This window comes from Marinobacter bryozoorum, assembly GCF_023156245.1.
GTDB classification, from domain to species: Bacteria; Pseudomonadota; Gammaproteobacteria; order Pseudomonadales; family Oleiphilaceae; genus Marinobacter; species Marinobacter bryozoorum.
Genome location: NZ_JAKZAH010000026.1, coordinates 1 through 51,750 on the forward strand (window position 1 = coordinate 1; position 51,750 = coordinate 51,750).

Here is a 51,750-nt window from a genome sequence, read left to right on the forward strand (position 1 = left end):
CCAGAGCCAGAGCCAGAGCCAGAGCCAGAGCCAGAGCCAGAGCCAGAGCCAGAGCCAGAGCCAGAGCCAGAGCCAGAAGAGGCTCCGTCACCGGAGCCCGCACCGCAACCGCAACCTGAACCTGAACCTGAACCTGAACCCCAGCCTGAACCCGAGCAGGCTGAAACGGCCCGCAGTGAACGCACCACCGACAAGGAGGCGGAAGCCAACGTGGATACCACGGAGCCCGACGAAGGCGCGGACGAGTCCACCCAGCAGGAACAGGTTGAACTAGTCGCCGGCGATGACAGCTCGGTAGACGAGTACCTCAGCAAGCTGACCCGCCACCTGGCCCGGTACCACGAGTACCCGCGCCGGGCCCGGCGACTGGGACAGGAGGGCACGCCGGTGGTCATCTTCGAATTCGACCGTAATGGACGCCTGCTCAACACCCGTTTGCGGGATTCCTCGTCCCACGACTTACTGGACCGGGCAGCCCTTCAGCTGCTGCGGGATGCCAGCCCGCTGCCGGAGGTTCCTGGCGATATGAAGGGCCAGAGCTTTACCTATGCCCTGCCGGTGGGGTACAAGTTGCGGTAAAACCCAGGCCGCAGTTTCCGATCGATGACCTCCAACCTGCAAACCTGCCGGGCCCTTGCCCGGCTGATGTGTACCACCACCGAACAGGTGCTGTGGGATCACTACCGCCATCAGTTACACCCGAAGGCCGAGCTTGCCTGCCGTGCCGGCTCTGGCCGCGCTACCTATCATCGTTTCCATCACCGGGAGAGGTGCCACCAGATCACCTATGGGGTACGCATGGTGGCCGCCAAGCAGGATCCCGTTACCGCTGCCGGCTGGTTGTCGACCCGGGAAATCCGTAGCCGGGGGTATTTCTGTGGCACGGTGTCGGTACTGAATCTGCTGGCCCACACCTGTACCCATGAGTTTGCCCACCTGCTCCAGCAGCATGATGGCAAGCGTTACCATGGTTCGGTGCATAACCGTCATTTCTACGAACTGCTGGATCAGCTCAATGACAATGGCATGGCAGAGAGTGTTCGCCGGCATCTGGCCCACTCGGCCCATGCGCTCGGTTTGCCACTGGACAACCAGCCTATGACCCTGCCCAACCCTGGCCACCAGGCGCGGCGTTGGCAGCCTGGGGAGGCGGTACGTTTTGGTGATGGCGCCGCGGCGCGGGAAGGCATCATTCTGCGGATCAATCGCAAGACCTGTACGGTGGATGGCACCGGGCGCTCGCGGGGGCTTCGGTTTCGGGTGCCTTTTGTGATGCTTTCTGCTGTGGACTGAGGTTGTTCGTGTTCCTGGGCGGATTTTTCTCCCAGACTGTTGGCTGTGGGGCGTGAGTTGCGCGGGGGGAGGCTTTTGTTCCGGAAAAATTTAAACTCGCTTCGCTCAGACAGATTTTCCCTGCACAAAAGCCTCCCCCCGCACACCTCTTGGTTACTCTGTTCTGATCGCCATGAAAGCTGTCTGATTGGCTCAGGCTAATCCACGGAGGCATGCACCAGCTGCTTTTCTATCGACGCTTTCAGTTCTGGTAGGCATGAGCCGCAATTGGTGCCGCATCGGAGTTTTTCTCCCAGGGCTTCTACCGTTCTGGCACCTGCTCCTATGGCTGCTGCAATCTGTTTCTCGCCAACACCGAAACAACTGCATACCACGGCACCGATATCTTCCGTTTCCACACTCCGGGCCGATAACAGGCCGCGCCGCTCCTGGCGGGAGAGCTGCCGGCCATCGAACAGGGACGCCAGCCAGGCGGTGTCCGGTAAGTGACTGGCGTCCCTGGCCACCAGCAGTACACCGTCCAGTTGGCCATGGCTTATTCGGGCGGCGCGGAAGGTGCCTGCTGCGCGGTCTTCCAGCACCAGGTCCGGGGCGCCACCGAGCCAGCGGGTTATGGTCCGGTGCCAGTTTTCCGGCTGTTTGCCTGCCAGGTACCAGGTGTTGCAGTGATGCTGGGGGACGAGGGTGTGGTAGTCCGCCTGCCAGCCCCGTGGTGCCTCCCGGTGTCGTAGAAGGCGGGCGTGCCAGCGGACAGACAGTGGTGTCACAGTAACGAGCCCCGTTTTGGAGTCCGGCTGGCCGGAGATTGGGTCCGTTACCGGGGAGATCAGGGCGCTGGCAAGCCCCTCGCCGGTGAATTGATGGCTCCAGTGAATCGGCACAAACACCTCCCCCTGCCGCTGCCCGGGCTCAGCTCGCACACGCCCGGTGAACTGGCCTCCACGCTCTTTACCCAGGGTCACCAGCTCCCCTTCCTTGATACCCAGGCCACGCAGGTCGTCCGGGTGCATATCCACAAAGGGCTCCGGTCGATGCTGGACCAGCCGTGGCGCCCGGGCTGTCCGGGTCATGGTGTGCCATTGATCCCGGATTCGGCCAGTGTTCAGCCGCATTTTTTCGGGGCTCACATCAGTCTGGTCCAATGCCGTTGCCCGAACCGGCATGAAACGGGCGCGGCCGTCCGCAGTGCTGAACCGGCCATCCCCGAACAGACGCTTGCTGCCTCCAGGCTGCGCTGCTGTAACCGGCCACTGGACGGGTGCAAGCTGGTCATAGGCTTCGTCGGTCAGGTCCGCCAGGCCGGACAGATTGAACTGGCGGGTTCCGTGGTTATCCAGGGCCGACAGCCGGGCGTGCTCCCGGAAAACCGCGGCAGGTGACGACCATGCAAACGCTTTCCCATAGCCCAGGCGCTGTCCCACTTCCGCGAGAATCTGCCAGTCTGCCCGGGCCTCCCCGGCAGGTGGCAAGAAGGCGCGCTGGCGGGAAATACAACGCTCGGAGTTGGTGACGGTGCCATCTTTCTCGCCCCACCCCCTGGCCGGCAGCAGGATATCCGCCAGGGCCGTGGTATCGGTGTGACGGACGCAATCGGAAACGATCACTACCGGGCATCGGCCGATGGCTTCACGCACCCGGTGACTGTGCGGCAGGCTCACCGCCGGGTTGGTACCCATGATCCACAGCACCTTGATCTCGCCCCGGTGGACGGCTTCGAACAGGTCCACGGCCTTGTATCCGGGGGCCTGCGGCAGACGGTCGGTACCCCAGGACTGCGCCACCGTTTCGCGGGCACCCGGGGTGTCGTAATCCATATGGGCCGCCAGGGTGTTAGCCAGGCCGCCCACCTCGCGACCGCCCATGGCGTTGGGCTGTCCGGTCAGGGAGAGCGGACTGGCTCCGGGTTTGCCCACACGCCCCGTGGCCAGGTGGCAGTTGATAATGGCGTTGCCTTTATCCGTACCCGCCACGCTCTGGTTGATGCCCTGAGAGAAGGCCGTGACGGTGCGGGGCGTTTCCGCAAACCACCGATAGAAGCTCACAACGTCAGCCACTGGAATATCACAGGCCTCGGCCACGTTCCCTGGTGTAAAGGCCTTGGCCCGGGCCGATGCCAGGGTTTCATCGAAACCGCTGCAATGGGCGTCAACGTACGCACCATCCACCGCCCCCGTATCCGCCAGCCAGACCAGCAAGCCATTGAACAGCACGGTATCTGTACCCGGCCGGATCGCCAGGTGCAGGTCCGCCAGCTCTGCGGTAGCTGTGCGGCGGGGGTCAATAACCACCACACGGCGCCCGGGCCGGCCTGCGGCCTTCATACGCTGATAGAGTACGGGGTGATTCCAGGCGGCATTGCTGCCGGCCAGTACCAGCAGGTCCGCCAGCTCCAGATCTTCATAGCATCCCGGCACCACGTCCTCACCAAAAGCCCGTTTATGGGCGGCCACCGCCGATGACATGCACAGGCGGGAGTTGGTGTCCACATGGGGCGTTCCGATAAAGCCCTTGGCGAGTTTGTTGGCCACGTAGTAGTCCTCGGTCAGCAGCTGGCCGGACAGGTAAAAGGCTACCGAGTCCGGCCCATGCTGCGCCATGGCCTGGCGGATGGCCCCGGCCACTTCATCCAGTGCCCGGTCCCAGCTGACCCGGCTGCCCAGTACGCGAGGATGGTGCAGATTGCCTTCAGAGCCAGTGGTTTCGTGGAGGCTGGCACCTTTCACGCAAAGACGCCCATGATTGGCCGGATGGGCCGGGTCACCGGACACTGGACGGTTGCCTGCGCTGCGCTCAGACGTGCAAGGGGTGGCCAGCACCCCGCAACCCACACCGCAGTATGGACAGGTGGTCTTGAAGGGAAGGGGATCGGGAGTGTTCACGGAAATAGCGCCCATTCTGGTGGTCGGTTACCAGGCAACAAAAAAGCCTGACGGGCATTCCCCCGAAAGGATGCGCTCGTCAGGCTTCGTTGCCCACTGTCAGGCTTCCCGGCGATAGGGCACGGGAAGGATTCTGGATTGTCCTCATGCAAGCTAGCAAGATCGGGGCCGGGCGGTTGTTTGCAGCAAGTTACCCGCAACGAACGCCCTGCCCCCTGCAGAGCCTGACCTTACCGCGTCAAAACTCGCACCTCACTGGTGCATCAGGCACGAAAACGCACCGTCAGGCGGAAGGCCAACAGTCCGCTTACCGACCAGTTATGACTTAACCAACTGTTTATTGAACGTTTCCCTAACTGGCACGCTATCTGCAATACCCGTTACAGGAGCGATCCCGTCACGGGCATCACTTCCAGCACATTCAGAGTGATCTGCAGACATTGGCGTCTGCTTCCCGGCGACGGGGGGCAGGCGTTTTTTTTCGAGTAATGAAAGACCTTTCGGGGGTAGCAATGACACGGCATCACATACTGGCCATCACCCTGGCCCTGGGCCTGGCGACGAATACAAACGCGGAAATAGGCCCGGCGGAGCAGCCCGACCTGAAACTGGGCTTTATAAAGCTGACGGATATGGCGCCCCTGGCGGTGGCGTGGGAACAGGGCTTCTTCATGGACGAAGGACTTTTTGTGGAACTCGAAGCCCAGGCCAACTGGAAGGTCCTGCTGGACCGGGTCATCGACGGCCAGCTCGATGGCGCCCATATGCTCGCAGGGCAGCCCCTCGGAGCCAGCATTGGCTATGGCACCCGGGCGGATGTGATTACCGCCTTCAGTATGGACCTGAACGGCAACGGCATTACCGTCTCCAACGATGTCTGGGAGATGGTAAAGGACAACCTTGATCAGAGTGACGACGGTACGCCGGAACATCCGATCAGCGCCAGCGCCCTGAAACCCGTGGTGGAGCATTACCGGGATCAGGGTGAGCGCTTTCGCATGGGCATGGTGTTCCCGGTGTCCACCCATAACTACGAGCTGCGTTACTGGCTGGCCGCCGGCGGCCTGAACCCCGGTTACTATGCGCCCCAGCGGGGCGATACCAGCGGCACCCTGCAGGCCGATGTGCACCTGTCCGTTACGCCGCCCCCCCAGATGCCGGCCACCCTGGAAGCCGGGACAATCCAGGGTTACTGCGTGGGCGAACCCTGGAACCAGCAGGCGGTGTTCAAGGGCATCGGCGTGCCGGTGATTACCGACTACGAGATCTGGCCGAACAATCCGGAAAAGGTCTTCGGCGTGACCCGCCAGTGGGCCGAGGAAAACCCGAACACCCACCTGCGCCTGCTCCGGGCACTGATTCGCGCCGCCCACTGGCTGGATGAGGATAACAATGCCAATCGAGCGGAAGCCGTAAAACTCCTCGCGCGCTCCCAGTACGTGGGAGCCGACGAGGAGGTCATCGCCAATTCCATGACCGGCACCTTCGAGTATGAAAAAGGTGATGTGCGAGAAGTGCCGGACTTCAACGTGTTCTTTCGCTACTACGCAACCTACCCCTATCCCTCAGACGCAATCTGGTACCTGACCCAGATGCGACGCTGGGGCCAGATTGCGGAGGCAAAGCCGGACGATTGGTACATGAAAACCGCCCAGGAGGTCTACCGGGCAGATATCTACCGGGAAGCGGCCCGTTCACTGATCGAGGATGGCACGTTTCCGGCGGAAGCCTTTCCGGACCTGGAGATGGAGAACTTCGAGCGACCACACCAGGGCGAGCTGATTGATGGCGTTCCTTTCACGCCCCATGAGCCCAACGCCTATATCAACAGCTTCGACATCGGCCTGAAAGGCGACGACACGCCCTGAAGCTCATCTGAAGACGGAGAACGGCCATGAGCACCCTGAGTGAAACCACGTCATCCAACCTGGTCGGCCGCAGGCTGGTCCGGTTGCTGAGCCTTCCCAATCCGGGCCAGCTGGCCACCAGGGCACAGCAACTGCTGCTGCCACTGGTGGGCATTATGCTGTTCCTGGGGTTCTGGCACCTGGCCGCACCCCAGGTTCAGACCTCCCTGGGCGCCTTCCCGGGCCCGGTTGCCGTAGCGGAGCAGGCCAGCGCGCTCTGGCAGGAACACCAGGACCAGCGTGACCGGGCGGACAAGTTCATCGCCATGCAGGAAGAGCGCAATGCGCGGATTCTGGAAGACAACCCGGAGGCGGAGGTGAGAATCCGTGACTACCCCGGGGCGCCCACCTTTATTGACCAGGTCGGTACCAGCCTGTTGACGGTGCTGGCGGGTTTTCTGCTGGCCACGGTTATCGCGGTGCCCCTGGGGATACTGGTGGGATTGAACCGGTACTTCAACGCGGCAGTGAATCCCCTGATCCAGGTGTTCAAACCGGTATCGCCCCTGGCCTGGCTGCCGCTGGTGACCATGGTGGTATCAGCCACCTACGTCAGCGACGATCCGATGTTCGAGAAGTCTTTTCTGACGTCGATGATCACGGTGACCCTCTGCAGTCTGTGGCCAACGCTGATCAATACCAGCGTGGGGGTGGGCGCGGTCAGCCAGGACCTGGTGAATGTATCGAAGGTACTGCGGCTGTCGTTCTGGACCCATGTTCGCAAGGTGGTGTTGCCGTCTTCAGTGCCGATGATCTTTACCGGTCTGCGGGTGTCGCTGGGGATTGCCTGGATGGTGCTGATTGCGGCGGAGATGCTGGCGCAGAATCCGGGGCTGGGGAAGTTTGTGTGGGATGAATTCCAGAATGGGAGTAGCCAGTCCCTGAGCCGGATCATGGTGGCGGTGCTGGCGATTGGTTTCATCGGGTTTTTGCTGGATCGCGGGATGTTGGTGGTGCAGCGGCGAGTGGCCTGGGACCGATAACAAAACCTGGCGAGATTCAGGCTTCGGTGCCGGAGCCCCGGGCAGGTACCTCTTTCCGGGACACGCGGTGAATACATCCCTGTACGCTCGACAAAAACATCCCTGTTTTTGACGGTCCCGGAAAGAGGTACCTGCCCGGGACTCTCCAACTATTGAGGTGACCTTCATGAGCAAAGCACATTTGGAACTGACCGGTGTTCAGATGGCGTTCGATACGCCAACAGGGCCTTTTATTGCCCTCGATGACCTGAACCTGAAGATCGGTAAGGGCGAATTCGTATCCCTGATCGGCCACTCAGGCTGTGGCAAGTCCACCGTGCTGAACATTGTCGCTGGCCTTTTGAAGGCCACCAGGGGCGGTTGTGTGCTGGACGGGCACGAGGTGAATGAGCCGGGGCCGGAGCGGGCCGTGGTGTTTCAGAATCATTCGCTGATGCCCTGGCTGACCGTTTACGAGAACGTGGAGCTGGCGGTGCAGCAGGTGTTCCGCAAGCGTATGAGCAAACGGGAGCGCAAGGAATGGATTCTGCACAACCTCGCCCTGGTGCATATGGACCATGCGCTGGACAAGCGTCCCGGGGAGATTTCCGGGGGGATGGCTCAGCGGGTGGGGATTGCCCGGGCGCTGGCGATGAAGCCCAGTGTGTTGTTGATGGATGAGCCGTTCGGGGCTTTGGATGCGCTCACCCGGGCGCATCTGCAGGATTCGCTGATGGAGATCCAGCAGGAGCTGAACAATACAGTGATCATGATCACCCATGATGTGGATGAGGCGGTGCTCTTGTCGGACCGGATCATCATGATGACCAACGGGCCGGCGGCGTTGGTGGGTGAGGACCTGTCCATTGAGCTGCCACGGCCCCGGGATCGTGTGACGCTGGCGGACGACCCGGCCTATGTCCGATACCGGCAGGCGGTGTTGTCGTTCCTATACGAGAAGCAGCGGTTTCCCGGCAAGGCGCCGGCGTCGGAAAAGGATGACGACCAGGAACAGAGCACAGCCGAAACCCGTCGTGGTTTGCGGGCTATCGCATGATGGCGGTGTTCAACGGCGGTGCACGAATTCGGTGTGGTGAACAATCCGGGGGCATTACCGCTCAGTGAAAAAACAGACCGGAAATCGATAACCCATTGTTTTAAAGATAAATAAAACTACTGGCACGGTACTCGCTTTAGCTAACTCACGGATGATCGTCCCGGCCACGGAGCGGCCGGACCATCAGGGGCACGTCAGCCGAAGATGGCTTGAGTATCCCGAAGTCTCCGGACTTCACCGAACATCGTTGTTGGCATTGGCGCCGGACCATCGACTCCCCCTCGGGGATAGATGCTCCGGCTTTTTTTGTTGCTCCAACATCAACCACCCGGGAGCAAAGCAATGAGACAGGGAACACTGATAATTTGCGGGCACGGCATGGTGGCCCAGCGTCTGCTGGAGCACCTGTGTGAGGGCGGGCACCCCTTCAGCCGGGTCGTAGTGCTCGGTGCCGAGCCGGAATCGGCCTACAACCGGGTGTTGCTGTCATCCGTGCTGGCCGGGGATGCCACCATGGATCAGCTTCAACTGAGGGGCGAAACCTGGTTCGACGCAAACGGTATCGAGCGCTATCACGGTGACCCGGTGACCACCATCGACCGCACACGTCAGCGGATCGTTACTGCGGACGGACGGGAACTGGCCTACGACACGCTGGTGCTGGCCACCGGCGCCAGGCCGGCGCCCCTGGGTATCCCCGATGATGACCTGGGGGGCGTGCTGACCTTCCGCGACCTGCGGGACACCCGTCAGCTGATCGAGCTGAGCCAGCGTCATGGCCGCGCCGTGGTCATCGGTGGCGGCTTCCTGGGACTGGAAGCCGCCGAGGGACTGCGCTGCCGGGGTATGGCGGTCACCGTGCTGCATCGTAATCCGCACCTGCTCAACCGGCAGCTGGATACCACCGGTAGCGAACTGCTGGCCGTCAGCCTGCAGGAACGTGGCCTGAGCATCCGCACCGGCGTCAGCCCGGTTGCGTTGCTTGGCAAGCGCCGGGTACGGGCGGTACAGCTGGATGACAACAGCCTGGTCAGCACCGATCTGGTCGTTACCGCCGCCGGCATTCGCCCCAACACCGACGTGGCGACAGCCGCCGGACTCGAATGCGGGCGAGGTATTCGGGTCGACCGGCAGCTTCGAACCAGTGATTCCGCCATCTTCGCCCTGGGGGAGTGTTGTGAAATCAACGGACAGACATTCGGCCTGGTCGACCCGGGCTATGAACAGGCCCGTGTACTGGCGCAGGTGCTGAAAGGTTCCGACCAGGGCGCGGTTTTCCGGAGCACCACACAGCCCACCCGACTGAAGATCAGCGGCATACCAATCTTTTCCTGCGGCCAGACCCGACCGGATGAACACACGGAATCCATCGTCTGGCAGGACCATGACCAGAATCGTTATTGCCGTCTGCTGCTGCGGGACGGTCGCCTGGTGGGCTCGGTGTTGTTCGGCGAAACCCGTGACGGCCCCTGGTACGCGGAGCAGATACAGAAAGGCAACGACCTTACCCCGTGGCGGGCGACCCTGGCTTTCGGCCGGGACTACTGCGAACAGGCGGCCTGAGCGACGGCGCCACAGTATTTGAGAGAGGACAGACCCATGAGCAACAAAACCCTGATCGTCATCGGTAACGGCATGGTCGGCCACCACTTCCTGGAGCAGTTCGCCGACTCCCCGGCCGCTGCCGGCTTCAACGTCCTGGTTTTCGGAGAGGAAAAGCAGCTGGCCTATGACCGGGTGCACCTGTCCGAATACTTTACTGGCTCCACCCACACGGACCTGGCCATGGGCACCGCCGACTGGTACCGGGCAAAGGGCATTGACCTGCACCTGCACGAGCCGGTGACTGCCATCGACCGGGAGCGCCGCGCCGTCACAACCCCGAAGGGTAGCTACCGCTATGACGAGCTGGTGCTGGCCACCGGTTCCTACCCGTTCGTGCCGCCCATCGACGGCAGGGATAACCCCAACTGCTTTGTCTATCGCACCCTGGAAGACCTCGACCGTATCCGCGCCTGCGCCGGGGGCGCCCGGACCGGGGTGGTTGTGGGCGGGGGCCTGCTGGGGCTGGAAGCGGCCAACGCGCTGAAAAGCCTGGGCCTGGACGCCCATGTGGTGGAGTTCGCCCCCCGCCTGATGCCGGTGCAGCTGGATGACGACGGCGGCGCCCTGCTTCGCCGCAAAATCGAGGTGTTGGGTGTACAGGTGCATACCGAAAAGGCCACCACAGCCATTGTGAACGTTAAGGGCAGCCGCCTGCGCATGGAATTCAGTGATGAGTCCTTCCTGGAGACGGACCTGATCGTGTTCTCCGCCGGCATCCGCCCCCAGGACACCCTGGCTCGTTCCTGCGGGCTGGACATCGGCGAACGCGGCGGCATTATCATCGACAACCACTGCACCACCTCCGACCCACATATCCACGCCATCGGCGAATGCGCTTTATGGAACCAGCAGGTCTTCGGCCTGGTGGCACCGGGCTATACCATGGCCCGCACCCTGAGCGCCGCCCTCAATGATGACCGGGATGCAGCCTTCACCGGGGCCGACATGAGCACGAAGCTCAAACTTCTGGGTGTGGATGTGGGCTCCATCGGCGATGCCCACGCCCGGACCCCGGGTGCCCGCAATATCCGCTTTAACGACGAAAAGGCCGGCCACTACCGCCGCATGGTCATCAGCGAGGACGGTCGAAAACTGCTCGGGGCCATCCTGGTGGGGGACAACAGCCATTACGATACCCTGCTGCAATACTGCCTCAACGGCATCGACCTGCCGGAAAACCCGGAGTCGCTGATCCTGCCGGAAAGTCAGGGGGGCACCCCGGCCCTGGGCCCCGATGCCCTGCCCGACACCGCCCAGATCTGCTCCTGCCACAACGTCAGCAAGGGCGACGTGTGCTGCGCCATCGATGCCGGCGCCACCGACCTGGGCGCTGTTAAAGCCGGAACCAAGGCCAGCACCGGCTGCGGCGGCTGTGCCGCCCTGCTCAAGAACCTGGTGGACAGCGAGCTGGAGAAGCGCGGCGTGGAGGTCAGCAAGGATATCTGTGAGCACTTCCCCTACAGCCGCCAGGACCTGTTCAACATTGTCAGGGTCAACGGCATCCGAACCTTCCGCACGTTAATCCGGCAGCATGGCAAGGGACACGGCTGCGATATCTGCAAACCCACGGTGGCGTCCATCCTGGCGACCTGCTGGAACGAGCACATCCTGGCCACGGACCATGTTCCGCTGCAGGACACCAATGACACCTTCATGGCCAACATGCAGAAGAACGGTACCTACTCCATTGTGCCCCGCATACCCGGGGGAGAGATCACACCAGACAAGTTGATTGTGTTGGGAGAGGTAGCGAAGGAGTACGACCTTTATACCAAGATCACCGGCGGCCAGCGGGTGGACCTGTTCGGCGCCACCCTGAGCGAACTGCCGGAAATCTGGGAGAAGCTCATTGCCGCCGGTTTCGAGACCGGCCACGCCTACGGTAAGTCCCTGCGTACGGTCAAGTCCTGTGTTGGCAGTACCTGGTGCCGCTATGGCGTGCAGGACAGTGTGGGCATGGCGATCCATCTGGAGAACCGCTACAAGGGCCTGCGCGCGCCCCACAAGGTCAAGATGGCGGTGTCAGGCTGTACCCGGGAATGCGCCGAGGCCCAGAGCAAGGACATCGGCGTGATCGCCACCGAAAACGGCTGGAACCTGTATGTATGCGGCAATGGCGGCATGCGCCCCCGCCATGCGGACCTGTTTGCCACCGACCTGTCTGATGACGAGTTGATCCGTACCATCGACCGGGTTCTGATGTTCTACGTGCGCACTGCCGACAGGCTGCAGCGCACCAGTGTGTGGATGGAGAACATGAAAGGTGGTCTGGATTACCTGAAGCAGGTTGTTCTGGATGACAGCCTGGGGATCTGTGCGGAGCTGGAGCAGCACATGGCGGATATCGTGGGTACCTACCAGTGCGAATGGAGGTCTGCGGTGGAGGATCCGGAGAAGCGCAAGCGGTTCCGGGAGTTTGTGAATGCCCCTGGGCAGAAGGATCCGGTGCAGCAGTGGACTACGGAGCGGTCTCAGCGACGACCGGCTGGTGAGACTGAGGTGGCCTGATTCTTGTTGCTGGGATTCGTTGACCGGCGGGTTCTGGGGCTGGGTCGCTAGCTTGCGGGTTTGGGGGGCTGGAGTCGCGTGGGGGTTCTTTTCTTACGGGAATCGAAAACTCGCTTCGCTCAGACAACGATTCCCTGCAGAAAAGAACCCCCACACACCTCCGGCGGACCTTAGGGGTGACCGAAGGTAAACGACAAAGACAAAGACAAGGGCAAGGGCAAGGGCAAGGGCAAGGGCAAGGGCAAGGGAAGTAAAACCCGGTTTCTTGTTGAGAGCTGCAATCAATTTGATCACGGCGGGGTGGGGGTGGCTTTCCGCAGGGAAAAAAGGTGTCTGAGCAAAGCGAGTTCTTTTTTCACGGAGGAAAGCCACCCCCACCCTGGCGCAGGCACGAAACCAATCAGCCATCTCCCAAACTCTGAGGGAGGGAGCCGATCCAAAACAGAAGGAGACAAGCCATGAAAACCACGACCCAATGGAACATCGTCTGCACCGTAGACGACTTGGTACCGGAATCCGGCATCGCGGTATGGACCGACGACGGCCCGGTAGCCATTTTCTACCTGCCGCACCGACTGCCGGCGCTGTTCGCCATCAGCCACACCGACCCGTTCAGCGGTGCCAACGTCCTGGCCCGGGGTATTACCGGCGACCTGAACGGCCAGCCGGTGGTAGCTTCCCCGTTGTACAAGCAGCACTTCAACCTGGTCACCGGCCAGTGCCTGGAAGATGAGAGCGTGAGCGTGAACAGCTACCGGGTCCTGTTGGACGGAAACGCCGTCAGGCTGGAACTCACCAGGGCCAGGTCCCTGGCCAAGGCCGCCTGAAACCAACACCACTCAGTTCATCGCAGGTGCTGCACCAGAGTCCACAGAGGTGTAGCCGGGGGTTCGTTTCTCCAGGGAATCGTTGTCTGAGCGAAGCGAGTTTTCGATTCCCGGAAGAAAGGAACCCCCGGCTGCGCCTCCCTCACCATCCTTCGCATCTCCCATATCTCCCAAGTCGCTCAGGCTCGACAGATACAACCTGTCACAACAGACACGCCACTTTCTGCTACATTCATTGATATACCTTTCCATAGGCACTAATTGATGATTTTGCTAAATAAAATTGAATTAATCGGACCGTAGGGATCAGCACCCTATTTGTAATCCGATGACCGCTCATTCGAGCCATTTCGTGGTAATCTTGGCGCACTTTAAAACAACCGTATAAAAACTGGTCAAGTCAACAAAGAAATGACGGCAGAAAGCATCGAGCAAAGAATTCAACGGGCCCAGTCACTGCGCCTGAAGCGGATGGCCTGGGGGTTTGCAAACCACGGCTGCACCGCCCTCGCCGTGATCGGTCTATATCTTGGCGGCTTCCTGCCTGTCGAGCCTGTGCTGGTATTCTTTGCCAGCAGTGTACTGCTAGGCACCCTGCTGGTCCTGATTCTGCAGTTCGGTATCAACCTGCGCTTCAAGGATCCCAGCATGACCATGGCCCAGATCCTATGGCCGGTCATCCCCTCCCTGTATGTCATGTTCTTTGTGGCCCTGCCCCAGGGGCGGATCCTGTTCCTGATGCTGGCCATCGGGGGCGTCATGTTCGGCGCCCTGGCCCTGAACCGTCGGCAGATGCTGACCATCGCCTGGTTGTTCTGGCTGGCTTACCTGGGGCTGGTGCTGCTGCTTGGCTGGGTAGCCCCGGAACGCATCTATTGGCCGCTGGAAGCCGTTACACTGTTTGCCTATGCGTCGGTTCTCTCCATCGTTGCCTACCTGGGCAGCTTTATCTCCGAGCTGCGACACCAACTCAGTATCCGTAACCGGGAGCTGAAGCACGCCAACGTCGAGCTGGTAGAGCTGGCTACTCGCGACCCCCTCACCAGTCTGCCTAACCGACGCACAGTCATGGAACAGTTCGAACGGGAGGTGGCCCGCAGTGAACGCCAGTCCCCTGGCCCCAAGGCCCTGGCCATCAGCGTTCTGGATATTGATCATTTCAAACGCATTAATGACACCTTTGGTCACCAGGCCGGAGATGAGATCCTGCGCAAGGTCAGTCACACCATTCAGTCGACCATTCGTAAAGGCGACTACGTGGGCCGTATTGGCGGGGAGGAGTTCCTGCTGATCTTCCCGGAGACAACGCCGGACCATACAGTGCCGGCCGCCGAACGCATCCGCAAGGCAGTGGAAGCGCTGCGCTTTGATGAATTGCCAGAGGGATACCGAATCACGGTGTCTCAGGGCGTGGCGATTCACCAGGTGGGTGAAACCCTGCAGACGACCTTCAAACGGGCCGACGAAGCGCTCTACCAGGCCAAGAACAGTGGCCGCAACCAGGTGCTGGCAGCCTGACAACCCGGCAGGGCCACGGCGGCTGGCTCAATCGCCCAGCAGGTGGTCCAGGGGCTGGCTGTAACCGGGGGCAAAGACCTCCAGGAAATACATCACTTCAGGCAGGCCTTCCTGTTCCAGGCGATCCCGGATTTGCTGTGCCGCCGGCTCGAATTCCCGGTTACCTGCCTGCATTTCCGCCTCGCACTTGAGTAAAGCTGACAACCTGTCCGCCGCTTTCACCAGCTCCGCCACTTCCGGCTGCCAGCGGGATTCCTGGATATAGGGCGCGAAATCCGCCTGCAGACTCCCTGGCAACAGGGCCAGCAGTTCATCGGAGGCCTTGTGCTCGATGTCTTTGAAGGCCTCACGCATGACCTTTGAGTGGTACTTCACCGGAGTGGGCATATCACCGGTAATAACCTCGGTAGCGTCATGGTAGAGGGCTGCGGTGGCAACGGTTTCCGGGTTAACGTCACCGTCAAAGTGCCGGTTACGGATAACCGCCAGCGCATGGGCCAGGGTGGCGACCTCCCAGGAATGGGTGGCGACGTTTTCCTCGATCGCATTGCGCATCAGCCCCCAGCGGCGAATCCAGCGCAAACGGCCAATATAGGCGAAGAAATGGCTGAGCACCGGTCGGGTCATCGGGACTCCAGTTCAAACTCGATGGAGACCGGACCCTCGCTGCCTTCCCCGGGCCTTACTTGCGGTGCCTTCAGGAAAATCTGCTCCCCGGAGACGCCGTACTCCTCTTCCAGCAGGCGCTTCAGGCTGGTGCCACGCTGGTCGGCCAGTGCCTCAAGGGCCCCCTCAGGCAAGGATTTACCTTCCGCCAGGGTTGCTTCAAGGGCCGGGGTATCCACTGAATCGAGCGCAACGCCACGGATTGTCAGTACGATTTCCTTTCTCGTCTCCAGCACCTTCGCTACCGTTTCCATCTTGGTGTATTCACCCATGGCGAGGGTGGTTTCTCCGGCCATGAAATCCACGCCTCCCAGCTCTTCGGGGGAATAATTGCCCAGGTCCACGACAGACCCCAGCAGGTCAAAAGGCGACATGGCGGCTTTGACCAGGGAGGCCCGCAAGGTTCGCATCATGATCGGCCCCAGGTTGAATTCCGGGTCCGCAAGGTCCCCGCTGACCGGTATTTCCAGGCTTACCCGGTTGCTGTCGTCTCGCAGCAGGGCCAGGCCGAGCCTGACCGGTGCGGTGATTTCGGCGTCACTCTGTACCGCTTCTCCCAGCTCCAGTCGCTCCAGCTGAAGGGTATTGGTGGCCTCAAGCCGGGTGCCCTGAAGTTCGTAGTGGCCTTCGCCGGATAGCTTGCCGCTGTCTACCAGGTACCCCAGATAGAAACCAAAATAGGGATTCAGTACAGGCATGGAAAGGTTTTCCAGCGTGGCATTAACCTCCGACCGGCCGTCCGTCCCCAGGGTGGCCAGGGTGCCCTCGGCCCGGAAATCGCCCGAGTCGTCCAGGACACCACGAAGGCTGAAACGACCCTGCTGCGGCCTGATATTGCTCAACCCCGCCACCGACGCCTGCACGTCATGCAGCCGGCTGGTGAAGGGCGGCCGGGGCGTGTGGTCTGTGTAACGGATCTCGCCATTGGACAGCTCAAGCTGCCGCAGCCGGAAAATCAGCTCAGGTGGCGCGTCGCCTCCAGCGCTGTCTTCCTGTTGACTCCTGGCTGGCCCCATAAGGCGAACGAGGTTCAGCGGCTTGTGAGGGTACTGGACAACACCAAGCTCCGGCTCGGACAAGGTTACCGTGCCCAGCTCCAGCCGGGCCGGGGCAAAGTTGTATTCAATGGGATCAAGGCGCAGCTCTCGCCATGCCAGGGTACTGTCGTCTTCATCCGGTAACCGGCCACTGAACTGGCTGATGCTGCCCCGGCCACTGAAGGTGCCGGTCAGGGGATCGTCCTGCACATCAAGATCGATGTTGCCGGACAGGTTCAGCATGCCATCCCTGACTTCAAGTTCGCTGACTTCTGCCAGATAGCCGTTGAACGGAGCCATAATCACCTGGTCGAAGGTGACACCACCCTCAAAGGTCAGGGGAGCCAGCGTGAACTGACCATTGGCCGAGGCTGTTCCACCCTGCACCAGCGCAGCACGGGCCTGGTAGGTAATAGGCTCTTCCAGTTGCTCGGTCATGGCCCCCAGGCTTAGCTCAACCTCCTGCAGAGCCAATTCCACCGGCGTCGACGGACGCTCATCCCGCCAGTCGATGGTGCCCTTGCTGATGTCCAGGCGACCCACAGACCACCGCAAAGGCCCGGAATCGTCACTATCCTGCCCCGGAGAGGCGTCACCGTCCCGGTGCAGGGGGCGGGTCAAATTAAGGGTGCCATCACGAGCCAATTCAGCGTCCAGGTGGAGCGACTCTCCGGCTATGGCAGAAATCACCAGCTCTGGCCCGTCCATATTGAAAGCCACGCCCTGCATCGCCAGGGTGTCGGCACTGGCAATGACCTGCCCCGGCTGTTCCGGATCGGCCAGTTTCAGATTGCCGGCTTCAAGCTGACCATCCCGGGTCGCCAGGGCAACGCCCCTGTCGTCATAGGCAAACTGGTAAGCGGTTGCAAAGGACAGCCGGCCACTATGAATACGCCAGGGCAGATAATCCCCCAGCCAGCTCTGCAGGTCGCCGGCGCCGACATCCTCCAACGACAGGCGACCGTTGGACCAAAGCGGCGCTGCGTTAAGACTGCCCTGGCCTTCCAGCACCTGCTCACCCATGGCTGCCTGCAGGGTGTAGTTACCCGCTTCATCCTGCTGTGAGCCGGCCACGTCGGTAACAGTCAGGCCGATGGCTTCCACTGTGAAGGTGCGAATCTCTTCCTTGCCTTCCGCTGGTAGTCTCCTGATCTGCAGGCGACCGCCATTAACAACGCCCTCACCCAGCATCCATTGAACCGGACTGTTGTCTGCGTCAGCCCCAGCATTTGCCCGCCAATCCGCAGCCAGGTTGGTACCGCCCCCGGGGAGCAAGTCCAGTCGCAGGTAGGGATTTTCCAGTGCAAAATGCTGAGCGTTGAAGGAGCCACGAACCAGTTGTAACAACCCCAGGTCGAGGACGATTTCGTCGGCACTGAAAACCTGTTCGCCGCCATCATCCGTGGCATTGACGTCGTGTGCCGAAAGGCTGAAGGTGAAAGGGTTGAAGCTGACGTTCCCGGTGTCAGCATCCCAGCCAAGGGACTGCTCTACCCGCTCCGGAATCATCGAAGTCAGGTAAAGGGGAACCAGGCCGAATCCGATGACCACCCAGGCCAACGCCAGCACCAGCAACCAGAACCACCAGCGGCGGTAGGCAGGTTTGCGTCGGACAGTTTCGGTCACTTCGTTCGCTCCTTTAAGGTTCTCAAGCGCGCGTGATCCTGAAAGAATATAGAAGCGTAGATTCGAACCCAACCTTTATATCAGGAATCCCCGATGGATATAGGTGATATGCGCCGCGATTTCGAGAGCGAAGGCCTCGACCGCGAGCAACTGGACGATGACCCCGTACGGCAATTCGAACTCTGGTTCAATGACGCCAGGAATGCCGGTATTCTCGAACCCAACGCCATGTCGCTGGCCACCACCGGTGCTGATTCCCAGCCGGACCTGCGCACAGTATTGCTGAAATATTTCGATCACGACGGTTTCGTATTTTATACCAATTATGGCAGCCGCAAGGCCGGTGAGCTGGAAGAAAATCCGAAAGCGGCCCTGCTCTTTCCCTGGATTGGCCTCAACCGGCAGGTCATCGTGCAGGGTACGGTCACCCGGGTGAGCCAGACAGAGTCACTGCGATACTTTGCCAGTCGGCCAAGGGGCAGCCAGCTCGGTGCCTGGGTATCAGAACAGAGCAAGGTCATCCGCTCCCGGGGACTGCTGGAACAAAAGGTAGCCGAGATCAAACGCAAGTTCGGCGATGGTGAAATCCCGCTGCCCTCATTCTGGGGGGGATACCGGGTGGTTCCCCATCGCATCGAATTCTGGCAGGGTCGCCCGAGCCGACTGCATGACCGTTTTGAATATCTCAGGAGCGACAATGGCTGGACCATCCAACGACTCCAACCCTGAACGGGCCAGCATTTCCGTCTGGCTTGGGCGCCAACCCCTGGAGCCCTACGACTTTCCCGACTGGCTGGGCCCCTACGAACGGGAAGTGGCCTCGGGCATGGCCACGGGCCGGTTGATGGAATTTGTCCATAGCCGCTGGCTGGTGCGCCAGGCCCTCTATGGTGTCAGCGGGCACGCCCCCCACCTGTGTCGCCCGGTACACGGCCGCCCCGTGGCTTCGGCAGAGCCCGAAGGCTGGCACCTCTCGCTGAGCCACAGCCACGGCATGTCGGCCTGTGCCGTGTCCTCGCGGCAGGGTATCGGGGTTGATATAGAGCCGCTTTACCGGGACATCAACTGGCGACGCATCGTTCGCCGGTGGTTCACCGCAGGAGAGCAGGAATGGCTACTGTCCCAATCCGACCAGGACACCTTCCTTCAGGTGTGGACCCTCAAGGAGGCCTGGCTCAAGGCCACAGGGCGCGGCATTGCCAATAACCTGCGAACGCTGGAGGTCAGTGCCAACCTCGACCTGGTCGGTGACCGCCCCGGCGAAACCTGGCATGCGGCACTCACCCAGGCCGAAGGCTATGTGATTGCCGTGGTCTGGCAGGATGAAAGTACCGAGGCAGCACCGGCCCTCCACCTGGTCCATGCCAGCGATGAGGCGCACCTGGTGCCAGCTGAGCTAGAACGGCTGGCCGAGCAGCCCTGGATAATCTGTCCTGTAACGCAAAAGAGCGCAGATAACTGACCTGTCGGAGGAACCGGGTTCATGGATCAGATTGTCGAACGATGCCCATGGTGCGGTACTGACCCGCTTTATGTGGATTACCACGACCTGGTGTGGGGACGCCCGGAAACCGATGACCACGCCCTGTTCGAAAAGCTCTGCCTGGACGGCCAGCAGGCCGGTCTGAGCTGGATCACCATCCTCCGCAAGCAGGAAAACTACCGCGCCGCCTACGACAACTTTGACCCGGAAAAGATCGCCCGGTACAGCGAGCGTGACGTCGAGGCACTGCTGGCTGATCCGGGCATTATCCGCAACCGCCTGAAAGTGGAATCCATTATCCGCAATGCCCGGGCCTGGCTGGCCATGCAGGAGCAGGGCGAGCCCCTCAGCCAGCTGCTGTGGTCCTTTGTGGACAACCGGCCCATCCAGAACCGCTGGCAGAGTATCAGCGAGGTACCCGTGACGACGCCGGAATCCAAGGCCATGTCCAAGGCCCTCAAACAGCGCGGATTCAACTTCGTTGGCCCCACCATTGTGTACGCGTTCATGCAGGCCACCGGCATGGTCAACGACCACCTGGTGCAGTGCCCCGCCCACGAGCCCTGTCGCGAACTGGGTACCCCGGACCAGTTTTTCTTGCCAGGTCACTGATCCTTCCCCCTGTTCACGGCGTAATTCCGGTATCGCTCAACCACCTTTACCCAATGGGGATTTACCCGTGCGCATTACCCTTGCCGAACTGCACAAGGCCGGAACCGGCCCGGTGACGCTGCTGGAAATTCTGTCCATCGAAGGACAAAAATACATGGCCCGCCTGAACCTGGGGGACCAGACCCTGATCCTGTCCGACCCCCAGGGTCGGACCCGTCTGTTCCGCAGCAGCTGGGAGATACTGGATACCCTGAGTGACCTGGAGATTCATTGTAGCGAGGTGGTCCACAACTCCGCCTACAACGAAATGGTGGGCATGGCGCCGTCTCCAGTGGACCCGCTACGTATCCGCATCCAGGGGCAACCGCAGTGATCTCCGTTGAAAGACTGGCCATCCTGGTCGGGGTGGCCGGGCTGATTCCGTTTCTTGCCGGGGTGATCGGGCTCCTGCTCATGCAGGAACACGCCGGCTGGCTGATTTCCTGGTTCCATATCTACAGCGCCGGTATCTTGGCCTTTATGGCCGGGGTCTACTGGCCGGTGGCCATGCAGCTGGAAAACCGGTGCTATCCGTTGTCACCGGTCGTCACACTGGTTATCAGCCAGGTCATCTTCCTGGTGGGCGGGCTGGCCCTGTTGCTGCCGCTGGAATGGCGGGCGCCGGTGTATCCGGTGGCGTACATCGCGCTCTGCCTGATCGATGTGCGCTGGCTCTATAACTACTGGCCATTGTGGTATCGCCGGCTGAGGGTGTGGCTGACCGCAGTGGTCGTGCTGTGTCAGATGGCGGTGACGGGCTGGTTACTGCTGCAACACTGACGTTGGTGACGACCCGTTAACAACCGGTGGGAAAGAGGGAAGGGACTGGAAGGAAAGCCGGGACCAGGGGACCGGAAGGCACCCGGCACCAAGTGCCGGGCACCCCGATCAGGAGGCAAGACGTCCTCCCTTACCAGCGGACGAAGCGACCGGTTCCGTCCGCCGATAACCGCTGTACCTGGAGCAGGGCCTCAGGCCGCCACGATGGCGTATTCGTGGTTGTGGGGCTCGATCAGGACTCCGTGGAGGGCCACGATGGCCTTCTCGTAGTTGTCCTCGTCCACCACGAACTGGATATCCACCTGGCGCATGCACTGGTGAACTGCCAGCACGCTGATTTCCTCATCCGCCAGCGCCTTGACCGAGCGTGAGAGGATACCCGGCACTTTCATGTCGGAACCAATGGCCGACACCAGAGCCACCTTACGGGTATTGAGTTCCGCATTGGGGAAGGTTTCTTCCAGCGCCTTGACCACCCGCTTCACGTGCTTGAGGGTGCTGTCCACGTAATGGGTGATGGTGTTGGCGTTGGTGTCCTTGGACACAAACCGCACCTTGAAGCGGCTCAGCACTTCCAGGATCCTGCGGTCATAGCCCGGCTCGCCCTGCATGTCCTGGTCGAATACCTCGATGGCGAAGATGCCCTTGGCGCCGGCAATGATTTCCACCCGGGGCTTCTCACTGACGTAGTCGCCGGTGATCAGGGTACCGGTGTGCTCCGGCTCGAAGGTGTTCTTCACCCGCAGGGGGATTTCGTTCTGGCGCAGGCCCTTGCCGGCACGGGGATGGATGGCTTCCATACCCAGGTTGGCCAGCTGGTCCGCCACGTCGTAGTTGGTCCGGCCCAGGGGCACCACCTTGTCGGCACCCACAATGTTGGGGTCGGCGGAGCTCAGGTGATATTCCTTGTGGATGACCGCTTCGCGGGCATTGGTAATCACTGCCACCCGGCTGAAGGTCATCTCGCTGTAACCCCGGTCGAAGGTACGCATCAGGCCTTCCTTGCACTGGGCATAGCCGGTCACGATGGGCAACTCACGGGTCAGGTCAACAGCGTCGAATGCCTGCTTGAGTTTTTCATCCAGCGGCAGCAATTCGTTGTCGCGCCAGCCGGTAAGATCCACGAAGCGGGCGTTGATGCCTTCCTGCTGAAGCTTGAGGGCGGTATTGAAGGCACTGTGGGCCTCGCCGATACCCGCCAGCATCTCCCGCACGGTCAGCAGGTGCTCTTCCAGCTGGAACTGGCCGTAGGAGCACAGTCGCTGGAGGTCGATCAGGCAGCCGCGAACGCCTTCGATACGGTCGGTAATGAACTGGTCAGCCTGCTGCTTGAGCATGGGATCGACGAACAGTTCGCCGTTGATGTCGGTGAGGAACTTCACCAGCTTGGTGAGATCATCACCCCACGCCCAGTCAGACTCGGCGTCGGCAAACAGGGCATAGACGCCCGGCTCGCCGGTTTTCTTGTGCTCCAGAAGCTCGTTGGTCACGCCACCATAGGCAGAGACCACGAAGATGCGCTGGTACAGGTCATCTTTCTTGCGATCGCCGATGATGATGTTATCGCGGACCGCCTCGTAGTTGCTCATGGAGGTACCGCCGATCTTCTCGACGGTATGTAATTGGCTAGTCATGGTGTTTCCGTCATTATCCTGCAGAATGAATGGCCAGGGAGGTCAGCAAGTGCCCGTGCCGCGACATTGACAGCTCCCGGGACCAGCCCGGGGAACTGTCAAATCAACCCGCGGGGGTCACTGGCGTCTTACGACGCTTCGCTGATCCCTTCCTGCATGATTTCGTCCACACTTTCAGACAGAATCTTAGCACCTTTTTTCAGGTCATCCTCACTGGTGGTCAGGGGCATGAGGCATTTAATGACCTCGTCATTGGGACCACTGGTCTCGATAATCAGACCCTTTTCAAAGGCGCGGGACGTAATCGCATCGGTCAGCTCGGCATTCTTCGCCTCGATACCGCGCATCAGGCCACGACCCTTGACGTGGAACTCACCGGGATACTTGTCGCAGATGGCCTGCAGGGCGTCGCCCAACACCTTCGTCTTGGCCTTCACCTCGTTGGCGAAGGCATCGTCCTTCCAGTAGGTTTCAATGGCAGTGCGTGCCGTCACGAACGCCATGTTGTTACCCCGGAAGGTGCCGTTGTGCTCGCCGGATTCCCAGATATCCAGTTCCGGCTTGAACAGAACCAGGGCCATGGGCAGGCCGTAGCCGCTCAGGGACTTGGATACGGTCACCATGTCCGGCTTGATGCCGGCAAACTCGAAACTGAAGAACTCACCGGTACGGCCGTTGCCCGCCTGGATGTCGTCCAGGATCAGCAGCATGTCGTGCTTCTTGCACAGCTTCTCCAGACCCTGCAGCCACTCGGCGCGTGCAGCGTTCAGGCCACCTTCACCCTGTACCGCCTCGACAATCACGGCAGCCGGGGTTTCATAGCCGGAAGAACCGTCAGACAGCAGCTTGTCCATGATGGCCAGGCTGTCTACATCTTCGCCCAGGTAGCCGTCGTAGAACATGAAATCCACGTTGCCCAGGGGCATGCCAACACCACCACGGTGGTGCTTGTTGCCGGTGGCCGCTACGGCACCGGTGGTCACGCCATGGAAACCGTTGGTGAAGGAGATAATGTTGGTACGACCTTTCACCTTGCGGGCCAGCTTCAGTGCCGCTTCAACACAGTTGGTACCGGTGGGACCAGTGAACTGCATCTTGTAGTCCAGGCCACGGGGCTCAAGGATGTGCTTCTTGTAGGATTCGATGAAGTCATGCTTGGCGGTGGTGAACAGGTCCAGGCCCTGGCTTACGCCGTCGGACTCGATGTATTCCAGCAGCGCCTTCTTCAGCACATCATTGTTGTGGCCATAGTTCAGGGACCCGGCGCCAGCCAGGAAGTCCAGGTATTCCTTGCCGTCTTCGGTGTACAGGTGCGCGTTCTTGGCCCGGTTAAAAATGACCGGAAAGGCCCGTGAATAAACGCGTACTTCGGATTCAGTAGACTTGAAGATTTCCATTGTCTTGCCTCTTAGCATGTCAGGTTCGAGGTGGAAATGCGGGGTGCCGGACGGGGTTCGGTCGCGACCGGCACAACGCACAGTTTCAGGGGCGCTGAAGGCAGGGGTTCCTCTTACCCCCTGCCGGCCCGTCAAACAAAAGCGATGGCGGCGCGATCAGCCCTTGCGCGTGAAAGGACCTATGCGCAGCAGGAATTCGGAGTCGTGCTCCCCACCGAAGTGCAGTTCTTTCTCGAAATGCTCGGTGTAGGTCAGTTCGGCACCCATGTCCCGGGCGAAGGAGCGGAACAGTGCCCAGGAGGCGTCGTTGTCCTCGGTGATAGTGGTCTCGAGGAACTTCACGTTCCGGCAGGCGTCGCGCTTCACGATTTCCTTGAGCATACGCTTGGCCAGTCCCTGACCGCGTCCTTTCTCATGAACGGCGACCTGCCAGATAAATAGGGTGTCGGGCTGCTCGGGGGGGATGTAACCGGAAATGAAACCGACCAGTTCGCCGTCCATTTCCGCCGCCACGCCGGTCTGGGCAAAGTGGCTGCACTGCAGGAGGTTGCAGTAGATCGAATTGGGGTCGAGGGGTGGGCACAGGCCCACCAGATTGTGGAGCTTGTAGCCATCATCCTTGACCGGCGCGCGGAAGGTGATGGCGGTGGTATTTGAACCTTCGGTTGTCATGTCGGATCTTTTCGCTGCAAACGTTAGTGGTGAATTATATAGACCACAAAAGAAAAATCAACCGGGCACCCGGGCCGCGGCAAGTCCGGACCGGCGCCTTTGCCAGCAGCAGGTCACAGACACTCATTCATATTAGATCAATCTCTCGCCGATTCCATTAAGAGGCAGCAATTGTTCCGGGGAGAGCGACGTACCGTTAAGGATACGATGTCGATATGACAGCTCGGCGTCACTCCCTGCCGGCCACAGGCGGTCGAACAGTGTGAGCCACGCCTGGAGGGGAAAACCCACCGGCATCAGGGAACCGTGCAGCGAACCGACCCAAGCAGCCGCCAGCGCCCCTTCTGGCGCACCGTTGAGCGCCAACCTTGCAACCAGTCCGCGGGCATCACCCGCCAGGTTACCCATCCCTGCAGAACCATTATTGAGGAACAGACGGGGGCGGCCCTCCACGTTCAGGTGCCGGGCAACCGGCAGGCAGGTATGGGTACTGACAATGACATCGGCGTCGCTCTGCCGGAACCAGCCGGCAAGCTGGCCGGCACCGTCCTGCTCAAGGGCCTCATGGGACAACCCCCACCCGGCCAGGGATTCCGGATCACCATGCAGAATGACAACCTTTAGGCCTCCAAAGATCAGGCAGCGGTAACGGGTCAGGTCCGCCAGTCTTTCCTGCAGATCCGGATGGTTTCCGGCCACCGTTTGCAGGCGTTCCATGATGCGATTGGAACGCTCAACCACCTCATTATCAACGAAATCTGGATAGGCGCAGCCGCACCCGGCCCCGTCTGCGGGCCTGGCCAGTTCATACTCCACATTACCGGTGATGGCGTCGTGGGCCATCACCCGGTTGTTGATCGCCCGAAACAGGTCGTCGTGCACATTGAACCAGTTGAAATCGCCGTTGAAGACCAGCTTCACTCGTACACCCTCCTGCCGCTCACGCGCCGCCATGGCCTCGATTTCGTCCAGGGCTAAGGGGTTACCGTACAACCCCCCGATCACATAGAGCACGTCGGCATCGCAGGCTTCGGGGGTGGCCGTAAGTTGCTCCGGGCGATAGCGGTAATGCAGTGGGCAGCTGCGTCCCTCACTCATGAACCGGCCCCGGTGGTCGCCAGCGAACGACCCGCCAGCCGGCGGAGCACCAGCGGCAGGAAGAACCCGGCGGTGCAGATCAGGATGCCCCAGGCATTGGTACCCAGCAGCAGTGCATAGGCGCCCTCACCAATGGCCCAGGAATCCGGTATCCAGCCGACGGTGAGTAATACACCCAGGCCAAGCCCCGTCCAGAAACTGAGGTGGAAGCTCCAGGGCGACCAGCGGGTAAAGCCATAGAACAGGAAAACCGGTGCCAACCCCATCACCATGGTGCCGGAGATGGTCGTCGCCTTGAGGATGTCGGTACCAGCAAACATGGGCAGATTGCCGAGGATAGCGAAGATGATCATCACCGCAGCACCCACCTTCATGCTGGGCAGGCGCTCAGCGGTCCGCCTAGCCAGCCTGGGCAGGTCGACGGCGATGGACTTGGAAAACGAGGTGAAGGTGGAATCCAGGGTCGACCCGGCGGAGGTCATCATTACCACACTCATCAGGAACAACGCTGTCAGCCCCAGCGCCTGGCCTACTGCCGCCGGGGCATTGCCACCGGCGTCAATGCCATTGAGCCGTGCGTGCACACCCACCAGGCTGAAGATAAACACGGCCACAAAGCCGAGCAGGCCCGCCACCACGAAACTCTTCAGCATGGTCTTTTCCCGGTTCACGAACCCCCGGTCGGTCAGTACCGGATCGTGGAACGGATAGCTGAACAGCTGCAGACCCGCCACCAGCAGGAGGTCCATACCCGCCTCCAGCCGGAACTCACCGGTGGTAAGCAGGGTGCCCGTGTCGTTGGCAGGGATAATCAGGAACAGCACGGCGGCCACGAAGAACACAAAGAGTACTGCCTGGATCACGTCCGTAAAGATGGAGCTGCGCAGGCCGCCCTTGAGGCTGTAGGCGAGGGTGAAGGCGGTAAAGACCATCGCCGCCGTGTAGTAGGGCCATTCGCCAACATTGCCGAAGTAACCGCCCACGACCGCCGTATTGCTCCACACTTCGTTGTACAGGCGAATCAGGATCGCCGCCGCAAAGCTCAGCGCCGCCAGCCGGCCAAAGCGGGAGGTGAGGAACTCCTGCAGGCTCCCGGCACCGGTCTGGGTACGGATCAGGTAGATGATGTAACCGGCAACCGGTATGGATAGCCAGTAAGCGGCATAGGCCAGGCCACCGGTGACACCATAGGCGGCGCCCAGATTGGCTGCGTTGGTCACGGACTTGGCGAAGATCCAGCTAATGAAGATGGATGCGGTGAGTGACCACTGACATACTGGCCGACCCTGGTCATCGGCGCCTTTATAAAAGGACTCAGCGTTGCGACTCTTCGGTGACAGGGCATACATTACCACCCCGTAGACGATCAGAAAGCCCCAGAACAGGGTGGCTTCAGTGCCCGTCATCGATTGTTATCTCCCTTCAACGGTCGTAACCGACCCATTCTTCAACGTTCAGCCACGCGGAGAGCAGCACACTGCTTGCGGAGTCTGTGGTGGGGTGCCTTTCGCAGCAGCGCCATGGATGGCGCGGTGCAAGGTCGGCCCATGGACGGGCCGTGAATTGCAGCGGAGAAAGGCACCCCGCCGCGGGCTCCTGCTCCGGGCCTCACAGGCCTACTCAACGTCGCGGACAGCATCAAGCAGGCGCGCTACAACTCGCCCCAAACCGGTAACAGGAAAAGCACCGGTGATGCCGCAGCATAATGCGTTCATCCATACTCTCCGCCAGGGTGCTACCCAGGTCGTATTGGGGGTCGTCGTCCACCAGGGTGCAGGCGAAGACCCGTACCTGATCGTTCTTCTTCACCAGCATGCGGGTGTAGGTGCACATGAAGTGGGCCCGGCTTTCCCGGGTGGGGTATTTCTCCATGCAGTTTTCGGTGATTTCCGGACTGCCATCGTCGGAACCCGGAGTGCCCAGATCCGGAAACGCCGTAAAGGCCAGGGTTTCCGGAATGCCCCAGGCCCGAAAAATCTCCCGGAAATCATTTTCCACCTGCATCGGGTCCTCCATGGGGTCACTCTGCCGGGCAATGGACACCTTGAAACCCTGATCCACCAGCCAGTGGATGCCCTCCAGCGCCTTGTCAAAGCTGCCTTCGCCCCGATCCACATCGTGGCGGGCGGCATCCGGGTAGTCCAGGCTGACCCGGAAATGGATCGGGTAGGGGTTATCCAGCAGCGGCAGTACCTGGTGCCGCCGTTTCAGCAAAGGATCGGTCGCGTTGGTGAGGACAAAGCAGGGGCGGTGCTGACTGGCGTAATCGAGGATATTCACGAAATCCCGGATCACAAATGGCTCGCCACCGGTAAACGAAAACTGCTCTACCCCCATATCCAGTGCCTCGTGGATAAAGGGCTTCACGTCGCTGAGCTTCATCCCCGGTATTCGACCATCACCCGGATGGGAACCTTCCAGGCAGAAGGGGCAAGCCAGGTTGCAGGCGGTGCCGGTATGTATCCAGAGCTCCTTTAGCCGGTCCGCGTCAATGTAACCCCGGGGGTCACCATCCCGGGTATGGGTCCAGCTGTCCCGGGCCCGCGGCTCCAGGACTTCGGTGACGGGTATCATTTTCTCGGCAGTCAGGGGCATAGGGGCTCCATCACAACGTTTTGTTCTTCCTCAGACACGACAACGTCCATTATGTTACAGATCTGTCCTGTGTACGTCGGGACTGGCCGGTTTGGTCACCGCCCAGTCGCCAGCGGTGAAAGCGCTCCAGCCAGGCCAGGACGCCCTGGGGCGCATGGGCCTGTTTCCACTGGCCAGCGGCAAACTTGGCGGATTCATTCCAGGTGGGATAGGGGTGGATGGTACCGAGGATCTTGTTGAGGCCGATGCCGTGTTTCATGGCCAGGGTAAACTCCGCCAGAATCTCGCCACCGTGGGCGCCTACCACTACCGCGCCGAGGATACGGTCCTTGCCAGGCACCGTCAGCACCTTGATAAAGCCGTTATCCTCGTCCTCTGCAATGGCCCGGTCCAGGTCGTCCAGGCCATAGCGGGTCACCTCGTAATCAATACCCTGCTCCCGGGCGTCCATTTCACTCAGGCCTACCCGGGCCACTTCCGGTGACGTGAAAGTCACCCAGGACAACACCCGGTAATCCACCCGGAACCGCCGGAACTGACCGAACAGGCCGTTCACCGCCGCATACCAGGCCTGGTGGGCGGCCGCATGGGTGAACTGGAAGGGGCCGGCCACATCGCCGCAGGCGAAGACATTGGGGAAGCCCACACTCAGGTCTTCTTCCACCGGTACGGTGCCATTGCCCCGGGGCTCGATACCCAGTGCTTCCAGGTTCAGGCCGTCGGTGTTACCAGCCCGGCCAACGGCCACCAGTACCCGATCGAAGGGAATCCGCACCCGCTCGCCATGGTGGTCACACCAGGCGATGCGCTCGCCATTCTCCTCGGTAAATTCCACGGCCTTATGGCCAGTTCGCAGGTCAATACCTTCCCGCTGGAACTGCGCCTGCACCAGTTCGGCCACCTCATCGTCTTCCTTTGCCAGTATCCGCTCGCCAGCCTCGATCTGGACAACCCGGCTGCCCAGCCGGGCAAAGGCCTGGGAGAGCTCACAGCCGATAGGACCTCCACCCATCACCAGCAGCCTCTCTGGCTGCTCCTGCAGGTCCCAGAGGTTCTCCGAAGTAAGCGGGTCCATGGTGCTCAGACCGGGAATCGGGGGCACAAACGGCTTGCCACCGGTGGCAATGACGATGCTGCGGGCGCTGAGCCGTTCCCGGCGGCCGTCGTTACGGGTCACGTCCACTTCCCAGGGGGAGACGAAACTGGCGCTGCCCTCGATCACATCCACGCCGAGGCCACGGTAACGCTCCGGGGAGTCGTGGGGCTCGATCTTCGCGATGATCCGCTTGACCCGCCCCATTATATGGGCAAAGTTGCCGGAAACCGGTACCGCGTCCAGACCGTAGCGGTCCGCATGGCGCAGGGTATCGGCGGCTTTCGCACTGCGAATCAGCGCCTTGGACGGTACACAGCCGGTGTTGAGGCAGTCACCCCCCATCCGGTCCCGTTCGATCAGCGCCACCTTGGCTTTCACGGCTGCTCCGATGTACGCCGAGACCAGCCCGGCCGATCCGCCGCCAATCACCAGCAGGTTGTAGTCGAAGGCATCCGGTTTCTGAAAGCCCCGGTATGCCCGACGGCGCCGGATAAAGCCCACCACGAACTTGGCGATAAGCGGGAACAGGCCCAACAGGGCCAGCGACAGCAACAGGTCTGTGGACAGGATATCTCCCATGCTGTCCACCTGCGCCAGTTGGGTCCCGGCGTTCACGAACACGAAGGTGGCCGGCAACATACCCAGCCAGCTGACCAGCGCATAGGTACGCAGCTTCATACCCGTCAGGCCCATGGCCAGGTTGATCAGGAAGAAAGGAAACACCGGCACCAGGCGCAATGTTGCCAGGTAAAAGGCGCCATCCTTTTCGATACCCTCATCGATCCGGCGGATGGTTTTTCCATACTTGCGCTTCAGGGTATCCCGCAACAGGAAGCGGGCCACCAGGAAGGCAAGGGACGCACCAATGGTGGAGGCCACCGACACCGTCAGCAGGCCGACCAGGTTGCCCAGGAAAGCCCCGCCCGCCAGGGTCAGCACAGTGGCGCCGGGCAAGGACAAGGCGGTGCTGGCCACATAGACCAGGGCATAAAGCGACACCGCGAGCAGCAGGTTGTCGGCAATCCACGCCTCCAGCTGCGCCTGGTTCTGTTTCAGGTTTTCCAGGGTCAGCACGTCCGGCCCACCCACCAGGATAAAGGCCGCTACGAGCACGGCAATCAGGGCGAGGACAATCAGTTTCGTTTTCGACATGGTCTACAACGTCCGGAAGAAAAATGACGGGTATCAGACACGGATACGGCCGCTCTGTTACAGGGTAGCGCGCAATCAGGGCCCGGAATACTCAGGCATACGCCAGGCGATGGCATACGGGCCAATCAGGACAGCGGATTGTTTTCCGATCCATCCAGATGCAGGAAAGGGGACGCCTGTCCCCTTTCCCGTTATTTGAGTCTGCTCCCGGTCAGGCCTTGGCTTCAGTCACGGCCTCATCACCGTCATGCGCACCGGCATTGTGATCCCGGGCCAGCAGTATATAGAAAGCCGGCAGCACAAAGATGGTGAACAGGGTGCCAATACCGAGGCCCGCACTGATAGTGAGGCCGATGGCAAACCGGCTCTCGGCGCCTGGACCCACCGCGATCAGCAACGGCACCATGGCAAAGATCAGCGCCAGGGACGTCATGATGATCGGTCGCAGGCGAATCGCCGCCGCTTCCAGCACGGCCTCTCGTTTGCTCAGACCACGTTCTACCTGCAACTGGTTGGCGAATTCCACGATCAGGATGCCGTTCTTGGACACCACGCCGATCAGGGTGATCAGCCCAACCTGGGTGTAGATGTTCATGGTCGCAAAGCCAAGCACGATAAACGCCATCGCCCCAGCCACCGACATGGGCACCGATACCAGGATAATGAACGGGTCACGCCAGCTCTCGAACTGGGCTGCCAGCACCAGGTAGATCACCAGCAGAGACAGGAAGAAGGTCACCACCAGGGCGCTGCCCTGGGTAGCCAGCTGTCGTGACTGCCCGGTGTAATCATGGTTGAAACCCTGCGGGAACACACCAGCAGCCGCTTCTTCTATCCAGGCCATGGCGTCACCATCAGTCACGCCCGGCATCACCACCCCTTGCAATGTCAGGGAGTTGAGCTGGTTGAACTGGGTGCGCTGTGACGGCTCAACATCCTTCTCAAAGCTGATTACACTGCCCAGGGGCACCAGCTCGCCTGTGCCAGTACGGATGTAGTAGTCATTGAGTGCCTCCTCGCTGACCCGGAAATCCTGGTCCACCTGGGGAATCACCTGGTAGGAGCGGCCTTCCATACTGAAGCGATTGATGTAACCGCCGCCTAGCATGCTGGACATGGCCTGACCCACATCCTGCATGGAGAGCCCAAGATCGGCTACCCGGTCACGGTCCACCTGGATGCGGGTAACTGGCCTATCAAAGTCGATGGACTTCTGCAGGAACATGAAGTTACCGCTCTGCATAGCCTTGCCCAGCAGCTCATCGGCCACTTCATTCAACTGCTCGTACCCGGCGCCCGTGGTAATCACAAACTGGAACGGCAGGCCGCCACCGGAACCGGGCAATGCCGGAGGCGGGAAGACGGCCGTCTGCAGCCCGGTGACCTTGTTCAGCTCGGCGTTCAGCAGAGGCTGGGCCTCGAACTGGGTGATGTCCCGTTCACTCCAGGGCGCCAGCTTGAAGCCACCGAAGACCGCATTGGGGCTGGTGATACCCAGAATCATGAAGTCCTCTTCGTAACCCGGCACCGTGGTCATGCGCTGCTGAACTTCATCACCATGCTCCCGCAGGTAGTCCAGCGTGGCTGTCTGGGCACCCAGCCCCTGATAGAACAGGATGCCCTGGTCTTCCGTCGGGGCCAGTTCGTTCTGACTCATGGCCACCATGAAGTAGATGGACCCCAGCACCACCAGCGCGAAGAAGATCACTACGCTGATGGTCTGCATCATGGAGTCCAACGCCCGCTTGTAGCCGTTGGCCAGGCCATTGAAGGTGCGCTCGACGCGGGTTTCAAACCAGCCCGGGTTACCGTGGGGCTTGAGAATCTTGCCGGACAGCATGGGCGACAGGGTCAGGGCCACGATCCCGGAGATCACCACCGTGCCGGCTAGCGTAAAGGCGAACTCGGTGAACAGGGAGCCCACCAAGCCACCCATAAAGCCGATGGGCGCATAGACCGCCACCAGGGTGGTGGTCATCGCGATAATCGGTGTGGCCATTTCCCGGGCACCGTTCAGTGCCGCGTCGAAACGGGATTCCCCCTGCTCGATATGACGGTGCACGTTTTCCACCATGATGATGGCGTCATCCACCACCAGCCCTATGGCCAGCACCATGGACAACAGGGTAAGCAGGTTCAGGGAGAAGCCCATCATCAGCATTACGAACGCGCCACCGATGAGTGACAGGGGTACCGCCACCGAAGGCACCACCGCCGCCCGGATGGAGCCCAGGCAGAGGAAGACCACAACCAGCACGATCACCAGGGCCTCCAGCAAGGTTTTGATCACCTCGGCGATGGAGTCCTCGATAAAACTGGAAGCATCGTAGGCCAGGCGCACATCCAGGCCCGAGGGTAATTGGCGCTCAATATCCGGCAGCTCATCCTTCACCAGCCCCGCTACGGTCAGCGGATTGGCACCGGGGGAGAGTTCGATCGCCACATAGGTCGCCGGCTGACCCTTGTACAGGGCCAGCTGGTCGTAGGTTTCCGAACCCAGTTCAACCCGGGCGATATCCCGTAGACGTATAATGGAGCCATCGGCTTCCTTGACCACCAGGTCACGGAAGCTTTCGGTATCCGACACATCCGTGTTGCTGGTCATGCTGATCTTGGTGTACTTGCCTTCGGTATTACCCACCGCAGCCTGGTAGTTGTTACGCAGCAGTACGCTGACCACTTCCTGTGGCGTCATGTCGACGGCCGCCAGGCGCTCCGGATCCAGCCAGGCACGCAACGCAAACTTCCGACCCAGTAGATCGGCCTTGCCCACACCGGATAATGCCTGCAGCCGCGGCTGCACCACGCGGGTCAGGTAATCGGTAATCTGGGGCACACCCAGCTCGTTGCTGTAGAAGGCAATGTACATCAGCGCTGTGGAGTCGCCGGTGGTGGAGGAAATCACCGGGTCCTGGGCGTCCGCCGGCAGGACGTTACGCTGACTGGCCACCTTGGCCTGGATTTCCGCCAGGGCCGCGTTGGCGTCGTAGTTCAGCTCCATTTTCGCCTGGATCGTCGAAAGGCCCTGGGAGCTGGTGGACGTCAGGTAATCGATACCGCTGGCCTCGGCCATGGCCTGTTGCAGCGGTGTGGTGATGAAGCCTTTCACCAGGTCGGAGCTGGCGCCCGGATAGGCCGTGGTGACCGTGACCGTGGTGCTCTCCAGCTGCGGGTACTGACGGATTTCCATTTCCATGGCGGCCCGTGCGCCCAGCAGCAGTATCAGCAGACTGACCACCGTGGCCAGTACCGGCCGGTGGACAAAGATATCGGTAAATTTCATGACCCGGCAGCCTCCGCAGCCTGGCCATCATCCGCAGGTTCTTCCTGAATGGTCACCCGCTGTCCAGCCCGCAGGCGCAACAATCCCTTGGACACCACCTGGTCGCCCTCCTCAAGACCACTGAGTATGGCTACCCGGTCATTGTTGACGTCACCGGTGGTGACGGAACGACGGGTCACCGCTTGCTCACCCTGGTCGTTCTCTTCAATCAGGAACACATAGTCACCATAGGTGTTGTAGGACACCGCCGTGCGGGGCAGGGTGATCACTTCACGATCTTCTGGCTGGCGGGTCATGACGGTGGCGAACATACCCGGACGTAGCTTGCCTTCCGGGTTCTCAAGGGTGGCCCGGATGCGCACGGTGCGGGTTTCCGGGTTTACCGAGGTATTGATGGCACTGACCTGGCCGGTAAAGGTTTCTTCCGGCACCGCAGCGACTGTGGCTTCCACGTCATAGCCCTGGGCCACCCGGGGCAGGTTGCGCTCCGACAGGGTGTAGTCCAGGTAGATGGGGTCCAGCATGTTGATTTCGACAATGGGCGTACCGGTGGCGATGTACTCACCCTGGTCTACCAGGCGCAACCCCAGCTTGCCGTCGAAAGGCGCACGGATCACTTTCTTGTTGAGCTGGGCCTCTGCCTCGTTGACCCTCGCCCGCGCCGCATCGTAGTTGGCCTTGGCCTCATCGAACTGGGACTGGGACACTGCCCGCCGGGGCAGCAGGTTTTCAATCCGTTTGAATTCCTGCTGGGCCAGCTGTGCCTCCGCCCGACGTGTCCGCAGTGCGGCCTCGTCAATCTGTGAATCCAGGCGGATCAGCACATCACCCTGCTCGACCATATCCCCGGACTCGAAAGCGATCTCCTGGATCACTCCTGGCACCTCGTTGGCCACCTGGATGCCATTGACAGCCTCAACGCTGCCGACGGATTTGATCGCCGGCGTCCAGCTCTGCACCGTCGCCACGGCTGCCGATACCTCGGCCGGCGGCTGTGGCTGGGACATCTGCTCTTTCATCTGCCCGAACTGGTAGAACTTGTAGCCAAAAATGCCCCCGAGCACCAGGCCCAGAAACACAATAACGATGAGGAAGCGGCGAAACGTGCGCATAACGGGTAATCCCTGACAATAACCGGAACGGACTCCGTATATACCGATGCCCAGGGCATGGATACGGAGAAAGTGCAACAGTAGATGGGAATTATTTCACTTTATGAGCAAGCGAAACAGTCTTGTTTTCAAGATTATTTTCTGCACAAAGCCGCGCAAGGGGAAAGCCCCTGACGCCCGGGCAAGGCGCCAGGGCCAATACCGTCAGCGCAGAATGACCAGGGGCTTTTCAGCAGTCTTGAGCATGGTCGTCGTGGTGCTGCCCACCAGGAACTGACGAATTCGGGAGTGGCCATAGGCACCCATTACCAGGATATCGATATCGTGCTCTTCCTGGTAGGCGTGCAGGGTCGGCTCCACATCACCGGCCCGGATAGCCACCTGGATGTCCACACCCATGCCGGAGAGCATGGATTCAGCCTGTTTCAGCTGTTCACGACGGTCCGCTGTATCGGCACCCACCATCACCACGTGCAGCGGCATGCCCTGGAACACCGGGCTGCCGGCCAGCAGCTCCACGCTGCGGAAGGCGGTCTTGCTGCCGTCGAACGCCAGCATGGCGCTCTTCGGTGCGGTGAATTCATCCGGTACCAGCAGGATCGGCCGGTGCAGGCTGCGGATCACGGTTTCCAGCTGGCTGCCGATATGAACATCCCGGTCAGAACTGCTTTCACCATGCAGTCCCATCACCAGCAGGCGGGTCTGGCTTTCAAGGGCCAGCAGGGAGTCGGTCAGGTCGCCATGACGCTGGCGTTTGTTAACGTCTTCCACGCCCGCTTCCTTCACCCGGCGTTCCGCGTCATCCAGCATGTGGTGGCCGTGCTCCAGCGCCAGCTTGCTGCGGCGGGCATCCAGGTCGGCCAGCTCTTCCAGCAGATGCTCGCGACTGCCCAGACCGATGTTCCCGGCCAGGTCCGGCGCCACCGGATAGCGTTCCTCGTCCAGCACATGCAACAGGGTGACCGGGACTTCCATATGACCACTGGCCCAGGCCGCGTAATCGCATACCGCCGGGGCAGCACGGGAGCCATCGATACAGGCAACTACTCGTAACATGGTGTCCTCGCCTTCGTTGTCATTATGGTTATTGTTGTGACCGCGATTGCTGTCGATCTCTGTGTTCTCGTTCATGTCAGTGCCCCATCAGCTGGTCAACGGCGTCAGGCTTGTCGTGCACGCCGAAACGGTCAACGATGGTGGCGCTGGCCTCGTTCAGTCCGATCACCTCGACCTCGGCCCCTTCCCGGCGGAACTTGATCACCGCCTTGTCCAGCGCGGCTACCGCCGTGATGTCCCAGAAGTGGGCGCGGCTCAGGTCAATCACCACCTTATCCAGCGCCTCCTTGAAGTCAAAGGATTCGGTGAACTTTTCCGACGAGCTGAAGAAAACCTGACCCACGACACGGTAGGTACGGGCTGCGCCATCTTCGTCATACTCCGAGGTGACCGCCATGTAGTGGCCCACCTTGTTGGCAAAGAACAGTGCTGCCAGCAACACACCAGCCAGTACACCGAACGCCAGGTTGTGAGTAGCCACCACCACGACCACCGTCACCACCATCACTATATTGGTGGACAGCGGATGCTCCTTGAGGTTCTTGATGGAGCCCCAGCTGAAGGTACCGATGGACACCATGATCATCACCGCCACCAGCGCCGCCATGGGAATCTGCACCAGCCACTGGTCCAGCACCATCACCATGATCAGCAGGAATACACCAGCCGTTAAGGTGGAGAGCCGGGTACGACCGCCGGATTTGATGTTGATGATGGACTGGCCAATCATCGCGCAGCCGGCCATGCCACCGAGCAGGCCTGAGCCGATGTTGGCAATGCCCTGGCCCTTGCACTCCCGGTTACGGTCGGACGTGGTGTCGGTCAGGTCATCCACAATGGTCGCGGTCATCATGGACTCCAGCAGGCCCACCACAGCCAGGCCCACGGAATAGGGCAGGATGATCATCAGGGTCTCCAGGTTCAGGGGCACGTCCGGCCACAGGAATACCGGCAGGGTATCCGGCAGTTCACCCATGTCACCCACCGTGCGGATGTCCAGACCGAACCACATGGCCACACCGGTCAGCACCACGATGCACACCAGCGGCGAGGGGATCAGCTTGCCCACGGCTGGCAGGTACGGGAACAGGTAGATAATGCCCAGTCCGGCGGCGGTCATTGCGTAGACGTGCCAGGTCACATTGGTCAGTTCCGGCAACTGGGCCATGAAGATAAGAATCGCCAGGGCGTTCACGAAGCCGGTCACCACCGAGCGGGACACAAAGCGCATCAGTCCGCCCAGTTTCAGGTAGCCGGCGACGATCTGCAGTACCCCGGTAAGCAGCGTGGCCGCCAGCAGGTATTCCAGGCCATGCTCCTTCACCAGGGTGACCATCAACAGGGCCATGGCCCCGGTGGCGGCGGAAATCATGCCCGGGCGACCACCCACAAAGGCAATCACCACCGCGATACAGAAAGAGGCATACAGACCCACCTTGGGGTCCACGCCGGCGATAATGGAAAAAGCGATGGCTTCCGGGATCAGGGCCAGGGCCACGACGATGCCGGCGAGCAGGTCACCACGAATATTGGAGAGCCAGTTGGCTTTGAGGGTTTTCACCATAACAACGGAGTTCCATGAAATGCAGATTCGTCAGGCACTGACGATGAGTGCCCTCGTGACAGACAGCATCCCAGTCGCTACCGGGAACGGCCGATGGCGGACGGTGCAGTATGTCGAAACAGACCGGGGAGGGGGTTGAGCGCTAGGGCGGAGTGATCGTCACAATCAACAGTGTACTTTCTGGTTGATGAATATCAGCCGGGCTGACAAATAAAGGGCGCGAAGGATACCAGAAGCCCGGTCACAAAGTAACCGGGCCGGGCTATATACGGTTCACCTGGTCCAGGAAGGCCGCCGGCAGGATATCGATTACCGGGCGCCTGTCTCCGCATACCTCTGGCGCGGGCGCCTCTGGCTCGGTGGCCATGATCGCCGGCTGCTCGGACCAGTGCAGCAATTGCAGCTGGCCGTCAGCCTGTTCCACAAGCGCGGTGCAGTGTTCTACCCAGTCACCGTCGTTGCAGTACAGGCCCTCAGGGCTGCGCAGAAAACCCGCGGAGTGAATGTGGCCACAGATAAAGCCGTCATAATGCCCCTTCTCCGCCGCGGTCAGTGCCGCCAGCTCGAACCGCCGGATAAACGTCCGCGCCGACCCGATACGGCTTTTAATCCAGGCCGCGAGTGACCAGTAAGGTTTGCCCTGCAGCCGCCGCCAGGCATTGAACCAACGGTTCAGACGCAACAACAGGCCGTGAGCCCGATCCCCCACCAGCAGCATCAGGGGACTGCAACGCACCACCTGGTCGAACTGGTCGCCATGACACACCATGAACCGCCGGCCGTCTGCCGTCGTGTGCACCACTTTCTGGTGCAACTCAACGCCGGCCACCGTCTGACCGCAAAAACGTCGCAGGAATTCATCATGGTTGCCCGGCACATAGACTACCCGGGTATCGCCAGCAGCGATCGAAAGAAGCTTCTGGATGACCGCCCCGTGGGCCGGTGACAAATGCACCCGCCGCTGCATGGCAATCAGGTCGACAATATCCCCAACCAGGTAAAGGGTGTCGCAATGGACCTTCTCCAGAAAGTCCAGCAGGTACTCCGCCTGGCAGTCCGCCGTACCCAGGTGAACATCGGAAATAAAGACACTGCGGTAATAAGGCATGACCGACCCTTTTTGCTTGCCCAGCTATGGCTCAAGGCTGCCGATGTTCAGTGAAAACCCGGTGACAGTTAGCGGTCCGTTTGATGACCGCCCGTCGGCGATGCCATTTTTTGGCAATTTACATATGCAAACTCGGAATAGCTGCAAGCCTGTTAATTCCGTTACTCAAAATTCATAATAGGTCGCCCAGAATTTCCCGTCAGGAGAACTGCCATGTTCCGCCTCGTATTCGCACTCACTATGTTCTTCAGCTCGCTGGTAATGGCCGACGACAGCACACCAGCACTGGTGGACGCTGACTGGCTGGCTGCCAATCTGGAGCGTGAGGACCTGGTGGTGCTGGACGTCCGCTCAGGCATTGATAACGGCGGCGACCGCAGCACCTTCGAGCAGGGCCACATCCCGGGCGCCGTTTACAGCAGCTACACCGGCGATGGCTGGCGTGAGAACCGGGACGGCGTTACCGGCGTTCTGCCACCGGTCCGTTCCCTGGAGCGTCTGATCAGCAGCCTGGGTATCGGCAATGACGATACCGTAGTGGTAGCGCCCGCAGGCACCGGGCCCACCGACTTCGGCAGTGCAGCCCGGGTCTACTGGACCTTCAAGGTACTGGGCCATGATGATGTCGCCATCCTCAACGGCGGCTTTGCCGGCTGGAAGGCCGCGGGCCAGGACATCGCCGAGGGCCAGGGCGAACGCCGTGATGTCACACAGTTCACTGCCGAACGGCAGGATGAATTGCTCGCCACCCTGGAAGAGGTACAGGCGGCCCGTGACAGCCAGGCCCAGCTGGTGGATGCCCGCCCGGAAGACTACTTCCGGGGTGAAAACCAGTCGCCGGCCGCCAGGGCCCCCGGCACCATTCCCGGCGCCCTTAACCTGCCCCACCAGTCTTTCATCGACGAGCAGGACCAGGTGTTCTACCTGGACGAAGCCGTGGTATCCGAGCAGGTCAACCTGGCCGAACTGGATCCGCAGGCCCGTACCATTGCCTTCTGCAACACCGGCCACTGGGCCGCCACCGACTGGTTTGTGCTGAGCGAGCTGGCCGGCTTCGAGGAAGTGGCCATGTACGATGGCTCCATGGCCGAGTGGTCCCAGGACAGCGACCGGCCCATACAGGTTGCCAAGAAGGGCCTGGGCAAGCTTCTTGATCTGTTCAACTGAGTAAACACCCATGTCGAATTCTGCTGTTCTGCAGCCTGGCATTCAGCCAGGCTGGCAGATTGACCGTTTTATTGTCACCACGGCCCTCGCCGGCTTTGCCCTTCTTGGCCTGCTGATCTGGCTGGAAACCGCACCGTTTATGGTGGCCCTGTTTGCCATTGGTACGGTGCTGGGCATGGCCCTGTTCCACGGGGCCTTTGGCTTTACTGCCGGCTGGCGCAACCTGGTGGTAAAAAAGCGCGGAGCCGGCATGCGTGCCCAGCTGCTGTTGTTCGCCCTGTCGTCCCTGATCATGGTGCCAATGCTCAACAGCGGCCAGCCCGGGCTGATCGGCAACATCGCACCAGTTGGCACATCGCTGGTGGTCGGTTCCTTCCTGTTTGGTATTGGCATGCAGCTGGGCGGTGGCTGTGGCTCCGGCACCCTGTTTACGGTGGGTGCCGGCAACATCCGCATGGTCGTGACGCTGATCTTCTTTATCGCCGGCGCGGTACTGGGTTCCATTAACCTGCCCTGGTGGCTGGACCAACCCGGCTTTGATCCGGTGCCCCTCGTTAATACCTTCGGGGTCAGCGGCGCCATCCTGGTGCAGTTTATCGGGCTGGGGCTGATCGCCTGGTGGGTCAGCCGCATTGAGCGCAAGGCCCATGGTTCGGTGGAGCGTGATGAGTTGCTCTGGAAGGGACAATCCCATGGGCCCCTGCGGACCCTGATCACAGGCCGCTGGCCATTCACCTGGGCCATCCTGATCCTGGCAGCCGGTAACGCCCTGACCCTCGCCATTGGTGGCGCCCCGTGGAGTGTCACCTTTGCCTTCAACGTGTGGGGGGCCAAGGCCCTGGAAGTGGTTGGTGTGAACATGTCCCAGTTTGAGTTCTGGACCTGGGATTACCCGGCCATGGCGCTGAAAGACTCGGTACTCACCAACATCCCCTCGGTGATGAACATCGGTCTGCTGCTGGGCGCCATGCTGGCAGCCGGCCTGGCCAACCGGTTCAACGAAGCCAGCCGCAACCGGCCGGAAGGTCGCCAGTTCCTGGCGGCGGTAGTGGGCGGCCTGTTGCTGGGCTACGGCGCCCGGCTGGGCTTCGGCTGCAATATCGGCGCCCTGTTCTCCGGCATTGCCTCTGCCAGCCTGCACGCCTGGATCTGGTTCGCCTGCGCCTTTGCCGGCTCGCTGATTGGCATCCGCCTGCGGCCCTGGTTCCGGCTGCCAAACTGATACGGGGGAACTGAATGATGGAACGCGCCTACAATCCTACCCGTATCCTGGTCGCGCTGGGCATCATCCTGGCGCTGATCCTCGCGGACCACCTGCGCAGCCCCACCTTTGCCTTCAATTCCGGGCAGGGCAATGTACAGACCGCCCTGAGCCAGCGGGACGAATCCGCCTGCGCGCCCTGTGGGGCTCCCTGCCCGTCAACCCGGGAGTAATCGCTTTCAGGACAGGGACGTCAGCGCTTCAATATCCGCAAGGATAGCAGGGGCGTGGGTAACCCGGGCCAGCCAGCTCAGCGGGATTCCCCGCTCCCCGCCAACGCCGTGTATCGCCGCCATCGCTGGACCAATGATCCACGCCCGGCCGCAGGAGTCACCGCCACAGTGAATGTTAGCTCGCACGGCCTCGGTAAAACTGCCGGCGTGCGACAGGATATGGAAGATCACCGGCATCGCCTCATTCAGGTAGCAGGTGCGGCCAAAGGTGCCACCTGCACCTGTGGGGTCCAGCCGGTCACCGGAGCGTGCCGTCGCGAGAGTATCCTGGTGCGGGGCTTCAAAGGCCGCTGCATCCAGTGCTGCTGACATCGGCTTACCCTGGAAAATACCCTCAAGGAGTCTTGCTGCACATCTTGCCCAGGCAACGGCCTCATCGTTATGGTTGGTCACCCGCACAGCCGCTTCTGTCTTCTCCAGAAGGTCATCATGACCGCAATAACAGGCCACCAGCGGTGGCAGCTTGGAGACAGCCGGCAACTGCATGTCATCGGCACCACTTTCCGGCAACAGGTAACGGTCAATGATCTGGGCCAGGTGGACGCCTGCTTCCTGGACCTCGGGCTCGTGATAGGTCAGGTCAATGGCCTTTCGGACCGGCCCTGCCAACTGTTCGCCACTGAGACGACTCGTGTAGGGCAGCACTTTCTGGACCAGTATACGTTTTTGCTGATCCGTAAGACTGGCAGGCGTGGTGGCCCGGGCCTGGTCAATTGCTTTCCGCTCAATGGTATCCAGATTACTCAGCGTTACACGGGTAGGGTTGTCGATATAACCCTGCCACTGGCCGCCCGGGCCGAAGAAAGCCCGGAACCGACGCTGATAGTCACGAATATCCAGGTGCCCTTCACAGGCCAGCAGGCTATCGGTAAGCACGCCAGTCGCGGCACCATAGTGGCTGATATCGCCGGCCTTTTTCCCTTCATGGGCGAAATAACCAAAGCCACCACGGAAATAGTCAAGCTTCGGAGGCAGGAACTCGGGGCGTTCGCCACCAACCTTCCAAATGCGGTCGCTGTCATACAGCCAGTGCAGCCCCAGACTCGCCGCATCGGCAACCCAGCCCCCGGCAAGGGCATTAACAACACGATAATAGTTCTCTGAATTGTGAGTCATGGTGGGCTCCGAACTCTCTACAAGAAAACTTCCCGGGGCCTGCCTGGCCACCAGGGTCCCGGACTCTCAGTATTGCATCGCTGGTCAACAAAGCCAGGACGCTCGCAAAAGGGCTACAATTTCTCATTTCGAGATTGTCAGCGAAAGGAATGGCGGTGTCCCGCTGCCCCTCGGCCAATGTCCTTCCCTTGAGCCAGGGTGCCGCGCTTACGAACAGCACAGACCGTACGAACTGAGGAACAGATCACGATGGACCCCTACCATCTGGAAAAACGCAATGTCGCCATTCTGGTAATCAGCCAGACCCTGTTCATGGTGGCAGCGATCACAGTGATGACACTCAGTGGGGTGGTGGGGCAGCAATTGAGTCCCGACCCCGGGCTGGCAACGCTGCCCATCGCCATTATGATGCTGGGCACGGTGGTGTCCACGCTGCCAGCCTCCCTGTTCATGAAGCGCGTCGGCCGTCGTCGCGGGTTCATGACCGGCACCAGCGTCGGCGGCGCTGCCGGTGGCTTGTTGAGCTTGATCGCCATTGCCCTGGAGTCCTTCTGGCTGTTCTGCCTCGGCAGCGTTCTGCTGGGTCTTTATCAGGGCTTTGCCATGTACTACCGCTTCGCGGCGGTGGACGTTGCCAGCCCGGCCTTCCGTAGCCGGGCCATTTCCTTTGTGCTGGCCGGCGGTGTGGCCGCCGCCTTTCTGGGCCCCTGGAACGCCAGCATGGCGACCGGCCTCATCGAAGCCGTACCCTCCGGTGGCCCCTACCTGATCATCGCCATCCTGGCTCTTCTCGCCATGGGTTTGCTGAGTCAGCTGAAGGTTCCCCCTACGGGCGAACCCCAACCAGGGGAAGCCACTCGTCCCATGTCGGCCATCGCAGTGCAACCACGGTTTCAGGTGGCGGTGGTCGCGGGTGCCGTGGGCTACGCCGTCATGATCCTGGTGATGACAGCCACGCCGCTGGCCATGCGCGGTCGCGGCTTTGATATGGCACAGGTGGCCACGATCATGCAGTGGCACGTACTGGGCATGTATGTGCCCTCGTTCTTCACAGGCGGCCTGATTGCCCGGTTCGGGGTGGGTCGCATCCTGCTCACCGGCTGCCTGCTTCTGGCAGGTACCGTGTTCATCGCTACGCTGGGCACAAGCCTGGCCCACTTCTGGTTCGCACTGGTGTTGCTGGGTGTTGGCTGGAACTTTCTGTTTATCGGTGGCAGCACACTGCTTTCGACCGTCCACTCAGAGGCCGAGCGAGGCAAGGTACAGGGAGTCAACGACCTGGCTATCTTCGTACTGGTGGCCATTGGCTCACTAATGTCCGGCTCCCTGTTGCACCACCTGGGCTGGGAAACACTCAACCTCATGATGCTGGCCCCCATAGCACTGGTAATTCTGGCGACGGTCTGGCTACGCATGAACAGGCAAGCAGCGCCGGCATCCGCGGCTATGGGAGCAGGTAAGTCATAGCCGCCCGGGCGGGACCTTGTCTTCAGGTGTCATAGGACTCCCAGACCGTTCTTTTCACAGCTCAACAGCAGCGCCCTTACCGGAAGATGGCATCCAGGCCAGGGCCCGGTAATCGAACCCCTGCTCAATGGTCGGCTTTACGATCTCGAAATAGGGCGAGGCATCGAAGTCTCTTGGCACAAAAAGGGAATGGTGCCGGATCCGGTAAAACTCCTGCTCACACTCCCGGCACCGCGGGTCATCAGAAGGCAGGGCGGTCACCTCCGGCAAGATGGGGTAGTGGATACGCTGGAACCCCTCGGCGATAAAAGATGAACAGATCGCCCGGGTAGGGTCACCACTACCCAGGGCCAGCATTCTCCGCCGGTACCGGACGGGCACCGGTGGTGTGGGCAAAAGGTAGCGGGCCAGGTCGACAATATTCTTCAGGTCATACTGGTGACCAAGGCGTTCACGGGAATACCTTATCAAAGCCTCGATATCATCGAGCCCCAGACCAACCGGACGACAGATGCGGGTATGGCTGTGTCGATAGAAAGACAGCGGAATTGCCCTGATCCCGGCTTCAAGGTCCGCTTCCACCAGGGTATTGGGCTCACCATTTTCGTTGTGGCCCAGTCCTGCCGAATCTCCCAGATACAGTGCGGCATGCGACCAGGTGGACTGGGTCAGGTACTTGATCGCCACACTGACCCGGGTATCACCTTCCACCAGCAGCACATCACCTGGCTGTACAGTAGCCACCAGCGCCTCCCAGGTTGAGGTTCTGACGGAAAAATCGACAACGGACTTCGAAAGGTAGCTGGCGAGGGATCTGGCAATCCAGCTGAACATCGGCAGGACTCTTTGTTATTGGCTTTGACCATGGCTGGCCTCAGCACCAGTAGAAGACGGTATATACCGTCACCCAGCAAGTTCCCCCTCCCCGTCGTTTTGGAACACAGAGGTTTCACAAAGGCAGGGAGGGCGAAGGTTTTCTAGTAAGGGGTGGGAAATCAGCGAAGATCCGGATTCAGCGTGTAAGTAGCCGTAACCCGCTCGCTCGCCAGTACGTGCCCTTCCATCGCCTTGCGAACAGCCTCCCCATCGAACTCACCGTCCAGGCCCAGGGTTTCCACATCCAGCGCATAGACTTCGTAGTGATAGTGGTGCACCAGTTCGTCGTTCCAGGGCGGGCAGGGGCCATCATAGCCACCGTAGGTGCCAGCCATGTCCGGGTTACCGGCCAGAAACTGGGTGAAGTTATTGACCCCGCGGATGCCAATGGGACCAGGGCCCGGCTGCTTGCCCTTGGGGCTGACGCCGTCACTGTCCTCGCCTTCGGGAATACAGCTGGTGGTAGCGGGAACATCCACCAGCAACCAGTGGAAGAAGTCCACCCGGGGAATGTCTTTCGAGACCGCCTTGCCTTCCTGGTTGACGTCGTCTGCCACGCTGGGCACGTCGGAATCAAACATCACCACGGCAAAGCTCTTTGTACCTTCAGGGGCGTCCTGCCAGGTAACTTCCGGATTGCGATTGGGACCAAAACTCATGTGGTCTTCTTCGCTGTACACACCAAACGCAAACTTCTCCGGGACCGGCTGGCCCTCGGTAATACCGTTAAACTGAACCTTCATGGTTTGCTCCTGTTGGCTATTACAAATACTCCCCGGTTTTAGCAGTTGCGTGGCGGACTTGTCCAGATCGGGGCTCCGGGTCATCGGGCTTCAAATGACCCAAAAGCCCAGCGGTGTTGTATTACCCGGGTACCAACTACTGCCTTCCCTCAGCTCTTTTTCCTGGTCCACTCAAACTTTTTGAACGGCTCATCGATCGGCGTCTCGGCGATGTGGTTCACGTAGTTACTCATGGTTTTCTGGGCCACGCCGAGGACCACTTCCAGCACCTGCTGTTGCTCATACCCGGCATCGTAGAAAGCCTGCAGAGCGTCTTTTGTGACTTTACCGCGCTTACGGACCACCGCCAGGGTGAAGTCACGCAGCGCTTCCAGCTTGTCGTCCGGCAGTGGCGTTTCGTTGCGCAGGGCTTCGGTAATCTCTTCCGGCACTTTCATCATGTTGGCGATGCCGGTGTGGGCGGGTACGCAATAGTGGCACTCGTTCTCCACGTTGATCGTCTGCCAGACCACGGTCTGTTCGTTGGCGTTGAAGCTGGTGTTGGTGAACAGGCCGTGGAGGGTCTGGTAGCCCTCAAGCAGGCCAGGTGCTTCTGCCATGACGGCGTGCAGGCTGGGAATCATGCCCATGTTCTTTTTGGAACCTTCCAGCAGGGGCTTGGCGCGTTCGGGGGCAGAGTCGACATCGTGCAAGGCAAAGTCAGTCATAGGAACCTCCGTTTTTGAATGATTGCTCAAATTCAACCTCACCCTAGCTGTATTTGAGTGACCATTCAAGTTATAATCGCACAAATTCTGACCGGCGGATGTTGTTCCATGCCAAGAATCGCCAAGTATGACCGGGAAAAAGCCCTGGAGGATGCCGTCAGACTGTTCTGGGAACGGGGCTACGGCGGTGCATCGATGAAACAGATCGAACAGGCGCTGGATATGCGGCCCGGCAGTTTGTATGCCACCTTTGGCAACAAGGACGGTCTGTTCCGGGAAGCGTTGGCGGTGTATACAGGGCGTATGTCCAACTCCATGGGCAGAGCACTGGAAGAGTCGCCAACTATCATGGAGGGGATCTTCACTTACCTGAGATCCCTCACGGAGCAGATTACCGCTCCGGATTCTCCCGCAAGGGCCTGCCTGGTCGTGAAGACCCTCCTGGAAGTCACTTCCGACCAGCCGGAACTTCGGGACCTCGTTAACCGACGCCTCCGGGAAGTCGAAGATTACCTGGCCGAGCTGTTCGAACGGGCACGGGAGCAGGGTGAACTGAAACCGGGCGTAGAAAGCCGCCGGCTCGCCCGCCTGGTACAGTCCCAGATCATGGGGTTGCGCTCGCTGGCCCAGCGGGACATCGACACAGACAGCGTAAAAAACCTGACCGAAGACATCATTACCGCCCTGGGCGCCTTTACGCAGCACCCCACCACGCACTAACCTCTTGGAACACAACGTTTCAGGAGAGAGAGACCATGACCGACGACAAGCGACGTCGCCATTCCGCCCCAGTGGTCGACGGCCTGGGTAAATCCGCCAGCCGTGCCATGCTCCGGGCTGTGGGGTTCACCGACGAGGATTTCCGCAAGCCACAGGTGGGTGTTGCCTCCACCTGGAGCAACCTGACCCCCTGCAACATGCATATTGACGGCCTGGCGCGGGAAGCGGCCAGGGGCGCCGACCAGGCCGGCGGCAAGAGCCTGATTTTCAATACCATCACGGTTTCTGACGGCATTGCCAACGGTACCGAGGGCATGAAGTATTCCCTGGTGTCCAGGGAAGTCATCGCCGACTCCATTGAAACCGTGGCCGGCTGCGAGGGCTTTGATGGCCTGGTGGCCATCGGCGGCTGCGACAAGAACATGCCCGGTTGCGTCATGGGCCTGGCGCGCCTGAACCGGCCTTCGGTGTTCGTCTACGGTGGCACCATCCAGCCCGGCGAGAACCACACCGATATCATCTCCGTGTTCGAGGCGGTTGGCGCCCACGCCCAGGGCAACATGGACCTGATCGAAGTGAAGCAGATCGAGGAGACCGCCATTCCCGGCCCTGGCTCCTGCGGTGGCATGTACACCGCCAACACCATGGCGTCGGCCATCGAGGCCATGGGCATGAGCCTGCCGGGCAGTTCCGCCCAGAACGCGGTATCCGACACCAAGCTGGCGGACTGCGAAGCCGCCGGCGCCGCAGTGCTGAAACTGCTGGACGAGGACATCAAGCCCTCCGACATCATGACCCGCAAGGCCTTCGAGAACGCTATCACCGTGGTCATTGCCCTGGGTGGCTCCACCAACGCCGTGCTACACCTGCTGGGCATGGCCAGCACCATGGGCGTGGAGCTGAGCCTGGATGATTTCGTGCAGATCGGGAAGAAGGTACCGGTACTGGCGGACCTGCGGCCGTCCGGGCACTACATGATGTCAGAACTGGTGGCCATTGGCGGCATCCAGCCGCTGATGAAGATGCTGCTGGACCGGAGCCTGCTCCATGGCGACTGCCTGACCGTCACCGGCAAGACCCTGGCGGAAAACCTGGCGGAGGTGGAAGCCTACCCCGAAGGCCAGGACATCATTCACGCCTTCGACAACCCCATCAAGGCAGACAGCCACCTGCGGATTCTCTACGGCAACCTGTCACCCACCGGCGCCGTGGCCAAGATCACCGGCAAGGAAGGCACCCACTTTACTGGCAAGGCACGGGTGTTCCATTCCGAGGAAGAAGCCCAGGAGCGCATCATGGATGGTACCGTGGTGGCTGGCGACGTGTTGGTGATCCGTTACGAGGGCCCGAAGGGTGGCCCCGGCATGCGGGAAATGCTGACCCCCACCTCCGCCATCATGGGCAAGGGCCTGGGCAGCGATGTGGCGCTGATCACCGATGGCCGTTTCTCCGGCGGCAGCCACGGCTTCGTGGTGGGCCATATCACCCCGGAAGCCGCCGAAGGCGGACCCATCGCGCTGGTTGAGAACGGTGATACAATCACCATCGACGCAGTGAACAACACCATCGAGCTGGACGTCACCGATGCAGAGCTGCAGCGTCGCCGCCAGAACTGGCAGGCGCCGGCCCCCCGGTTTACCCGCGGCGTGCTGGCGAAATACGCCAGGACCGTCAGCTCGGCGTCCAACGGCGCGGTAACAGACCTGCCCTGATACCCGAATAACAACAGCCGGACCCTCGACCTGCCACCCATGGCCGGAAGTTCGAGGGTACCGGCGGCTTCCCCAGATATCAGTGAAGAGAGCCAGTGGCCCTGACCAACTCAGGACCCCTGCCTGTCTTTACTTACAGGAAAGCAGTCAATGAGCGAACCTCATCATATCGTCGTTGTCGGCGGCGGCGCCGGCGGCCTGGAACTGGTCACCCGCCTGGGCAACAAGCTGGGGCGCAAGGGCAAGGCCCGCATTACCCTGGTGGACGCCGGCCTGACCCATGTCTGGAAGCCCCTGCTGCACGAAGTGGCCTCCGGCTCCCTGGACGCCAATGCCAACGAGATCAACTACCGCGCCCACGCCCGCAAGCACCACTACGAGTTCCAGCTCGGCCGCATGACCGGCCTCGACCGCCAGAATCACCGGATTGTCATTGCACCCTTCCTGGACAATGACGGCAACGAGGTGGTGCCGGAGCGGGACATTCATTACGACACCCTGGTCATCTCCGTGGGCAGCACCGCCAATGATTTTGGCACCCCCGGCGCCCAGGACCACTGCCTGTTCCTGGACAGCCTGCCCCAGGCCCGGCGATTCCATAACCTGATGCTCAACGCCTTCCTGCGCAAGAACCACAATGCCCGCGAAGGGCTGGACCACCAGTTGCCCATCACCATTATCGGCGCCGGTGCCACCGGCGTGGAGCTGGCGGCAGAGCTGAGACTGGCCTCCCGGGAGCTGCCGGTCTACGGCATGAATCACCTGGCGCCCGAGGATATCCGGATCTCGGTCATCGAGGCTGCGGACCGCATCCTGCCCGCGCTGCCCGCCCGCCTGTCACTGGCCGCCACCCGCGAGCTGGAACGACAGAACGTGCAGGTACTGACCGGTCAGCCCGTGGCGGAAGTCCGGGAGCATGACATCGTGATGAAGGATGGCACCGAGATACCGTCACAGATGACCATCTGGGCGGCGGGTATCAAGGCACCGGAATGGATAGGGAAGCTGGACCTGGAAACCAACCGGGGCAATCAGGTGGTGGTCAAACAGACCCTGCAGTCCGTAACCGACCCGGACATCTTTGCCTTCGGCGACTGCGCCGCCTGTCCACAGCCCGGCTCCGACCGCCCGGTTCCACCACGGGCCCAGGCCGCGCACCAGCAGGCGGATACGCTGTTCAAGACACTGCGTCATCGGATTGAAGGCGGCGAACCGGTGCCATTCGTGTACCACGACCATGGCTCGCTGATTAACTTCAGCCGATACACCACGGTGGGCAACCTGATGGGCAATCTCTCCGGACGATCCATGTATGTGGAAGGCAAGGTGGCCCGGCTGTTCTATGCATCCCTGTACCGAATGCACCAGAACGCCCTGCACGGGCCCGTACGTACTGCCATCATCTGGGCCATGGACCGGGTCAGCAGGGCCATGCAGCCGAGGCTGAAACTGCACTGAATCCAGCCGGGGCGGACAAAGGCAACAGGCCAGCCAGGCCCGGGACCCGCTGGATGAGTGGCCTGAAATTCTGGAGCGGGTGAAGGGAATCTAACTATAGTTATTAATCAATCAATTAAAGACAAAAACCCGGTTCGTCATACAACTCCCCATACAAGCTGAGCGACCCTGCATTTTTGGTGTTTTTTTGTAACGGGCAACCGGAATGGTACTTTTAAACGGCGGAATACGTTCCGTCTGCATGGACGCCACTCAGCACCGAACTCAGAGTCCATCAGCTATATGATCCTACATCGTTAGAGCCACTACCACCGCAACCGGGGTTAACCAATCGTGTTCATTTGACCGCCTGGCAACCCGAGCTTGGTTCTGTGTTCAATGTTCGACATTCAGCTCCCACCTCTGTTCTCTATTGCAGGGTGCCCTAAACTTGGGTACGTTTACCAGTATGCCGACAAGTCAATGACATAGATCTTTGGTAGTAGCAGGGACCGTATCATGGGTTTATTTGATTTTCTAAAGGATTATAGCCTGGAAGCCCGCGAAATCAGAGATTACCTGGTTAACGAATGGGGCATGAAAGATGAATACGCTAACCCATTTGTCCATACTTACAAAAAAAATCTCGGACAGATTCTGAATCAAGGCAGAGCAAAGGTTGCGTCCATCGACCCCTCCTCTCCCGATTCTGGTGGATTCCTCCACGCCATGAATGAGAACGAACTACGCTTCTCAATAGTTAATCAAGCGTATCTTGCGTACTTCAGGGACCTAAGATCCGGAAAATATATTAAAACCCCTGTCGAATACGCTATCTGGGCAATTCTTGTAAAAGAAAACGAGTTAATATCCGCACACAACCCCGCATTCGCTAATTTTGTAATCAGTAATGCCGAAGAAAAAGTGCCTTTCCTAGATAACGTCTTCAAATTTGAGGATCTGGGCAATGAGTCTCAGCTGACATCTGACACATTTATCCCAGAAACGCCAATAGCTTCAAAACCCACTCAAAAAGAATCTGGCAAAGAGAGAAAAGGTTTTAAATCACGCGACCCTGCTAGAATCAAAGTCTCCATCAATCTGAACGAAAACAAGTGGCGTTTCTTTGAATCAAGCCACAGCATAGGCGTGAGTTATTATCAGGCACTACTGGGAATCAATAGCTTCGGTAAAGAGCTTTCTGACAAAACAGCGTCACAGCTTGTGAACCAATTTCCATCACCTTTTAGGTCGTATTACTTAGAGGTTTATCAGAGATTAATAAACTGCATGCACCATTCTATCGAGAACTTTAAATTCCCAGAAATCAAGGAATACTCTCATGTCGTTGACTACTTTTTGATTCTTGTATTATGCCGTATATTTTTTAATAATGGTGAGAGCCCCGAATCGGCTTCTGTTAATTATCTTTATTTTTTCATAAGCCGTTGTGTAGAGATAGATAAGAAGGAAGGATTATTGTTTCAGAAATTATCCTTAGACGCCCCACTACAGGCAGCTAACAATATGCTGCATGATATTGGGTCGTTGAATATCACTGAGCTCCCAAGTGATATGATGGCACAGATTAAAAAATCAGTTTCAGAAATCGAAACCCGTCAAGGCTAAAGTTATTTCTGGGGACAGCAACTGGCAGGAATTTATCATCTAGGAGTCTGCGCGGCAGGAGACACCTTCTGGCATAATGCGTAAAAATTCTTCATCACCGGAGAATCTGATGGGAA

41 protein-coding genes are annotated in these 51,750 nt (G+C 60.3%); 22 read left to right on the forward strand and 19 right to left on the reverse strand.

Annotation, left to right across the window (positions count from 1 at the left end):
• Nucleotides 1-579: energy transducer TonB (locus MLC59_RS13565; RefSeq protein ID WP_248234974.1), on the forward strand; the 579-nt coding region annotated here is incomplete at its 5' end.
• Between the two features lie 24 nt (nucleotides 580-603).
• Nucleotides 604-1,293, forward strand: coding sequence for a hypothetical protein (locus MLC59_RS13570; RefSeq protein ID WP_248234976.1), 690 nt, complete (start codon nucleotides 604-606; stop codon nucleotides 1,291-1,293).
• Nucleotides 1,294-1,490: 197 nt separating this feature from the next.
• Here MLC59_RS13570 and MLC59_RS13575 read toward each other — a convergent pair whose 3' ends face one another.
• The gene (locus tag MLC59_RS13575) at nucleotides 1,491-4,172 is read right to left on the reverse strand and encodes a nitrate reductase (protein WP_248234979.1); all 2,682 of its coding nucleotides are present in this window, start codon (nucleotides 4,170-4,172) and stop codon (nucleotides 1,491-1,493) included.
• A gap of 512 nt (nucleotides 4,173-4,684) precedes the next feature.
• Between MLC59_RS13575 and MLC59_RS13580 the strand changes: the two genes are divergently transcribed.
• The 7 genes from MLC59_RS13580 to MLC59_RS13610 all read left to right on the forward strand — a co-directional run bounded on the left by MLC59_RS13580 (nucleotide 4,685) and on the right by MLC59_RS13610 (nucleotide 14,556).
• Nucleotides 4,685-6,040, forward strand: a complete 1,356-nt coding sequence (locus MLC59_RS13580; protein WP_248234981.1) for a CmpA/NrtA family ABC transporter substrate-binding protein — start codon at nucleotides 4,685-4,687, stop codon at nucleotides 6,038-6,040.
• A gap of 26 nt (nucleotides 6,041-6,066) precedes the next feature.
• Nucleotides 6,067-7,062, forward strand: a complete 996-nt coding sequence (locus tag MLC59_RS13585; RefSeq protein WP_248234986.1) for an ABC transporter permease — start codon at nucleotides 6,067-6,069, stop codon at nucleotides 7,060-7,062.
• 202 nt (nucleotides 7,063-7,264) lie between these two features.
• A complete protein-coding gene (locus tag MLC59_RS13590; RefSeq protein ID WP_427901729.1) occupies nucleotides 7,265-8,098 on the forward strand; it encodes an ABC transporter ATP-binding protein in 834 nt (277 codons plus the stop codon).
• A 342-nt stretch (nucleotides 8,099-8,440) separates the two neighbouring features.
• Nucleotides 8,441-9,661 (forward strand): NAD(P)/FAD-dependent oxidoreductase, encoded by a 1,221-nt coding sequence (locus MLC59_RS13595; RefSeq protein ID WP_248234989.1) that lies wholly within the window; start codon nucleotides 8,441-8,443, stop codon nucleotides 9,659-9,661.
• Between the two features lie 36 nt (nucleotides 9,662-9,697).
• Nucleotides 9,698-12,211 (forward strand): nitrite reductase large subunit NirB, encoded by a 2,514-nt coding sequence (gene nirB / locus MLC59_RS13600; RefSeq protein ID WP_248234991.1) that lies wholly within the window; start codon nucleotides 9,698-9,700, stop codon nucleotides 12,209-12,211.
• Nucleotides 12,212-12,669: 458 nt separating this feature from the next.
• On the forward strand, nucleotides 12,670-13,038 hold the full coding sequence (gene nirD / locus MLC59_RS13605; RefSeq protein ID WP_248234992.1) for a nitrite reductase small subunit NirD: 369 nt from the start codon (nucleotides 12,670-12,672) through the stop codon (nucleotides 13,036-13,038).
• Nucleotides 13,039-13,449: 411 nt separating this feature from the next.
• Nucleotides 13,450-14,556 carry a GGDEF domain-containing protein gene (locus MLC59_RS13610; protein WP_248234994.1) on the forward strand — a complete coding sequence of 369 codons (1,107 nt, stop codon included), beginning with the start codon at nucleotides 13,450-13,452 and terminating at the stop codon, nucleotides 14,554-14,556.
• 27 nt (nucleotides 14,557-14,583) lie between these two features.
• On the opposite strand, the gene yfbR is transcribed toward MLC59_RS13610, so the two are convergent.
• Together yfbR and MLC59_RS13620 are read right to left on the reverse strand one after the other, a co-directional pair.
• Nucleotides 14,584-15,183: a 5'-deoxynucleotidase gene (yfbR, locus tag MLC59_RS13615; protein WP_248234996.1), complete on the reverse strand. Its 600-nt coding sequence runs from the start codon at nucleotides 15,181-15,183 to the stop codon at nucleotides 14,584-14,586.
• Nucleotides 15,180-17,885, reverse strand: coding sequence for a DUF748 domain-containing protein (locus tag MLC59_RS13620; RefSeq protein ID WP_248234997.1), 2,706 nt, complete (start codon nucleotides 17,883-17,885; stop codon nucleotides 15,180-15,182). The genes yfbR and MLC59_RS13620 overlap by 4 nt, the downstream gene beginning before the upstream one ends.
• Before the next feature lie 93 nt (nucleotides 17,886-17,978).
• On the opposite strand from MLC59_RS13620, the gene pdxH reads away from it, so the two are divergent.
• The 5 genes from pdxH to MLC59_RS13645 all read left to right on the forward strand — a co-directional run bounded on the left by pdxH (nucleotide 17,979) and on the right by MLC59_RS13645 (nucleotide 20,799).
• The gene (gene pdxH / locus MLC59_RS13625) at nucleotides 17,979-18,614 is read left to right on the forward strand and encodes a pyridoxamine 5'-phosphate oxidase (protein ID WP_248234999.1); all 636 of its coding nucleotides are present in this window, start codon (nucleotides 17,979-17,981) and stop codon (nucleotides 18,612-18,614) included.
• Complete coding sequence (locus tag MLC59_RS13630) at nucleotides 18,583-19,347, forward strand: 4'-phosphopantetheinyl transferase family protein (protein ID WP_248235008.1); 765 nt, start codon at nucleotides 18,583-18,585, stop codon at nucleotides 19,345-19,347. The genes pdxH and MLC59_RS13630 overlap by 32 nt, the downstream gene beginning before the upstream one ends.
• A gap of 21 nt (nucleotides 19,348-19,368) precedes the next feature.
• A complete protein-coding gene (locus tag MLC59_RS13635) occupies nucleotides 19,369-19,980 on the forward strand; it encodes a DNA-3-methyladenine glycosylase I (protein ID WP_248235010.1) in 612 nt (203 codons plus the stop codon).
• Between the two features lie 67 nt (nucleotides 19,981-20,047).
• Entirely contained in the window at nucleotides 20,048-20,353 is a 306-nt protein-coding gene (locus tag MLC59_RS13640; protein WP_248235012.1) for a DUF6482 family protein, read from the forward strand.
• The gene (locus MLC59_RS13645) at nucleotides 20,350-20,799 is read left to right on the forward strand and encodes a DUF3429 domain-containing protein (protein ID WP_248235018.1); all 450 of its coding nucleotides are present in this window, start codon (nucleotides 20,350-20,352) and stop codon (nucleotides 20,797-20,799) included. The genes MLC59_RS13640 and MLC59_RS13645 overlap by 4 nt, the downstream gene beginning before the upstream one ends.
• Nucleotides 20,800-20,990: 191 nt before the next feature.
• Here the strand turns inward: MLC59_RS13645 and MLC59_RS13650 are convergent, their stop codons facing one another.
• From MLC59_RS13650 to MLC59_RS13705, 12 genes are all read right to left on the reverse strand, one after another.
• The gene (locus MLC59_RS13650; protein ID WP_091851747.1) at nucleotides 20,991-22,433 is read right to left on the reverse strand and encodes an aspartate kinase; all 1,443 of its coding nucleotides are present in this window, start codon (nucleotides 22,431-22,433) and stop codon (nucleotides 20,991-20,993) included.
• A 128-nt stretch (nucleotides 22,434-22,561) separates the two neighbouring features.
• Nucleotides 22,562-23,830 carry a diaminobutyrate--2-oxoglutarate transaminase gene (gene ectB / locus MLC59_RS13655; protein WP_248235020.1) on the reverse strand — a complete coding sequence of 423 codons (1,269 nt, stop codon included), beginning with the start codon at nucleotides 23,828-23,830 and terminating at the stop codon, nucleotides 22,562-22,564.
• Nucleotides 23,831-23,986: 156 nt separating this feature from the next.
• Nucleotides 23,987-24,502 (reverse strand): diaminobutyrate acetyltransferase, encoded by a 516-nt coding sequence (gene ectA, locus MLC59_RS13660; RefSeq protein WP_248235022.1) that lies wholly within the window; start codon nucleotides 24,500-24,502, stop codon nucleotides 23,987-23,989.
• 132 nt (nucleotides 24,503-24,634) lie between these two features.
• Nucleotides 24,635-25,600: a metallophosphoesterase family protein gene (locus MLC59_RS13665; RefSeq protein ID WP_248235024.1), complete on the reverse strand. Its 966-nt coding sequence runs from the start codon at nucleotides 25,598-25,600 to the stop codon at nucleotides 24,635-24,637.
• Nucleotides 25,597-27,006: a sodium:solute symporter family transporter gene (locus MLC59_RS13670; protein ID WP_248235026.1), complete on the reverse strand. Its 1,410-nt coding sequence runs from the start codon at nucleotides 27,004-27,006 to the stop codon at nucleotides 25,597-25,599. Before MLC59_RS13670 ends, MLC59_RS13665 begins: the two co-directional genes overlap by 4 nt.
• 232 nt (nucleotides 27,007-27,238) lie before the next feature.
• Nucleotides 27,239-28,195 carry a radical SAM protein gene (locus tag MLC59_RS13675; RefSeq protein WP_248235034.1) on the reverse strand — a complete coding sequence of 319 codons (957 nt, stop codon included), beginning with the start codon at nucleotides 28,193-28,195 and terminating at the stop codon, nucleotides 27,239-27,241.
• Between the two features lie 49 nt (nucleotides 28,196-28,244).
• A complete protein-coding gene (locus MLC59_RS13680) occupies nucleotides 28,245-30,443 on the reverse strand; it encodes an FAD-dependent oxidoreductase (RefSeq protein ID WP_248235037.1) in 2,199 nt (732 codons plus the stop codon).
• Nucleotides 30,444-30,654: 211 nt separating this feature from the next.
• Complete coding sequence (locus MLC59_RS13685) at nucleotides 30,655-33,726, reverse strand: efflux RND transporter permease subunit (protein ID WP_248235039.1); 3,072 nt, start codon at nucleotides 33,724-33,726, stop codon at nucleotides 30,655-30,657.
• Nucleotides 33,723-34,838 (reverse strand): efflux RND transporter periplasmic adaptor subunit, encoded by a 1,116-nt coding sequence (locus MLC59_RS13690; protein ID WP_248235048.1) that lies wholly within the window; start codon nucleotides 34,836-34,838, stop codon nucleotides 33,723-33,725. The genes MLC59_RS13685 and MLC59_RS13690 overlap by 4 nt, the downstream gene beginning before the upstream one ends.
• Before the next feature lie 204 nt (nucleotides 34,839-35,042).
• Entirely contained in the window at nucleotides 35,043-35,894 is an 852-nt protein-coding gene (locus tag MLC59_RS13695; RefSeq protein WP_427901730.1) for a universal stress protein, read from the reverse strand.
• A 76-nt stretch (nucleotides 35,895-35,970) separates the two neighbouring features.
• Complete coding sequence (locus MLC59_RS13700; protein ID WP_248235053.1) at nucleotides 35,971-37,458, reverse strand: SulP family inorganic anion transporter; 1,488 nt, start codon at nucleotides 37,456-37,458, stop codon at nucleotides 35,971-35,973.
• A 262-nt stretch (nucleotides 37,459-37,720) separates the two neighbouring features.
• The gene (locus MLC59_RS13705) at nucleotides 37,721-38,566 is read right to left on the reverse strand and encodes a UDP-2,3-diacylglucosamine diphosphatase (protein ID WP_248235062.1); all 846 of its coding nucleotides are present in this window, start codon (nucleotides 38,564-38,566) and stop codon (nucleotides 37,721-37,723) included.
• Between the two features lie 213 nt (nucleotides 38,567-38,779).
• Between MLC59_RS13705 and MLC59_RS13710 the strand changes: the two genes are divergently transcribed.
• Genes MLC59_RS13710 through MLC59_RS13720 form a run of 3 tightly spaced genes read left to right on the forward strand, consistent with a single transcriptional unit; the run spans nucleotide 38,780 to nucleotide 41,167 of the window.
• Nucleotides 38,780-39,733, forward strand: coding sequence for a sulfurtransferase (locus tag MLC59_RS13710; RefSeq protein ID WP_248235066.1), 954 nt, complete (start codon nucleotides 38,780-38,782; stop codon nucleotides 39,731-39,733).
• 10 nt (nucleotides 39,734-39,743) lie between these two features.
• The gene (locus MLC59_RS13715; RefSeq protein WP_248235076.1) at nucleotides 39,744-40,955 is read left to right on the forward strand and encodes a YeeE/YedE family protein; all 1,212 of its coding nucleotides are present in this window, start codon (nucleotides 39,744-39,746) and stop codon (nucleotides 40,953-40,955) included.
• Between the two features lie 14 nt (nucleotides 40,956-40,969).
• Nucleotides 40,970-41,167 (forward strand): hypothetical protein, encoded by a 198-nt coding sequence (locus MLC59_RS13720; RefSeq protein ID WP_248235078.1) that lies wholly within the window; start codon nucleotides 40,970-40,972, stop codon nucleotides 41,165-41,167.
• Nucleotides 41,168-41,173: 6 nt separating this feature from the next.
• Here the strand turns inward: MLC59_RS13720 and MLC59_RS13725 are convergent, their stop codons facing one another.
• Nucleotides 41,174-42,343 carry an ADP-ribosylglycohydrolase family protein gene (locus tag MLC59_RS13725; RefSeq protein ID WP_248235081.1) on the reverse strand — a complete coding sequence of 390 codons (1,170 nt, stop codon included), beginning with the start codon at nucleotides 42,341-42,343 and terminating at the stop codon, nucleotides 41,174-41,176.
• Nucleotides 42,344-42,592: 249 nt separating this feature from the next.
• Between MLC59_RS13725 and MLC59_RS13730 the strand changes: the two genes are divergently transcribed.
• Nucleotides 42,593-43,810: an MFS transporter gene (locus MLC59_RS13730; protein WP_248235089.1), complete on the forward strand. Its 1,218-nt coding sequence runs from the start codon at nucleotides 42,593-42,595 to the stop codon at nucleotides 43,808-43,810.
• A 54-nt stretch (nucleotides 43,811-43,864) separates the two neighbouring features.
• Here MLC59_RS13730 and MLC59_RS13735 read toward each other — a convergent pair whose 3' ends face one another.
• The 3 genes from MLC59_RS13735 to MLC59_RS13745 form a co-directional block, all read right to left on the reverse strand.
• Nucleotides 43,865-44,644, reverse strand: a complete 780-nt coding sequence (locus tag MLC59_RS13735) for a YiiX/YebB-like N1pC/P60 family cysteine hydrolase (RefSeq protein ID WP_248235094.1) — start codon at nucleotides 44,642-44,644, stop codon at nucleotides 43,865-43,867.
• Nucleotides 44,645-44,805: 161 nt separating this feature from the next.
• Nucleotides 44,806-45,429, reverse strand: a complete 624-nt coding sequence (locus MLC59_RS13740; protein WP_248235103.1) for a YbhB/YbcL family Raf kinase inhibitor-like protein — start codon at nucleotides 45,427-45,429, stop codon at nucleotides 44,806-44,808.
• A 149-nt stretch (nucleotides 45,430-45,578) separates the two neighbouring features.
• Nucleotides 45,579-46,136 (reverse strand): carboxymuconolactone decarboxylase family protein, encoded by a 558-nt coding sequence (locus MLC59_RS13745; RefSeq protein ID WP_248235105.1) that lies wholly within the window; start codon nucleotides 46,134-46,136, stop codon nucleotides 45,579-45,581.
• Between the two features lie 108 nt (nucleotides 46,137-46,244).
• On the opposite strand from MLC59_RS13745, the gene MLC59_RS13750 reads away from it, so the two are divergent.
• The 4 genes from MLC59_RS13750 (at nucleotide 46,245) to MLC59_RS13765 (ending at nucleotide 51,634) form a co-directional block, all read left to right on the forward strand.
• Nucleotides 46,245-46,856: a TetR/AcrR family transcriptional regulator gene (locus MLC59_RS13750; protein ID WP_248235120.1), complete on the forward strand. Its 612-nt coding sequence runs from the start codon at nucleotides 46,245-46,247 to the stop codon at nucleotides 46,854-46,856.
• Between the two features lie 35 nt (nucleotides 46,857-46,891).
• Nucleotides 46,892-48,568 carry a dihydroxy-acid dehydratase gene (ilvD, locus tag MLC59_RS13755; protein ID WP_248235122.1) on the forward strand — a complete coding sequence of 559 codons (1,677 nt, stop codon included), beginning with the start codon at nucleotides 46,892-46,894 and terminating at the stop codon, nucleotides 48,566-48,568.
• A gap of 150 nt (nucleotides 48,569-48,718) precedes the next feature.
• Nucleotides 48,719-50,026, forward strand: coding sequence for an NAD(P)/FAD-dependent oxidoreductase (locus MLC59_RS13760; RefSeq protein WP_248235123.1), 1,308 nt, complete (start codon nucleotides 48,719-48,721; stop codon nucleotides 50,024-50,026).
• A 498-nt stretch (nucleotides 50,027-50,524) separates the two neighbouring features.
• A complete protein-coding gene (locus tag MLC59_RS13765) occupies nucleotides 50,525-51,634 on the forward strand; it encodes a hypothetical protein (protein ID WP_248235125.1) in 1,110 nt (369 codons plus the stop codon).
• Nucleotides 51,635-51,750 lie beyond the last annotated feature (116 nt).

Bases quoted from the DNA above. Each gene is read 5' to 3' on its own strand.
- MLC59_RS13680 (WP_248235037.1), bottom strand. From the start codon at position 30,443: ATGTCGAAAACGAAACTGATTGTCCTCGCCCTGATTGCCGTGCTCGTA.
- MLC59_RS13610 (WP_248234994.1), top strand. From the start codon at position 13,450: ATGACGGCAGAAAGCATCGAGCAAAGAATTCAACGGGCCCAGTCACTG.
- nirB (WP_248234991.1), top strand. From the start codon at position 9,698: ATGAGCAACAAAACCCTGATCGTCATCGGTAACGGCATGGTCGGCCAC.
- MLC59_RS13700 (WP_248235053.1), bottom strand. From the start codon at position 37,458: ATGGTGAAAACCCTCAAAGCCAACTGGCTCTCCAATATTCGTGGTGAC.
- MLC59_RS13735 (WP_248235094.1), bottom strand. From the start codon at position 44,644: ATGTTCAGCTGGATTGCCAGATCCCTCGCCAGCTACCTTTCGAAGTCC.
- MLC59_RS13635 (WP_248235010.1), top strand. From the start codon at position 19,369: ATGGATCAGATTGTCGAACGATGCCCATGGTGCGGTACTGACCCGCTT.
- MLC59_RS13650 (WP_091851747.1), bottom strand. From the start codon at position 22,433: ATGACTAGCCAATTACATACCGTCGAGAAGATCGGCGGTACCTCCATG.
- MLC59_RS13750 (WP_248235120.1), top strand. From the start codon at position 46,245: ATGCCAAGAATCGCCAAGTATGACCGGGAAAAAGCCCTGGAGGATGCC.
- MLC59_RS13730 (WP_248235089.1), top strand. From the start codon at position 42,593: ATGGACCCCTACCATCTGGAAAAACGCAATGTCGCCATTCTGGTAATC.
- MLC59_RS13740 (WP_248235103.1), bottom strand. From the start codon at position 45,429: ATGAAGGTTCAGTTTAACGGTATTACCGAGGGCCAGCCGGTCCCGGAG.
- MLC59_RS13705 (WP_248235062.1), bottom strand. From the start codon at position 38,566: ATGCCTTATTACCGCAGTGTCTTTATTTCCGATGTTCACCTGGGTACG.
- pdxH (WP_248234999.1), top strand. From the start codon at position 17,979: ATGGATATAGGTGATATGCGCCGCGATTTCGAGAGCGAAGGCCTCGAC.
- MLC59_RS13760 (WP_248235123.1), top strand. From the start codon at position 48,719: ATGAGCGAACCTCATCATATCGTCGTTGTCGGCGGCGGCGCCGGCGGC.
- MLC59_RS13665 (WP_248235024.1), bottom strand. From the start codon at position 25,600: ATGAGTGAGGGACGCAGCTGCCCACTGCATTACCGCTATCGCCCGGAG.
- MLC59_RS13590 (WP_427901729.1), top strand. From the start codon at position 7,265: ATGGCGTTCGATACGCCAACAGGGCCTTTTATTGCCCTCGATGACCTG.
- MLC59_RS13670 (WP_248235026.1), bottom strand. From the start codon at position 27,006: ATGACGGGCACTGAAGCCACCCTGTTCTGGGGCTTTCTGATCGTCTAC.
- MLC59_RS13715 (WP_248235076.1), top strand. From the start codon at position 39,744: ATGTCGAATTCTGCTGTTCTGCAGCCTGGCATTCAGCCAGGCTGGCAG.
- MLC59_RS13675 (WP_248235034.1), bottom strand. From the start codon at position 28,195: ATGCCCCTGACTGCCGAGAAAATGATACCCGTCACCGAAGTCCTGGAG.
- MLC59_RS13765 (WP_248235125.1), top strand. From the start codon at position 50,525: ATGGGTTTATTTGATTTTCTAAAGGATTATAGCCTGGAAGCCCGCGAA.
- MLC59_RS13710 (WP_248235066.1), top strand. From the start codon at position 38,780: ATGTTCCGCCTCGTATTCGCACTCACTATGTTCTTCAGCTCGCTGGTA.
- MLC59_RS13695 (WP_427901730.1), bottom strand. From the start codon at position 35,894: ATGTTACGAGTAGTTGCCTGTATCGATGGCTCCCGTGCTGCCCCGGCG.
- nirD (WP_248234992.1), top strand. From the start codon at position 12,670: ATGAAAACCACGACCCAATGGAACATCGTCTGCACCGTAGACGACTTG.
- MLC59_RS13630 (WP_248235008.1), top strand. From the start codon at position 18,583: ATGGCTGGACCATCCAACGACTCCAACCCTGAACGGGCCAGCATTTCC.
- MLC59_RS13720 (WP_248235078.1), top strand. From the start codon at position 40,970: ATGATGGAACGCGCCTACAATCCTACCCGTATCCTGGTCGCGCTGGGC.
- MLC59_RS13690 (WP_248235048.1), bottom strand. From the start codon at position 34,838: ATGCGCACGTTTCGCCGCTTCCTCATCGTTATTGTGTTTCTGGGCCTG.
- yfbR (WP_248234996.1), bottom strand. From the start codon at position 15,183: ATGACCCGACCGGTGCTCAGCCATTTCTTCGCCTATATTGGCCGTTTG.
- ectA (WP_248235022.1), bottom strand. From the start codon at position 24,502: ATGACAACCGAAGGTTCAAATACCACCGCCATCACCTTCCGCGCGCCG.
- MLC59_RS13570 (WP_248234976.1), top strand. From the start codon at position 604: ATGACCTCCAACCTGCAAACCTGCCGGGCCCTTGCCCGGCTGATGTGT.
- ilvD (WP_248235122.1), top strand. From the start codon at position 46,892: ATGACCGACGACAAGCGACGTCGCCATTCCGCCCCAGTGGTCGACGGC.
- MLC59_RS13725 (WP_248235081.1), bottom strand. From the start codon at position 42,343: ATGACTCACAATTCAGAGAACTATTATCGTGTTGTTAATGCCCTTGCC.
- MLC59_RS13595 (WP_248234989.1), top strand. From the start codon at position 8,441: ATGAGACAGGGAACACTGATAATTTGCGGGCACGGCATGGTGGCCCAG.
- MLC59_RS13585 (WP_248234986.1), top strand. From the start codon at position 6,067: ATGAGCACCCTGAGTGAAACCACGTCATCCAACCTGGTCGGCCGCAGG.
- MLC59_RS13685 (WP_248235039.1), bottom strand. From the start codon at position 33,726: ATGAAATTTACCGATATCTTTGTCCACCGGCCGGTACTGGCCACGGTG.
- ectB (WP_248235020.1), bottom strand. From the start codon at position 23,830: ATGGAAATCTTCAAGTCTACTGAATCCGAAGTACGCGTTTATTCACGG.
- MLC59_RS13580 (WP_248234981.1), top strand. From the start codon at position 4,685: ATGACACGGCATCACATACTGGCCATCACCCTGGCCCTGGGCCTGGCG.
- MLC59_RS13745 (WP_248235105.1), bottom strand. From the start codon at position 46,136: ATGACTGACTTTGCCTTGCACGATGTCGACTCTGCCCCCGAACGCGCC.